Source organism: Ruegeria sp. CDSC021 (genome assembly GCF_059610845.1).
Genome location: NZ_JBXWOK010000014.1, coordinates 1 through 55663, shown reverse-complemented (window position 1 = coordinate 55663; position 55663 = coordinate 1). Strand labels below are relative to the sequence as shown.

The following is a 55663-nucleotide window of genomic DNA, read 5'->3' as shown; positions in this document are numbered from 1 at the left end:
ACGCGTCGGACGCAATCCGGCGTGAACCAACCAACCTGTGGCTATGCTCTGGCAATCTGCTGTCATCAGTCCAATACCAATTTGTTGCTGAGGTATATATAAGTGCTGTAGTCAGGTAATTTCAAATGAATTTCATTCGCAGAGAATAATGTAAACACAACATGATGTAGGCCACTGCTCTTGCAGGACCTTGCATACGGGTGCTAGACGAGACCAAATTAGATGGAAAGACCCCTGGCAGGAGAGGCGCAGAATGGCCCAATTCCCAAGCAGCTTTGACAAGGACGATCTGCTGAAATGCGCCCGCGGCGAACTATTCGGCCCCGGGAACGCACAGTTGCCCGCCCCGCCGATGTTGATGATGGATCGGATCACCGAGATTTCGGCCGATGGTGGCGCCCATGGCAAAGGTCATATTCTCGCTGAATTCGACATTACGCCCGACCTTTGGTTCTTTGATTGCCATTTCCCCGGCAACCCGATCATGCCCGGCTGCTTGGGCCTGGACGGTTTGTGGCAGCTGACCGGATTCAACCTGGGCTGGCGCGGCTGGCAAGGGCGCGGCATGGCCGTTGGAGTGGGCGAGGTCAAGCTGACAGGTATGGTACGCCCGGACCGCAAGATGCTGACCTATAAAATCGACTTCAAGAAAGCAATCCAGACCCGCCGCCTGACTATGGGTGTCGCAGATGGTATCGTCGAAGCCGACGGTGAGATGATTTACGATGTCAAGGACATGAAAGTAGTTCTGTCCGAAGCCTGAGCCTGACCGGCCCCAAATAAGGAGCACGCACATGCGTCGAGTAGTTGTCACCGGCTTGGGAGTTGTCTCTTCCATCGGGAACAATGCCGAAGAGGTTCTGACCTCACTCAAGGCCGGCAAGTCCGGCATCGTGGCCAATGACCAGATGGTCGAACATGGCTTTCGCAGCCAGATCGCCGGGTCGCTCAAAATCGACGTTAGCGAACATGTGGACAAGCGCACCCTGCGCTTTATGGGTCCCGGAGCGGCCTATGCGCATATCGCGATGAGCCAGGCGATTGCCGATTCAGGATTGACCGAAGACCAGGTTGCCAACCCACGTACCGGCCTTGTCGCCGGATCGGGCGGACCGTCGACCAGCGCCATGCTGACTGCGCATCAGACCGTTCTGAAAAACGGCGCGACCAAGCGGATCGGCCCGTTTGCAGTTCCTAAATGCATGTGCTCAACCATTTCGGCCAACCTTGCGACCGCCTTCAAGATCAAGGGCATCAATTACTCGATCACTTCGGCCTGTTCGACCTCGTTGCATTGCATCGGCAATGCCGCAGAGCAGATCATGATGGGCAAACAAGATATAATGTTCGCGGGCGGCGGGGAAGAGCTGGACTGGACCTTGTCCTGTCTGTTCGATGCAATGGGTGCCATGTCGTCGAAATACAACGATACGCCCGAAAAAGCTTCTCGTGCATTCGACCAAGACCGCGACGGGTTCGTAATATCCGGCGGAGGCGGTATTGTCGTGCTGGAAGATCTGGAACACGCATTGGCACGCGGCGCCAAAATCTATGCTGAAGTGACGGGTTTTGCAGCAACCTCCGACGGTCACGACATGGTAGCCCCCTCTGGCGAAGGTGGCGAACGCGCCATGCGTCTGGCGCTGGACACCCTGCCCGAAGGCCGCAAGGTCGACTACATCAATGCCCATGGCACCTCGACCCCGGTCGGAGATGTCGGCGAAGTCGAAGCTGTGCGCCGTATTTTTGGCGAGGGTAGCGTGCCGCCGATTTCCTCGACCAAGTCGATGACAGGCCACGCACAAGGTGCGGCTGGCGCGCTGGAGGCTATTTTCTGCCTTTTGATGCTGGAACATGATTTTATAACGCCGTCGATCAACGTCGACACGCTTGCCGAGGGCATCCAGCCCGGAGAAATTGCAACTCAGCTAGTTGAAAATGCAGGTTTGGACAGCGTCATGACCAACAGCTTCGGCTTTGGTGGGACGAACGGGTCCATGGTTCTTTCAAAGTATAACGGGTGAATGGAATGTCAGATCTAATGAAAGGCAAACGCGGCCTCGTTATGGGCGTGGCGAATGACCGTTCGATCGCATGGGGCATCGCAAAGGCCATGCACGAAGCGGGCGCCGAACTGGCATTCACCTATCAGGGCGAGGCATTCGGAAAGCGGCTGGAACCGCTGGCGCAAAGCCTTGGCAGCGATTTCATGGTCGATGCGGACGTCACTGATGATGAGTCGCTGGATCGTGCCTTTGACGAGTTGGCCCAGCGCTGGCCGACCATTGATTTTGTGGTCCACGCCATCGCCTATTCCGACAAGTCCGAGCTTACAGGCCGGTTCCTGGACACCAGCCGGGCGAATTTCAAGAATTCGATGGATATTTCGGCCTATTCGCTGATCGAAGTGGCCCGCCGCGCCTATCCGATGATGAAAGAAAACGGCGGTACGATCCTGACGCTGACCTATCAGGGGTCTAACCGGGTTGTGCCCAACTACAACGTAATGGGTGTGGCCAAAGCTGCGCTGGAATCAGCGACCCGTTATCTGGCCAACGATCTTGGACCTGACGGAATCCGGGTGAACGCAATCTCTCCGGGTCCGATGAAAACACTGGCCGGGGCGGCCATCGGTGGGGCCCGCAAGACCTTCAAGTTCTGCGACCAGAACGCTCCGATGCGCAGCAATGCCACGCTTGAGGCTGTCGGCGGCACCGCGGTTTATCTGGCTTCGGATGCGGGGGCCTGCACCTCGGGCGAGGTTATTCGTGTTGATGGTGGCTTCCACGTTCTGGGAATGCCTCAACCGGACCATATGTGACCATTTCTTTCCCTGTCAGTGCCAAGATTTGACCATCTTTCGCAGGCAGGGATAGTTGCATGAACAAAGCAGAGCAAATCATCGCCAGCAGCAAGCGGGTTTCCCGCCGAAAACCGGGTTTTCTGGGGTTTAGGGGCCGCGTCGCCTTGATGACCCTAACAATGCTGCTGATGCTGTTTGTATTCTTCACTCAGCCGCATGTACGCGAGATCTTTGCATCATGGACCAGCCTGTTTTCAGGCTGATCCAGATCACGGAACTCAATTCACCGAAACCACTTCGATTTCGAAAATCAGGTCCCTTCCGGCCAGAGGATGGTTCGCGTCCAGCGTGACGGTCACCTCATCAGCCTCGACAACAGTTACCGGCAATGCGTGCCCTTCGGGCGTTTGCATCTGCAACTGGGTGCCGGGTTCAAGCGGGATGTCGTCCGGAATACCTTCGCGTGGTATGCTCTGACGCATTTCGGGATTGATCGGCCCATAAGCATCAACGCAGGCGATCTCGACACGTTTTTTGTCCCCGGCCACCAGACCAGGCATTGCACTGTCCAATCCGGGAATAATCTGCCCGGACCCCACCTCGAATTCCAGTGGATCGCGCCCTTGTGAACTGTCAAAGACATTCCCGTCCTGCAACGTACCGGTATAGTGGATGCGAACTGTGTCGCCCTGTTTTATCGCTGTCATTTTGGCCTCCGGCCGATAAAAAATTGAGCGGTCAAACCTAGGCAATGAAGCAACATTGTAAACCCTTAGCACTTTTGCAAACCTGCACCGAATGAACGGAGGGGAATTGATGCCGATCACAACCTGCATTTTTGATGCATACGGCACGTTGTTCGATGTGGCCGCAGCCGCAAGGCAAGCTGCATCAGAACCCGGCTTTGAGGCGTTACAGCAGAAATGGCCGGATCTGGCCAATCACTGGCGCCTGAAACAGTTGCAATACACCTGGCTGCGTGCGGTGGCCGATGCACATGCAGATTTCTGGGACGTCACCCAAGACGGTCTGGATTGGGCACTAGAGGCAACGGGGCTGGACCAGCACCCGGCCCTACGCCAGCGCCTGCTTGATCTCTACTGGGAATTGCAGGCATATCCCGAGGTTCCCGAAATGCTGGCCACCCTGAAGGCCGGCGGGATGCAGACTGCGATCTTGTCGAACGGATCACCGCCGATGCTGGATGGTGCGGTTCAATCCGCAGGGATAAGCGGCGTTCTCGATGATGTTCTGTCGGTCGAAAGCGTCGGCGTCTTCAAACCGCATGCCAAGGTTTATGATCTGGTCGCGCAGAGCTTCGGCTGCGAGCGCGACGAAGTCTTGTTCGTCAGCTCAAATGGCTGGGACGCGGCGGGGGCCAGTGGCTATGGTTTCGTCACTGCCTGGGTCAACCGTGCGAACGAACCAATGGATCGGTTGCCATGGCAGCCAACGCATGTACTGTCCGACCTGACATCCATTCCGGAACTTGCAGGATTCTGATGCCCTTTTTTTCGACCAACGACGGCAAACACCTCTATTTCGAAGACACCGGCAGCGGCAGGCCGATCCTGTGTTTGGCTGGCCTTACCCGAAACAGCCGGGATTTCTCATTTCTTGCCCCGCACATGACCGATTGGCGGATGATCGCGATGGATTATCGCGGGCGCGGGCAATCCGAGCATGACTCGGATCACGGGAACTATAGCCTGTTACGCGAATCTCAAGACGTGATCGATCTGCTGGATCATCTTGACCTGGATCAGGTGACCGTGATTGGGACCTCACGTGGAGGCCTGATCGCGATGACCTTGGCCACCACCCACCCAAAGCGGCTGGCGGCTGTTGTGCTCAATGATGTTGGTCCGGTCTTTAACCCATCGGGCATCGCCAAAATAATGGAATATGTCGGCAAACAACCGGTCTCGAAAACCTATGACGAGGCCGCGCACGCGCTTCAGCACATGATGGGCCCGCAGTTTCCAGGGATTTCGCTGGAAAGATGGCGGCAGATGGCTGAATTTCAAAATCAGGAAACGACAGAGGGTTTGACCCTGCGCTATGATCCGGCCCTGCGCACAGCGCTGCTGGAACAGGCCGCAGCCGGGGCAATCCCGGATATGTGGATATTCTTCGAGGCCCTGCACGACATCCCAACGGGTGTCATTCGCGGTGAAAATTCCGATCTTCTGAGCGCGCAGACATTGGCCGAGATGCAGAACCGGCATCCGGGGTTGATCTCGGCTACCGTGCCCGATCGCGGACACGTGCCGTTTCTGGACGAACCTCAATCATTGGGCGTTATTCGCGAAGTACTGGACGCGGCATGAGCACACTTGAAATGATCGAAGCCGCAGCCCTGCGTCTGCAAGGGCACGTCAGAGAAACACCAATCCTGACCTCTCCGTTTTTGGATGAAATCGCGGGTCGCCGCGTGTTGGTAAAACCGGAATGCCTGCAGCACACCGGCAGTTTCAAGTTTCGCGGGGCGTGGTCGGCCATTTCGGGCCTCAGTGAAGCAGACCGAAAGAAAGGTGTGATCGCCTATTCCTCGGGCAATCATGCTCAGGGCGTGGCTTATGCCGCCGCACGGCATGGTATTTCGGCTGTTATCATCATGCCCTCGGATGCCCCAAAGCTCAAAATCGACAACACGCGCGCTCTGGGGGCCGAGGTGGTTCTGTACGACCGCTCCAATGAAAGCCGCGAAGAAATCGGGGAGGCCGTGGCGGCCAAGCGTGGCCTGACCCTGATCCGCCCCTATGATGAACCGCTTGTGATAGCCGGGCAAGGCACAACCGGGTTGGAAATCGCGCGCCAGGCGGCTGTGCTGGGCGTCGAACAGGCTGATGTGCTGGTCTGTTGCGGCGGCGGGGGGTTGACCTCGGGTATTGCGCTTGCGCTCGAGGGGCACGCACCCGGTCTGCGCGCCCGCCCCTGCGAGCCCGAAGGGTTTGACGACGTCAAACGCTCGTTGGCACTGGGACGAATAAAGAACAACGCGGCCACATCTGGCAATATCTGCGACGCCATTCTGACCCCGCAACCCGGCGACATCACCTTTCCGATCCTGCAACGGCTGTGCGGTCCCGGCCTGTCTGTGACCGAAGAAGAGTCGATGCGCGCCATGGCTTTGGCCTTTCTGCGCCTGAAGATCGTGCTGGAACCGGGCGGTGCGGTTTCCCTGGCCGCAGCGTTGTTTCGCAGGTCCGAAATTCAAGGAGACGCCGTTATCATTGTCGCATCGGGTGGCAATGCGGACCCGGACGTCTTTGCCAAAGCTATGGAGTTCCTGACCTGACAACCGCCGTCGGTTCCGGCAGCGTGTCAGTTCAGCATGCAAAGACAGAGGATTTTTATGCAGATAGCTGACCTTGGGGATGTACAGCTTCATTACCGGATCGACGGCGACCCACAAGGCGCGCCGATCGTGTTCGCGAACTCGCTGGGCACTGATCTGCGCCTGTGGGACGCGATGCTGCCATACCTGCCTGATGGGCTGCGAGTCATTCGATATGACAAACGCGGGCATGGCCTGTCCTCGGCGCCTCAGGCGCCCTATTCGATGGGGGCGCTGATCCGCGATGCCGAAGGCCTTCTGGATCACCTAAAGGTCCGAGATTGCGTTTTTGTCGGTCTGTCCATCGGCGGGATGATCGCGCAGGGTCTGGCCGTCAAACGCCTGGATTTGATTCGCGGGCTGGTTCTGTCAAATACAGCGGCCAAAATAGCCACCCCGGCGATTTGGGCGGACCGTATAGAAGCCGTCCGGATCGGCGGCATCGAAATGTTAGCCGACTCAACTATGGAGCGCTGGTTCTCGCGGGCTTTCCACGCGTCGCCCCAGCACCTGCTATGGCGCAACATGATGGTGCGGCAACCTGTTGAAGGTTATCTGGGATGTTGCGCCGCCATTTCCGGAACCGATTTTTACACGCCGACAAGTGGCCTGCGTTTGCCGACTTTGGGCATTGCGGGCAGCGAGGATGGCTCTACCCCGCCGGATCTAGTAAAAGAAACCATTGATCTTATTTCCGGTGCCCGTTTCGAATTGATACGCAAAGCGGGCCATCTGCCCTGCGTCGAACAACCCATTGAATACGCGGCGCTACTAAAAGACTTTTTGACTGGCATCGGTCATATCTGAAGGAGCATTGCTTTGGCGGATTTTCTGTTGGTCCATGGCTCATGCCATGGTGCCTGGTGTTGGAGAGATTTGATCCCAGCACTTGAAACACGCGGCCATTCGGTCCGCGCAATTGATATGCCCAGCCACGGATCTGACCCGACGTCGATCGACCAGGTGACCCTGGACAGTTGCCGGAACGCCGTTCTGGCTGCGAGCAGATCGGATACGATCATCGTCGGCCATTCTTGGGGGGGATACCCCATTAGTGCCGCCGCCGAATTGAGACCGGATGCGATGCGCGGACTTGTTTTCCTGTCCGCCTACGTCCCCGAGAACGGATTGTCGATGGTCGAGATGCGCCGGAAATCACCGCGGCAAACAATAGTTGATGCCGTCGAAAAATCGACTGACGGGCTGTCCTATACGGTCAAACCCGATAGCGTGAAGGCCTTGTTTTACCACGACTGCCCGGAAGAGGTCCTGCTTTATGCGCTGGCTCGGCTTTGCCCGCAGGCCATTGCACCTCAGGAGGCACGGCTTACCCTGACAGAACATTTTCAGGATATGCCCAAAGCATATATCCGAACACTCGACGACCATACCATCCCGCCTGAATACCAGCACATCATGAGCCTCAGCATGCCCGAGGGAATGCGCCATTCCATCCAAAGCTCTCATTCGCCATTCTTTTCGCACCCTGAAGAACTGGCTGATCTATTGGACGACATCGCGCAGGGCTTTGATACTCTTGACTGATCTGCGAAATCTTGCGGCTTTCCTCTGAACCTGACCCCCGATAGGGTGCCCGAAACTTTCTTTGTCGGTTCCCATGCGCTTACCTTTCCTGTTTGTTCTTGCCACTGTCATGATTGATGCAATGGGGATTGGCCTTGTGCTGCCCATTATGCCCGAGCTCATTATTGATGTTCAGGGTGGTACACTGGCCAGCGCGGCGATCTGGGGCGGCGTCCTAAGCACCGCTTTTGCAGCGATGCAATTTATCTTTGGACCGATCCTGGGCAACCTGTCTGACGCTTTCGGGCGTAGGGGTGTATTGTTGGTATCGCTGTTTGTCATGTCGCTGGACTATGTGGTCATGGCGCTTGCTGGCAGTATCTGGCTATTACTTGCCGGTCGGATCGTCGGCGGGATCACAGCCGCAACTCATTCCACCGCCGCGGCGTTCATGGCGGATGTGTCGAAACCCCACGAAAAAGCTGCGAATTTCGGCCTGTTAGGGGCGGCATTCGGGGTTGGCTTTGTCCTGGGTCCGGTCATCGGCGGATTGCTGAGCGAATATGGAACCCGTGCGCCCTTCTGGGCTGCCGCAGCGCTTTCGGCCATAACATTCGGCGTCGGTTTGATGGTGATGCCTGAAACGGTGACCGATAAGAACCGGCGCCCGTTCAGCCTGCGCCGCGCTAACCCCGTGAATTCATTGCGTGCCATCGCGGCGCTGCCGGGGATCCGTCCGATGTTGTGGGTCTATTTCCTCTATTCTGTCTCAATCTATGTCTATCCGGCCATTTGGGCCTATTTCACCGCCGAGCGTTTTGGATGGTCACCCCAGATGATTGGTGTGTCGCTGGGTCTTTACGGAATTGGAATGGCCGCGGTTCAGGGCGGATTGATACGCCCCGCCACACGTTATCTCGGCGAACGCGTAACAATCCTTCTCGGGATGGTGTTCGAGATTGTCAGCTTTCTGCTTCTGGCTTTTCTGACTAATGGAATAATCGCGCTGATGCTGATCCCGATCACGGCTATCGGCGCAGTCGCAACCCCGGCAATCCAGGCTCTGGCCTCGCGCGCAACACCAGATTCGCAACAAGGAGAGCTTCAGGGCGTGCTTACTTCACTGCACGCGCTTTCCATGGTGATTTCCCCTCTGGTCATGAGCAGCGTATTTGCCTGGTTCGCAAAGCCCGGCACCGCCATCTATTTTCCCGGCGCGCCGTTTCTTCTGGCCATGTGCCTTATGATTGTCGGCCTTATCCTCTTTTACAGATCTCGCCCCATTTCTGCATAACAACGACATGACGATGACGGTTTCGGCCTTGCAGGACATTCCGAACCGCGCCACCGTGATTCAAACCGAATACGAGGACAACATGCAATCCATCAAGGCGGCCGTATGTCGGGCATTCGACAAACCCCTGGTCATAGAAGACGTGCTGATCGCCCCGCCCGCCGCCGGCGAAGTCGAGGTCACCCTGGATGCAGTTGCGATCTGCCATTCCGACATTTCTTTCGCCAGCGGCGCCTGGAGTGGATTCCTGCCCGCTGTTTATGGCCATGAGGCAGCGGGTGTGATCACCGCAACGGGCGGCATGACCGAAGGGTTCGAGGTTGGCGATTCCGTCGTGGTGACGCTTATCCGTGCATGCGGTTCCTGCCCCTCCTGCGCGGGTGGCAAGCCAACCTTATGTGAAACACCCCACGACACTGTAAAAGGTCCGTTGCGCACCGCTGACGGGGGCCCGCTGGAGCAAGCAATGGCGTGCGGGGCTTTTGCCGAAAAAGTCGTGGTCAGCCACCGGCAGATCGTGAGAATTCCCGAGGCCCTGCCAAAGGATGTGGCCAGTCTGCTGTCTTGCGGGGTAATCACCGGTGTGGGCGCTGCCGTGAATGCCGCCGGTCTGCGCCCGGGTCAGGATGTCGTCGTGATCGGGGCCGGAGGCGTTGGCCTGAACGCCATACAAGGCGCACGGATTGCGGGTGCCCGGCGTATCGTTGCGGTCGACATGACCGAGGACAAACTGGCCATTGCAAAGGAATTTGGTGCAACCCACGGCGTTCTGGCCACTTTGGACGCACCATGGAAGGCAGCTTACCGCGCACTTGGCGGTCGAGGGGCCGATGCCGTGCTGATCACAGTCGGTGCAATCCCGGCCTATGACCAGGCCGTTCGCTATCTTGGCCGAGGCGGTAAGGCCATCATGATCGGGATGCCCCATTCCGGCGACATGGCAAGCTATGAACCTGTTGTCCTGGCCGCACTTGGTCAGGGGCTGATCGGGTCAAAGATGGGGGATGTGGTGATCCAACGTGATATTCCCTGGATGATCGACCTGTATGAACAGGGGCGGCTGAGGCTGGATGAACTGATCTCGGGCCGCTGGTCCTTGTCGCAAATCAACGAGGCGATTGCGGATACCAAAACCGGATCGGCCAAACGAAACGTCATCATGTTTGACAGGGCCTAAGCAGCCCCGGCTGGAGTATATCCTATGAAACTGCAGGATCTCGATATCATTGTCACGGCCCCCCCTGCTCCGGGTTGGGGTGGCCGGTACTGGATACTGGTAAAGGTTACCACCGACACAGGCGTCACCGGTTGGGGCGAATGCTATGCTTCATCCATTGGACCTGAAGCTATGTGTCACGTAATCCGGGATGTCTTTGAACGGCATATGCTCGGCGAGAACCCCGAGAACATCGAGCTTATGTTCCGCCGCGTCTATTCCAGCGGTTTTACCCAGCGCCCCGACCTGACCGTAATGGGTGCGTTTTCAGGGCTAGAAATCGCGTGTTGGGACATTCTGGGTAAAGATCGCGACCGTCCGGTTTATGCGCTTTTGGGTGGGCTGGTTAATCAACGCATCCGGGCCTACACCTACCTTTACCCCCTGCCCCGGCATGACCTGGCCGACTTTTGGACTTCGCCCGACCAGGCCGCGGAATGTGCAGCTGAAATGGTGAGCCGCGGCTTCACGGCAGTAAAATTTGATCCCGCTGGTCCCTACACGATCCGTGGCGGGCATATGCCTGCTATGTCCGACATCTCGATGTCAGTTGCCTTTTGCAAAGCGATCCGTGAAGCGGTCGGCGACAAGGCCGACCTGTTGTTTGGCACCCACGGTCAGTTCAACACCGCAGGCGCAATCCGGCTGGGTCAGGCGCTGGAACCCTATTCACCGCTTTGGTTCGAAGAACCTACCCCACCTGACATGATCGAAGACATGGCCCGCGTCGCTCGCAACGTGCGAATACCCGTGGCAACCGGGGAACGCATGACCACCAAAGCCGAATTCGGTGCAGTTTTGCGCGCAGGTGCAGCAGAAATCCTGCAACCCGCCCTTGGGCGTGCAGGTGGGATATGGGAGATGAAGAAAGTCGCAGCCATGGCCGAGATATTCAACGCCCAAATGGCTCCGCATCTCTATGCTGGTCCAGTTGAATGGGCCGCCAACATCCATCTGGCAGCCTCAATCCCAAATCTGCTGTTGCTGGAAACCATTGATACGCCGTATCACGACGCTTTGATCAAAGGTTCACTGCGCGTTGAAAATGGCTTTGTCGTGGCACCTAATGCGCCAGGGTTGGGGATCGAAGTGGACGAAGATCTGGCCCGCTCACACCCCTATACCGGCGATGGGTTGCACCTTCAGATGCAGGAAGAACCTTGCGACTATGCCAACGGCAACGCCTTTCAGGGCGGTGCCCCTGCTGCAAAGGGGTGACAAGTACTGAAATTCTGAGTCATATTGCGCCAAAGCCAAGTTTGGAACCAATACGCACGTGACAGTTCAAGACCACGAAACACTGAATTCGGACGAAACTCCGCCCGGCATGCAGGAAAGTGCAGCACGTGCCGCCGCGTACCTTAAGACGCTGGCGCATGAAGGCCGCCTGATGATTTTGTGCCATCTGGGTGATGGCGAGAAATCGGTTGGTGAGCTGGAAAAACTGCTGCAAATCCGGCAGGCCGCAGTCAGTCAGATGTTGGCACGCCTACGAGAAGAACAGCTGGTGTCGACACGGCGCGATGGCAAAACCATCTACTATTCCCTGCAGGACGGAAATACAGCGAAAGTCATCCAGCTGCTATACGACCTGTTCTGCAAACCTGAAGCCAACCCCTAGTTCGAAACATAGCCGGCGATCACCTGCATCAGCTTGAAAGCGGTTGCGGCATCGTTTTCGACCACGGCCAGGAATTCTTCCTCACCGATACGCAGACAAGACAGGTCGGTTTCCGCAATCATGCTCAGGGCGCGGGGTTCCTTTCGGATCAACCCCAACTCTCCGACCAATGCGCCGGAGCCAACCGTTGCGATCAGTTGATCGGGACCTTCTGGTTGCGGCAAATACAGGCCTGCCTCCCCTTCCAAAACGACATAGGCCCCATCGGTGGGCTGGTCGTCTTTCAGGAACACCACCTCTCCCGGTTGAGCCTGGAACCAGCGCGCACCAAATGCCAGAAGGCGCAGCTGCCTGCGGTCAAGACCGGAAAACAGCGGCGTCTGTTCCAGCGCACGAAGCTTGCGCGCCAAATCGGCTGATGCTGCGCTATCTTCTTCCACGTCGGCGGGTCCTTCGTCTGAAACCACACGACCTTGCCTTATTTCTATGAACATGTCGAATACGTCAGGGTTTTCGTACTGATCGTTCAGATAAATCACCGTCGCATTTGGCAACAGGGCGCGCAGGTTCTTATAGACCGCAATCTGAGTTTCCATGTCATAGCTTGCCAAAGCATTATCCAGGATCAGAATGTCGGGTTTCTTGATCGTAGCCCGCGTAAAGGCCAAAGGTTCGGCGAAAACCGCAGGCAGGTTCTGCCCGCCCAGCGAGACCGGTACATCGTAAATCAGCTCGACCACCAAAGGTCGGGCTCCGTTTTCAGAAAGGACATCAACGATCAGCTTACGGACCTCATCTGATCGCGCGCCGCCGATCTGGCTGACCTTACCAAACAGAGCGTTCTCCATCACGGTCAGACCGGGGGCAAACTCGGTTTCCTTCAGCGGCACGAAGACATCATTCAGATGTTGCAGCAGCTTTTCGGAGTGGCTTTGCCGCAATTCAAGTATGCGGTTTTTCAATTCATCCGTAAACGCGGGGCCAATCTGTTCTGCCGAGATGACAAACGGAACCGCCAGAAGGTTGGCCAGTTGCCCATCATCCAGACCGCTGACACCTTCGTTTCGGGTGCGCTCTACCAGTTCGACTGCAGCTTCGTAGACTTCGGCCTGCAAGCCAAGCTTGCGGAACAACGGGTGGTCCGTGCCGTCCAACCCAAATATCTGGCGCAACATATCAATGACATCGCGCGTCAGGCTGACCAGGGTTTCGTCCAAGCCCAGCTCGCGCAGCTGCCCCAAAAACACGCCCTGACGGGTCAGTATTTCCTGAGTGACCGGAACGCAGGGTGTCGCGAAAAGCAGGTTTTCCGCGACCGGCAAGGCGGCATTATATGCATTGCGGTCAAAGATCAGAGCCTGCTGTTGCAGCCCAGCCTTGACCACCGCCTCCTGAACTTTGGGCCGTAGTTCAACCAGTTTTCTGACCAACTCGGGGTGCTCGTTGGCTTCGAATGTCTGTTCAGCACCGCGCTGAAACAGGGCAGCGCCCGAACCTAGACCGTCGATCAGTTGTAACCACCAGTCGCGCAGGTCTTCCACGGTGTTCAAACCAGCCAGCGACGGGTCCAGCCAATCAACTCTAAACGGGTCGGTACTGTTGCCCGCTCGTCTTGTTTCAGCAAAGCCGGGGTCGTCTGATTCTGTCGACAGAGGACGAAGACGCATCGGCATCATCACATTGTCGCCCAAAGTTCCCTGAAACATAACCGGTCGCGATGAGGCAAAACCGATCCGCGCAGCAATGACCCCCTGATGCAGCTTTGACAAATCTTCCTGCCCGACCGTTACCCTGCCGGAACTGGGCAGGATCTCTCGGGTCAGCAATTCCGAAACCGCACGCCGGTCTTCTTCGCTGGGCGCAGCGATTCCGATGGTTTTACCGCCTGGGAATGTCAGATCGAGGTCGTCCAGAACCAGATTCCCGTCCATGTCACGAACAGATGTATGTTTCAGAACAATATCCCCGTCCAGCCTGGGATGTTTGTCGGGCTCGCCTTCGAACAGGCTTTCGTCCTGCATTCCAGAGGGCGCAAAGCGTTCGATCACAACATCCCAGCGCAAGGACATATCCTGTGTCTGGTTGTAATATGTGAGCAACTCTTTCCAAGGCGAACTGAGGTCCTTGTAAGCCGCCAAAGCCGCAACCAACGCCCCCAACGAGACCGAGCCCTGCAAGACCAGAATGCCGCCAACCAGATAGAACAGGAATGGGGTAAGCTGCGAAATGAAGTTGTTGATGAACTTCATAAAGAACTTTTTCTGGTAGATATCGAAGCGGATTTCAAACAACCGGCCCAGCTGATCCGAGATCATGGCCCGGCGATACCGCCAGCCGCCATTTGCCCGCAGCGTTGACGCACCTGCTGCGTTTTCACCAATCTGTGCAGCCAGCACGCGCACTTCCTGGATGCGGCTTTTGTTCAACAGATTGATCTGGCGCTGCAGCTTTGGGATCAACCAGGCCTGTAACGGGATCAGGGAAACGGCAGCAAGCCCGAACCAAAAGCTCTGTAGGAACAGGAAGGACAGTATCGTGATCATCTGTCCCGCCTGCAATACCGGCTGGCTGATGGCATCGCCCATCAGCCCACCCATCGGCTCGCTTTCAGCGGTGATCATCGACACCATTTCGCCTTGGCTGACCCGTTCGAAATAGGGTTGCGGAAATCTCAAGGCGCGGCTGATCATCTGATACCGGAATCGGCGCAGCATCCGTTCGCTCAGGACGCCTTTCATGGTGTTGATGCGCATTTTCATCAAACCATGCGCCAGAACGGCGAGCAGAAACCCAATGCATAATATGATCAGAAAATTCGTTTGCGACAGGCTGTAGCCCAGCACATCAACAACAGGGGTCGCAGCCCCGATCGCGTCATTGATGATGCGCTTGGGCAGTTCCAGCGTCAGGTATAGCAGCGGAAACAAAGACGTGGTTACGGCCAGCAAAATCAGCTGGTCGCGCTTTGAATATTTCCAGATAAAACGGAAAATCGTGCGTTCTATGGAACCTGCCCCTGCTGCGGATCACTGACCCGGTCTTTACGAAATTCTCGTAAATTCAACAGTCTGAATTTACCGCAATCAAGCCTGCAGACGCAAATAGTTTCCGAATTGAACAGATATTTGCCGAATGTGAACAAGTTCATTTGCGCAACCTCACATTAGCCCCTACTGTTTGCTTCAGGACGATATCGGGAGGATTCATTTGCCTGCCACTCTAGGCACTGTGTTATTGATGCTCTGCTTATTGCAGATCAAACATATGTTTGCAGATTTTTACCTCCAGACGCCTAAGATGCTGTCCGGCCGAGGCGAATATTTTCACTGGGGACGCGCCCAACATGCCGCTGTACATGTTATTGGGTCGGTGTTGGTTTTCTTGGTATTCGGCACCCCGCTGCCGTTTATCGTAATCATTGCCGGGCTAGAGTGGATCGTTCATTTCAACATCGACTTTGCCAAAGCCAGCTATTCCGACAAAAAACAGCTTATGCCAACCCAGGCAGCCTTTTGGCGGGCAGCCGGGCTGGATCAGTGCATGCATAATCTGACCTATGTGGCAATGGTCTGGGCCTGGGCGACATTCGCGGCCTGAACCAGAATTACCACAGCAATTCAGAGCTGAGTGGCCGATGGATAGAGCGATAGCCACCTCTGGTCTATGGCATCGATCTTCTGCGGGTCGAACTCGGTCTCAACTTCCCAGTACCGGCCAGACTCCACGAAATATCCAAGATCCGACTCCGACCGTATGATCTCAGCCATCCCCGATGTAGAAGGCATCTCGACCGAAGACAAATCTTCGCTGTCGACCGAGGGGTAAACCAGTCGGCTTGGCCCTTCGAACAATCGCACTGTGCGACAGCCCTGCGCCGCAGCAAACAATCCTAGTCGCGCCGACTTCGCCTCAAGCAGTCGCAAGGTCACATCGGATCGCAACGGATCTGCGGCTCCGTTGCCGTAGAAATGCGTCCGACCCTGTCCGGAATAGATCATATCGCAACCGCAATAAGCCAGAACCGAGGGCTGTAATGCAGACAAAGCCCAGTATCCGGCGGTAAAGGCCATCGTTCCCCCGGCATAGACAAACCCACCGAAACCATTCTGTATCGGAACGTATTCATTTGCAGTGACTATACGCTGGATGTCACTGACAGATGTGGGCATGTTCTTGGTCGGGAAATCCTCGGGGTGGATCAGAAAATCCCAGTCTGCGCGGACCCGCCAGGCATTGTTGATAGCGACGATATGCGTGAACGGCGTACGCGCCCAGTCCCGCGCACGCAGCGCGGTGGGGGCGCTGCCGAGGATCAGAACCTTGTTCTTCGATTTGGTCATTATGCGTCCGGGCTCAACTCGATCCCGTGAATGCTAGTGCATCAGGACGCGTCGGCTAGCCCAAAACGGAAAAACTGCTTTCTTTGTTGATCGGGCGCTTGCGGGAATAGAAACCGACATCGATTGTGCGTCCAATATAGGGCAGTTCAAATTGTAGCGGCGCACTGTCATGATCCGCGCCGTCTTCGCAATACCCGATCAGCGCCGTCATCATCTTGCCTGCAATCGGCGCGTTCTTGTACTGATTTCCACTGGATCCGCAGGCCATATAAAAACCGGGAAGGCTGGATTTGTCATAGATCGGAATCCAATCCGTAGACGCATCATACAGGTCCACCACACCGCGGGTCTTGGAAGGAATGCCAAGACTGGGCACTCTCTGGGCATAGCGCATCGCTTGCGTCGTCCACTGGTCGGTAAAGTCACGATAATAGGTTACGTCATCTTCGCACCATTGATGTGGGTCGCATTCGGGGTCTTCCGAGCCCACCAGGATGTGGTTGCCATGCTCTGGCCGGCAATAGCAGGCGATATCGCTGTCCGACACGATTGTCCCGTCATTTTCAAAGTCAAACCCCTCGGGCGCAGGGACGTGAACGACCTCTTGGCGCAAGGGGCGGGTCTGAATGGTCATGTCATCCAGAACATCTGCCATCCCGTTGATGATGGCCGAACCCGGCCCGGCTACGTTAACCACAACTTTCGCATGAATGTCTTCTCCCGATGCCAACCTGACACCAGAAACTCGCCCGTCATCAGTCAAAATCTCGACCACTTCGGCCCCGGTCCGCACTTCGGCCCCGTGCTGTTTGGCGGCATCCATCAGGTTCTGTGCGGATAGGGCCGGATCGGTGACATACCCGGCTTGAGGCCAGTAAACGCCGCCTTGCATCTTGCGTCCGTTGGGCTGCCCAAACTCGGGGTCATCCATGCGACGAGCGGGGGCAAAACTGTCCTGCGAATAGACCGGCAGCCGGTCGGTGACCTGTTCGGGGGACCATTCCTCGAACGGGCAATTCAGCGCGGAGCTGTTCTTCATGTGTTTTTCCAGCAGCCCGTTCGCCTCGGTCTTCATGACCAGACAGCCGGTTTCGCGGAATTGGGCCAGATCGGCGCCTTGCGGCAGGCCAAGATACTCGGCCCAGTCGCGCCAATAATGATAGCCTTCCCAGGCGAATGCCGTGCCGTCAAAGGTGGAATAATGCATCCGAATGATCGCGCAGGATCCGGCGGTTGAGCCATGGCCAACCTGAGCGTTTCGGTCCAGAGATACGGTTTTCCACCCGGCCTTGGCCATTTCAAATGCGATGGCCGCCCCGATCACACCGGTTCCGATGATGATTGCATCTGGTTGACTCATGATGGCTCTCCTTTCCAGTGATGGCGCGAATAGGCGCTGAATTCTTCTACTTCCTCTGGCCTCGGCTCGACCCCGGTGAAGACATATAGATAATGCGGCACCATTGATATCCGCGTGGACATCGGTTCATTCAGCTGCGCCAGATCGTATCCTATCTGCATGTAATACAGCACGCGCGCACGGGTTTCCGCCTCGACCTCGGAATAGCCAAAGCGGGCAAACATGGCGTGCAGCGCTAGCAACCGTCGGGCGTCAGACTGGTCCAGCGCGCGCCGCACCTTGCCCGATTTGCGCGCCCAGTCGCGCACCGCGAAATCCAGCGCGGTGTCAAACAGGTCGGTATTGACGACACAGCGATGCACATTGCACACCGCACCGGTTATCGTCTTTGCCGGAGCTTCGGCCTGCGCGACCAATGCCGCGGTATTGGTGGCCTGCCACCGTGCCAGAAGAGCATCCAGCAGTTCCTGGCGCGATTTGAAGTACCAATAGAAGGACGACCGAGACACGGCCATCCGTTCCGCCAGATTCATCACCTTGATCTGATCGACCCCGTCCGAGATTAGCACATCCAACGCCACGTTCAGCCAGTCGTCGCGCGTGACCTTGACATTTCCGATCAGCGGTTCAGCTTCCGGGTCGTCCCGGTGCAGGATGGGTTTCGTATTCATTTAACTCTCCGGCGGCGCGCCGCCCTCTTCGGTACGTTTGGCAATAAAGTCCTTCAGCGCGCCAATCTGGTCGCTGTTTTGCTCAGGTGGCTGAAAATTGGCCAAAATCTCCTTCCACACACCGGTCGCACGACTGTTTGCGTCCAACGATCCACGCTCGGCCCAGGTGCCGAAATTGGCATAATCATGGACATGCGGCTCATAGAATTCGGTATTATAGCGGTCCATCGTCTGGCTGGATGCAAAGAAATGTCCGCTGGGCTCGACCTCGCTTAGCGCGGTGTCGAACCCAATTTCAGCCTCGCCAGCCTGCGCCCCGGTGCACAGCTCGGCCACCATGTTCAGCACTTCGGCGTCGCAGACCAGTTTTTCAAAGGACACGGTCAATCCGCCCTCTAGCCATCCCGCCGAGTGAATGATCACCGTCGCCCCGGCCATCAGGCACCCCCACAGGCCAAACTGGTTTTCATTTGCCGCCTGCACATCATTGATGTTTGAAGCCGACCCCGCAGCCGAGCGCCACGGCAGGCCCAGATGCCGCGCCAACTGCCCGGCCGCCAGTGAGGCCTGAAAATGCGAGGGCGTTCCAAAGGCCGGAGCACCGGATTTCATATCCACATTGCTGGTGAAAGTGCCATAGCACACAGGCGCACCGGGACGTGCCAATTGCGTCAGGGTCAGTGCGGCCAACGCCTCGGCATGGGACAGGGTGATGGCCCCCGCCACCGTGATCGGTGCCATCGCCCCCATCAGCGTAAAGGGCGTGATGATTGACATCTGCCCGTGCCGAGCAAAGTCGATTAGCCCCTGCGCCATCGGTATGTCCAGCGTACGCGGGCTGTTGGTGTTGATGATTGTATAGCTGTGCGGAGAGGCCTGAAACTCGTCATCCGACAGGCCGCGCGCGGTCGACAGCATCTCAAAGCAATCCATCACCTGCGGTGTCCCGCGCGAGAAGAAGAATGGGAACTTGTCTGTCAGCTCCATCTGCGCCTGCGTGGTGAAATAGTGCCGCAGAGGGGTCGGCACATCCTGCGGTTCAACCTGAGGCGAGATCATCTGGAACACGTCGAAATGATGGGTGAGCTTCAGAAATTCCAGATAGTCCTGCCCGGTCGCCGGGCGACGTCCGCGTTCCAGATCAGTGGCATTCGGCGCCCCTGCCCCCGGTTGAAACACAAGGCTACCCAGTTCCAGCGTGAAATCCCGGTGCGACGCACCGGCCCGGCAGGCAATGGATTTCGGCGCCGAGGCCACCGCAGCCTCGACCATGTCGCGACCAATAAAAACCATTTCGCTATCGACATCAACGCGCGCGCCAGCTTTGGCAAAAATGCTCCGCGCCTCAGGCAGCAGCACCTTGATGCCCAACTCTTGCAACAAACGCAGCGCGGTTTCGTGCATGTCAGCGATCTGATCCGCCGGAAACACCTCCATCACCGGGAATGGATTCCTCAGCTGGCGGTAGTCGACCTTGCGGTTGGTCGCAGGCGCGGCATCAGCGCCACGCCCTCGCCTTCGCCGTCCACGTTCGGGGTTGGTCATTGTCAGCCCCGCATCGCTTTGCCCTGTGGATCATAGGGCGACGGCGCGATGACCCGCGCAGGTCGTTCGACCCCAACCACATGGACAGACAGTTCAGTGCCTGGTGCGGCCTTGTCACGATTGACCAGCGCCATCGCCAGGGACTTGCCGGTGTAGTGGCCATAGCCGCCCGAGGTGACAAAACCCACGTGCTCTGCCCCTGACCAGACAGGTTCGTATCCGCTGGCATCTGCGTCCAAAGCATCAACCTCAAGCGTCACCTGAACCTGCGCAGGACCATTGCCATCGCGTTCGGCCAAGGCGGCCTCTTTACCGACGAAATCCTTGTCCCAATCGATCCAGCGATCCATACCTGTCATGCCCGGCGTGTACGCTTGCGTGAATTCCGCCGACCAGATGCCAAAGCTCTTCTCAAGCCGCGTGGACAGCATCGCGTTGAAACCGCACTCGCGGATGCCCGCGTCGGCCCCGGCCTCAAGCAACATCCGGCGCAGCTTGATGTGATCGCCATAGCGGCAGTTGATCTCATAGCCTTTTTCACCTGTGACTGACATGCGCGCAACGCGAGCCCTGACAAGACCGATATCAAAATCACCACAGCCCATGAATTTCAGGCCCGAGACGTCCTGCTCGGCCAGTTTTTCGATTACCTCCTGCGATTTCGGCCCGACCAGACCGAACCCGCAATACTCCTCGCCCAGATCGCGAACCTCGACTCCGTCGATCATATGATCGTCGAACCAGCGCATATGCCAGGCGCGCAGGTAATAGCTGCCCATGATCCACCAGGTGCCATCGCCCCAATTCAGAACGGTCAGATCCCCTTTTAGCCGCCCATTCTCACCCAGCATTGGTGCCAACTTGGCCCGTCCCGGCGCGGGCAGTTTCGAAGCCATCACGCGATCCAGCCACAGCTCGGCATTTGGCCCGGTGACCTCGAACCGGGAAAAGCCAGAGATGTCCATCAGGCCGACGCCCTCGCGGATCACCTTGCATTCCTTGGCCACGATATCATGCGCGTTGGATCGCTTGAGGGTCGGCGTTTCCTCGAACCCTTTCGGCGCGAAGTACAGCGGCACCTCAAGGTCCCAGCTGACACCCCATTTGCATCCCGCTTCAGTCATCGCGTCATGAGCTGGCGCCATCTTCAGCGGACGACCGGCAGGCAGCTGTTCGTTCGGATATGTCATCACGAAACGGCGGGAATAGAATTGCCCGGTGGTTTCACGAATATAGCGTTTGTTCTGGGCAAAATCGCCATAGCGGGCAATGTCCATCGGCCATGCATCGGCCTCGGGCTCGCCATGGATCATCCACTCAGCCAGTGTTTTGCCAACGCCGCCGCCCTGCAGGAACCCGGCCATGACAGCGCAGGCGGTCCAATACCCGCGCTTGCCTGGAACCGGCCCGACCAGCGGGTTACCATCAGGCGAGAATGTAAACGCCCCGTTGACCCAGGTTTTGATGCCGACATTCTGGATCGACGGATAGCGTTCAAAGCCCAGCGTCAGTTCATTCTCGATCCGGTCAAGCTGCTCCTGAAACAGTTCCTCGCCATAATTCCACGGCGCGCCGTCCATGGCCCAATGTTCATGGTCGACCTCATAGATACCGACCAGAACGCCCTTTTGGTCTTGCCGCATATAGGTGAACCCCTCGAGGTCCACGGTCATTGGCATCTCAAAATCCGCCGCCGCCACTTCGGGCACTGTATCCGTGATCAGATAGTGATGTTTCAGCGGCGACACTGGCAGCTCAACCCCCGCCATGCGCCCGACCTGCTTGGCCCAAAGCCCCGCGGCATTGACCACGTGCTCGCAAGTTATAGTGCCCCTGTCCGTCACGACCTGCCAGCCATCATCGGTCTGGATCAATTCCTCGACCTTGGTCTCCTCGTAATACTCGGCACCGCGTTTCTTGGCAGCAGTTGCATAGGCCTGAACCGTACCGGTCGTGTCGATATAGCCTTCTCGATCGGCCCACATCGCGCCCAGAACGCCGTCAGTCGACATGATGGGGCAGCGCTTTTGCGCCTCTTGTGGAGTCAGCAATTCGCAGTCTTCGATACCGATAGACTGGAAGATACGATAGTTGGCCTGCAGCCACTCCCACCGCTCGGGCGTTCCAGCCAAAGTCAGACCACCGGTCATGTGCAGGCCGATATTCTGCCCGGATTCCTTTTCGATCTCGCTGAGAAGGTCGATTGTATAGGCCTGCAGCGATGCCATGTTCGGATCCGCGTTCAGCGCGTGAATACCGCCCGCCGCGTGCCAGGACGATCCCGACGCCAACCGCCGCCGTTCCAGCATGACCACATCTGACCAGCCGAATTTGGCCAAGTGATACAGAACCGAGGCGCCCACAACGCCGCCACCGATGACCACAACGCGATACTGAGATTTCATTATGCTCTCCCCTGCATGACTCGAGGGAGACGCTAGTGATACTGTTCACACCTGTCTAGACATTTCTGTACAGTCTAGGTGTGCAAGTTCAGTCAGCTCAATTTCAACGCATTAAAGCTGTGCGCTTGGACGCGAAGCAATCTTGTCGAACCAAGACAGCGTCGCGGTATTTTCCTGTGGAATCCGCATCTTGATCACGCGGGCAAAGTCAACAAACACAAAGGTCGAGATATCGGCCAGCGTGAACTCAGCCCCCGCAACAAACGCACTATCCTTCAGCCGCGTTTCAAGCAAATCGAAAAACCGGCCAACCCGGTCCATGCCACGCTGTGCCAGCTCGGGTATCTGCGCATAGTTCGCCGGGCCCGGAATCGCCCGATCCTTGAACGCGGGATGGGTGTTGCGCAGAGCCTCGGCAATAGGCACTCCACCCTGCTGCTCGACAATGCTGTTCCACATCAGGACCAGCCCCTTTTCATCTGGCGTACGTCCCATCAAAGGTGGTTCGGGAAAGCGCGCCTCAAGATAGGCGGCAATGCCCAGGTTTTCGGTCAGCGTTGCACCCTCATCCGTCACCAGAACAGGGATCGTCGCATTGGGGTTTACCGTAAGGAAAGCGCCATCCAACTGTTCCGCCTTTGCTATCGAGATATTGCGCGTTTCAATCTCCAGCCCTTTTTCCGCGATGTACATGCGCGCGCGGCGCGGGTTTGGAGCGGTCGTGCAATCATAGAAAAGCATTTGGTATCCTTCTCGCGCTTAGCGGCGGTAGATAAAGCAACGTCCGTCCACCGCATGTTCAGGCAGCGGGATTTCGGTCAGGTTTTCGAAATACATCCGGTCGCTGGACACCATCAGCCCACCTTCTGCCAACAACGGTTCTATCAGGGGGGAAACCAACCGCGCGAAAGCATCGTTCTTGTCCCTGTTATGGCCGCCAAGATCCGCATGGATCAAACTGGCCGTCGCCCCAAACCGTTCAAGTGCCGCAGGCAGAGTCTCACGCACATCCCCCAGAATCACCAGATCCTCGGGCGGGGTAGAGTCCGGATGAGAGGCCACGGCGCGTTCGAACACATAGACCGGACGGTTTTGAATGTACTGAACCATGTGATGATAAGTACGACCATTCCCTAATCCCAACTCGAACACCGGACCGGACATAGTACTTGTCTGTGCAATGGCATGGTCCAGGCAGGCACGCTGCGACACCATACGGTCGATGAACAGGTCAAGACGGCTTTGGGGATCGGGCACTGGGAAATCTCTCCTTGATATTTGACGACACATAACCTGTGACCGACATCGCATGTGATGACAAATCCTCAAGGCATTGTGTAGGCAAATCGGCCTCAGTTTCACGTTTTCGCGACATTTCACCCCAAGAACGGGTTTGACTATACAGGCACAACCGCGCGAAACTGAGACAAAAAACACAGGGAGTTGATCAAGCCTATGCCGAGCTACGGCCTAACGGGTGGAATACCCGCATGACTGCGTTGTTGTCTGTCCGGGACCTCAGCATCGGATTTGGTGCCGGAGAGTCTGTGGTTCAAGGCGTCAACTTCGACGTCGAAGCGGGACAGACACTTGCGCTTGTGGGTGAATCAGGGTCGGGGAAAACGATCTCATGTCGGGCTGCTTTACGCATTCTTCCCCGAGCAGCCCAAATTCGAAGCGGTACGATTACTCTGAATGATTCTAAAGGCATGGAGGAACTGACCCAGATCAGCGAACGTCAGATGCGCGGCATTCGTGGCAATCGGATCTCGATGATCTTTCAAGAGCCGATGCGCTCGCTCTCTCCCCTGCACAAAATTGGCAATCAGGTCAGCGAAGTTCTTTGGCTGCATCGCAATGCCTCCGAGGCACAGGCCCGCAAAACGGTTCTGGAACAGTTCGAACGCGTGGGTTTTCCAGACCCTCAGCGCGCCTATGATTCTTACCCGTTCGAGCTGTCCGGCGGGATGCGCCAACGCGCCATGATCGCTATGGCCATGGTTTCCAAACCGGAATTACTGATCGCGGACGAGCCGACGACAGCATTGGACGTTACGACACAGGCCCAGGTGCTGGGGCTGATCAAAGAGCTTCAGCGTGAAACGGGAATGGCGCTGATCCTTGTGACCCATGATTTGGGGGTCGTCGCCAATATGGCCGAACAGGTCGTGGTCATGCACAAAGGCCGCGTGATGGAGGCTGGAGCTGCGGCACCGATCCTGACCAGCCCTGCTCACCCCTATACCCAACAGTTGTTCAACGCCGCGCCCGAGATTCCGGATCAGGACGCGGTTGGCATCCCGATGCCCGACGAAGATCTGATCCTTCAGATGAAGGCCGTGTCGAAAACCTATACGATGCGATCCAGCAAGGGCTGGCAGGGCGAACGCCTGATCCATGCCTGCCGCGGAGTCGATCTGAACCTCGCGCGGGGCAAGACGCTGGCGATCGTCGGCGAAAGCGGCTCGGGCAAAACTACGGCCGCCCGCATCGCACTAGGGGCTGAGCCGCCTGATCCGGGCGGAGAGGTTCTGTTTCGAACCTCCCCCGATGAAGAAGCGATCACCGTTCACAAGATGACCCGGACCCAGCGCACCGCGTTTCAGCGCAAGGCGCAGATGGTGTTTCAGGACCCCTACAGCTCTCTCAGCCCTCGCATGCGCATTCAGGATGCGATGACCGAACCGTTGGAGATTCACCGTATCGGATCGACCGCCGAGCAGCGCGAAAAAGCGGCCGAGATGCTGACACGTGTTGGCCTGAACGCCGATATGCTGAAACGCTATCCCCATGCTTTTTCCGGCGGCCAAAGACAGCGCCTGTCGATTGCCCGCGCAATGATGCTCGACCCTCAGCTTATTGTCTGTGACGAACCCACTTCGGCTCTGGACGTATCGGTTCAGGAACAAATCCTGACGTTGCTGGAACATTTGCAGGACAGCCTGAATTTGTCGTATTTCTTCATCTCGCACGACCTTGCGGTCGTTGCACGCATTGCCGACGAAGTTGCTGTGATGCGTCGTGGGCTTGTCGTGGAACAGGCCCCGCCTGAGACACTGTTTTACAACCCTCGTCACCCTTACACCAAGGCACTGATTGCTGCGCAGCCAGAGCCCGACATCAACCGCCCCATCGACCTGAATTTGGTTGCTTTGGGTGCTGGTTCACCTGACAGTTGGGATGACGCCTTCCGATTTACCGACTCCGTGGTACCTTCATTGGTAGAGATGGAGCCCGGCCATAAGGTACGATGCCATGTTTAAGACCACTCGCCCGCTGTTACTGGCCGTTGCGCTGGCCGCAACATGGGCCCTGCCCGCCACGGCAGACATGCCCGAGTTGCAAGAAAGTACTTTCTGGGAAACCGAAGTGAATGCGGGGAACCTTCCCCCCATACAGGACCGAATTCCCGCCGAACCCCTGATTGTGGATCTTGCTGCAAAAGGCAGGGAATTCGGCAAACAGGGCGGCACTTTGCGCACAATGATTACTCGGTCCAAAGACATCCGGCAGATGGTCGTTTACGGATACGCCCGCCTTGTTGGGTTCGACCAGACCTATCAGGTCGTTCCAGACCTGCTTGAATCCTTCCAGAACGACGACAACCGCAAATACACCCTCAACCTGCGTGAAGGTCACAAATGGTCGAATGGCTCTCCGTTCACTTCCGAGGACTTCCGATACTGGTGGGAGGATGTGGCAAATAATGAACTGCTCAGCCCGTCGGGACCACCGGATTTTCTGATCGTCGAAGGCAAGACTCCGACCGTGACCTTCCCCGATGAAACGACCGTTGTGTTTGAATGGGAAGATCCCAACCCCGGCTTCCTGCAGGCTCTGGCACAAGCGCGCCCGCCTTTCATCTACCGCCCTTCCGAGTTCCTGAAACAGTACCACGAGAAATACGCTGACGCAGAAAAGCTTGCCTTTCAGGTTGAAGATGCCCGCGTCAAAAGCTGGGCAGCTTTACACAACAAACTCGACAACCTTTACAAGTTTGACAACCACGAGTTGCCAACCTTGCAGCCCTGGTTGAATGCAAGTTCGGGCAAAAAGATCCGTCACAACTTTGTTCGCAATCCCTATTTTCATCGCATCGATAGCCATGGGGTGCAGCTTCCCTATATCGACGTGGTCGAGATGGAGATCGTGGCCGGGGGTCTGGTTGCTGCAAAAACCAATGCTGGCGAATCCGATCTACAGGGGCGCGGACTGGCGTTCCGCGACGCTTCGATCTTGAAAAAAGGCGAGGCCGGTGGAGACTACAAAACCTTGCTGTGGAAAACCGGGGTTGCCTCACAGATCGCGATTTACCCCAATCTGAACTACGAAGACGAAGCATGGCGTGCCGTTTTGCGTGACGCGCGTGTTCGCCGCGCGCTGTCTCTGGCAATCGACCGCAAAACGATAAATCAGGCGCTGTATTTCAAACTGGCCCATCCCGCCGCGATGTCGGTCTTGCCTGCTTCGCCCTTCTTCAACGAAGAAAACGCAAAGGCATGGGCACAGTACGACATCGAATTGGCGAATGCGCTGCTGGACGAGGCCGGCCTGACCGAACGTGACAAGAACGGCACGCGGCTGTTGCCGGATGGCCGCCCGATGGAACTGGTCATCGAAACTGCAGGTGAGCGGCAAGAGGTCGAAAACGCCTTGCAAATCGTCACAGACACATGGCGCGACATTGGCGTCGATCTTATTATGCGCCCATTGGACAGGGACATTCTGCGCAACCGGGTGTTTGCCGGCAGCACAATGGCGTCCGTCTGGTACGGCTGGGATGACGGCATCCCGCAACACCACACCTCACCAGCTTATCTTGCCCCTACCGATCAGGTGTTTTTGGCCTGGCCAAAATGGGGGCAGTACTATCAGACCGGAGGCGATGTTGGTGAGAAACCCGATATGCCCGAGGCCGAGCGCCTGATGGAACTGGCCCATAACTGGGAGGTCGCCTCGACTGATGAGGAACGCAAGGCCGCATGGGATGAGATGCTGAAAATCCACGCTGACCAACTTTATGCCATTGGCATTCTGAACGGTGCGCCTCAGCCTATCGTCGTATCGAACCGCCTGCGCAACGTCCCCGAGCAGGCCATGTGGGCCTGGGAACCCGGCGCACATTTCGGCATTCACCGGCCGGACGAATTCTTTTTCGCCGACTGATCAGGAGCAGCCACATGGTCATGCTGCGCTATGCAGTCTATCGCTTTTTCACGATGCTGCTGACCCTTCTGGTGGTGTCGGTTCTGGTATTCGTGATTATCAACCTGCCCCCGGGCGACTATCTCAGCAATCAGATCGCTGAACTGCAGGCGTCCGGACAATCGGCGGGTGTGGCCAAGGCAGAATTCCTGCGCGCGGAATATGCTCTGGATCGCCCCATGTGGGAGCAATATCTGATCTGGATCGGTTTCTGGCCTGGCCCGCATGGGTTCGATGGGCTGGTGCAAGGCAACTACGGCTGGTCCTTTGAATTTGACCGCCCTGTCGCAGAAATCGTGGGCGACACGCTGTGGCTGACCGTCGTGGTCAATCTGGCCGCCATCCTGTTCGTATATGCGGTGGCCTTGCCACTGGGTGTCCTTGCAGCCGCGAAGTCGCGGACCTGGATCGACTATACCTCGGCCTTTGTAGGCTATTTGGGTCTGGCAACGCCGAACTTTCTACTGGCACTAATCCTGTTTTACTATGGGCACCGCTATTTCAACCTACCAATCGGAGGCCTGATGGACCCGTCCTTTGAAGGGCTGCCGATGAGTTGGGAAAAGCTGAAATCCATCCTCGTCCATTTGATCGTACCGACCTTTGTGATCGGCACATCTGGCGCTTCGGCGATGATGCAGCGATTACGGGCGAATATGCTGGATGAGCTGGGCAAACCCTATGTGGAAACCGCCATTGCCAAAGGCATGGCCCCGTCGCGGATGCTGACCAAATATCCGCTGCGTGTGGCCTTCAACCCCTTTGTCGCGGATATCGGAAACCTGCTGCCTTCGATGGTCTCCGGCTCTGTTCTGGTATCGGTTGTTCTGGGCCTTCAGACAATCGGCCCGACATTGCTGACCGCGCTGAAAACCCAGGACCAGTTCCTGTCCGCCTTCATCCTAATGTTTGTGGCTTTGCTGACACTGATCGGTACGATGATCTCTGACATTCTGCTGGTCATGCTGGACCCGCGCATCCGATATGAGGGGCGTGAAGCATGACCCAACATCCTGATGATCGCTATGTCGACGACGCCCCATTCGATCCCGATGCCGCCCTGCAACAGCTTGAGCGCGCCGATTTGGATGCTCCGAACTGGATTCTGGTCTGGCGCAAATTCCGAACCCACAAGCTGGGCCTGATTTCCGGCGTCTTCCTGTTGCTGTGCTATCTCATGCTGCCCTTTGCGGGTTTCATCGCGCCTTATGGCCCGAATGAACGTAATGACGAGCACCTCTATGCCCCGCCGCAAAGCATCAACTGGTTCCATGAGGGCAAATTCATCGGGCCTTATGTCTATTCGATGGTGGCCGAGGCGGATCTGGAGACCTTCCAGTGGAAGTTCGTTGCCGACACCGACACACCGCGGCCAATCAAGTTTTTCTGCGAAGGGGCCGAGTACAAGCTGGCGGGTCTGATCAAGTCGGACACGCATCTGTTCTGCGCGCCTGAAGACGCGACTTTGTTCCTTTGGGGGTCGGATCGTCTAGGCCGTGATGTATTCAGCCGTATCCTCTTTGGCGCCCAGCTGTCATTGACGGTGGGTCTGATCGGGATTTCAGTGTCCTTCTTTCTTGGTATCCTGTTCGGCTCGATTGCGGGATATTTTGGCGGCAGAATCGACTGGGTGATTAACCGTATAATCGAAATTCTGCGCTCACTACCTGAATTGCCCCTTTGGCTCGCGCTATCAGCGGCGGTCCCCTCGAATTGGAGCCCGGTCGCGGTATTCTTCATCATCTCGATTATCCTGGGGATTCTCGACTGGCCTGGCCTTGCGCGATCTGTTCGTGCCAAATTCCTATCGTTGCGAGAAGAAGAATACGTACGTGCAGCCGAAATGATGGGAGCAAGCTCGGGCCGGGTGATCCGCAAGCACCTGCTACCCAACTTCATGTCGCACCTGATCGCATCGGCAACCCTGTCGATCCCGGCAATGATCCTGGGCGAAACGGCGCTCAGCTTCCTTGGGCTTGGGCTGCGCGCCCCGGCCGTCAGCTGGGGTGTGATGCTGAATGATGCGCAGAACCTTGCGTCGATCGAGATCTACCCCTGGACGGCCATCCCGATGCTGCCGATCATTGTCATCGTGCTGGCATTCAACTTTCTGGGTGACGGGCTTCGTGACAGCCTGGATCCATATCAGCAATGACGCTGTTATCCGTACTGCCATCACCCGAAGGGTATCGGACAACCGGCACCGGAGCCCGACCCAGCGTGTATGCAGTCTCCGAACTGGCGACCGCCAGCTTTGCGGCTGTTGGTCAGGAACTGGCACGCCTGATGGGCGCGCTGAACCTGACCCAATGCCCGCCCGAGATTTTGGTCGATCACCGGTTGGCGTCTCTCTGGTACGGATATTCTTTCAAACCCGATGGCTGGGAAATGCCCAACCTCTGGGACAGTATCGCCGGTGATTACCTTGCCAATGACGGTTGGATCAGATTGCACACGAACCTGCCTCAGCACCGTGCGGCCGCCCTGAAAGTCCTGAAGGTCAAAGGAGATCGGGACGCGGTTACAAAGGCTGTTGCAACTATGTCGGCAGCCAGTCTTGAAAACGCTGTCGTGGCTGAGGGCGGTGTCGCAGCCGCCATGCGCAGCCGCGGGGAATGGCAGGATCATCCACAGGGGCGCGCGGTTTCACGGGACCCGCTGATCGGATGGCACAAACCCCGACAGATTAAGCTTCGCGACCGGCCAGAGGCAACGGCCAAGCGCCCGCTGGCAGGTCTGCGCGTGCTTGATCTGACCCGCGTTCTGGCCGGTCCGGTTTCAACTAGAACTCTGGCGGGGTTCGGGGCAGAGGTTCTGCGCATTGATCCTCCGGACTGGGACGAGCCGGGTGTGATCCCGGATATTTCTCTGGGTAAGCGCTGTGCCTATCTGGACCTGAAATCCCCCGCAGGGATCGAGTTGCTACACGGCTTGCTGACCCAGGCGGATGTCTTCATTCACGGCTATCGCCCTGGCGCATTGGACGCGCTGGGCCTCACCCAAGCCAAACGGGACGAGCTTGCCCCGAACAGAGTAGAAGTCACACTGAATGCCTATGGCTGGCAAGGCCCTTGGTCTTCGCGGCGCGGATTTGACAGCCTCGTACAGATGAGCAGCGGGATTGCCGATGCAGGTCGGGTATGGGCCGGTGCAGACAAGCCGACACCCCTGCCGGTGCAGGCGCTGGACCACGCGACTGGATATCTGATGGCTGCCGCCGTCCTGTCAGCATTGTCCGAAGCCGCGAAGGGTGCGCCGATCATGCAGGCCCGATTGTCGCTGGCACGCTCGGCTGACCTGCTGACCATTCTAGGCAAGTTCGACACCAAGACAGAAATTGGCGCTTCGGTTCCTGCTGATTTCACGACCAAGACCGAAACCTCTGGATGGGGACCGGGCCACAGGTTGAAGCCCGCGCTCTCGGTTGGTCCGGCCCAGATGTCGTGGGACCTGTCCGCAAGCAAGCTGGGCACGTCGAGCGCCACCTGGTCATAGCCCTACGCCTACACCCTCGCCGGCAGCCGCGCGGTCCGGCCCAACGCTTTGGAAGGGGTCTCGTCAAAGACGCAGCCCAAAGAGGCGGGTGCGGTCCCTAGCGATCGTCGCCTCCAGGACCGATATCGTCCAGATAATCCTCGTCGATGGCCGCATGCACTGCACCGGTCACCGCTTCGCGTTCCTGCGGTGTCAGGTTTTCGGCCTCTTTTCCGTCAGCAAGCCTGACGGTCACCTCACGATGAGCAAACTTGATCCCTTCGCGAGCAAACAATTCGCGGATATCCTGATAGACCTTCTTACGCACCAGCCACTGATCGCCCGGCTTGGTCATGAACTTGACCCGAATAATCATCGCCGAATCCTGCATTTCGATCACGCCCTGCGATTTCAACGGCTGGATAAAGTTATCCCCAATCACCGGATCGCTCAAAAGCTCTTGGCCCAAATTCTTGATGAGTTTCCGTACTTTTTCGACATCGGTGTCATAGGTCACCCGCAGGGGCAGCTTCATGATCACCCAATCACGCGAATAGTTGGTAAGAACCTTGATCTCGCCAAAGGGGATCGTATTCAGTGCGCCCAGATGGTGCCGCAACTGGAACGACCGGACCGAGATTTTCTCGACCGTCCCCTTCACATCGCCAATGTCGATATATTCGCCTTTGCGGAAGGCATCATCCATCAGGAAGAACGCGCCCGAGAATATATCCCGGACAAGCGTTTGCGACCCGAACCCAACGGCCAGACCCACGACACCGGCACCGGCGAACAGCGGGCTGACATTGATACCCAATTCCATCAGGACAATCAGAACGATGGTCACAACAACAACCGCCAGAATTGCGCCACGGAACAACGGCAGCAGTGTCGCAAGACGGCTTTGCCCGCCTTCCCCGCCCTCGTCGCCCAGTTCAACCTCTCCACCGGCTACGTCTTCTTCCTCAGCAATCTTGGTATCAATCCAGACACGGAAGAAATGGAACAAGATGTAGCCCATGAACAGGATAACCATCACGTCCAGAGCCCGTTCAATAGGTAGGTCTTCGCTCCAGCTTGCGTCAGGATTCCAGATCACAACCAGAGCATATAACCCGACGACAAATGCCAGGATACCGGCCACACGTCGCGCCAGATCCTCATAGGTGACGATCGAGTGCTTTCTCTTTTCCGCTTGCGGGGTTTGAGGAACCTCATCCTCTTCAACACCGACACCAGTCTCTGCGTTCAGCTCTTCAATCTGGCGATTGCGGACGAAGTAGCGTTCAAGCAGATAGTTCATCGCGCCATAGGCAATGACCACAGACATGAAGATGGCATAGCTGCTGGCAACAATCGGAATGGAATTCTCGTTCTCAAGCACCAGATCAACAGCCAGTTTGAACCAGCTGAACACGATATAAACTGCCAGAACCGGCGCCCAGGCAATCGATATCAGGCGCAAAATCCAGGATACCTGTTCCTTTGACCGCCCGCCTCGGATCGCGTTCGAGATGGCGCGCGCGTTGAACAGAATCATCAGAACATTGCCCAAGGCGCCAAACATGGTCAGGCCGCCATAGACCATCGCATAGACATTGTAGTTCAAACCAAAATCCGCAACCCAGGTAGAAAACAATACCACCGAGATATCATATGTCGCGATTGCCGAGGCCCAGACGTAAAGGCGTTTTGCCTCCCGGTCGGAAAAGGGCGGCAGCCGGTACTGACTGAGGTAAGGAGACAACACCATACGCCAAAGATCGGAAACTGTGCGTGCAAGAAAGAATGCCGTAAATATGGCGGTGGTCGTGAACTGAATCGAAAGATCTTCAGCCTCGCCAAAGATCAGATAGCCCACGATCAGGGCCATCAGCATCGCGAAGATCGTGGCCCCAACACCCATGAAAAAGCGAAAGACCAGAAAGGGCATTTTTTCGCGATAGCCCTGCGGATCTTCTTTTGACCGCGCCACCACCAGCCTTTTTGCAAGACGCTTGCCGTAGATTTCTATCGACAGCCAGCGCCCCAGAAGAAGGAAGAGTATATTCCAGCCCAACACTTCGACATAGGTCTGTATTCGGCCGTCCGGACTGGTCTCTCGCAAAACATATTGCACTTCGAAGATCGAATACGGCAAAGCCTGCAGGCGCGACTCCATCGACTCGCGGAACTTCGAGAACCGCTCTTGCGCCTTCATCAACTGTGACCCTTCGGACATCGGGTCATGGGCGATATCGTCGTGCGTCGAGGCGGCATTGCCACCAGATGAGACAAGCTGACCGGCGCTGTCGATGACGATGACGCTTGCACCCGCTTCGGTGGCTGATCGGATCGCGTCAGCCAGTTCGCTTTCCTTATCTGCTTCAGATGTTGTGCCAGACCCCGAACCATACCCGGGTATAAGCGAAGTCTGCGCCGTCGCTTCCGACCCCAGAGATAGCATAGCCACCCAGACGAACAGGGCCATTGCAGCCAATAGGTTAAATCTCATGAATTCTCGCTTCCGGGTCGCATGTTGTCGCAGGTTACAGAAGCTTTCCGAACACTTCAATTTGTGCGCCGCTGCGGTCCCGATAAAGTGCACAGGCGTGTTCCGGGTGCAATGAGTTGGAATCGGATGTTTTCATCCGCTTCAAAACTGAATATGACGGGCTGGGCATACACTTTCGGGCAAGCAGCTAAGGTCTTTGCGCAAAAACGAAAAGGCACCTTGCGGCTTACCAGAGGAATGGCTGACGTTTTACGCAGTCCCTTCCAGTCGGCGGGTCACAAGGCCCTTTGGCAAGACGGGTGAAAGACGATAAGCTAACAGGTGCCGATGCGCGGACCGACACCAAGACACTTAAGACAGGCGAAGGCATGAGCCTAGGAAGACAAAACGATACTACTGGCCGCGCGCCACGGATCCTGTTCTACAGCCATGACACGTTCGGGCTGGGCCATCTGCGCAGGTCTCGTGCACTGGCCGCCGCAATTACGCAGGCGGATCCAACGGCATCATCCCTGATCTTGACCGGATCGCCTGTCGCTGGCCGGTTCACATTTCCGCGCAGGGTCGACCACGTGCGTCTGCCTGGCGTGACCAAACGGGCGGACGGGTCATACGCGTCTCAGACAATAGGGATGGGGATCGACGAGGTGACCGAGTTGCGATCGGGGTTGATTCAGACCGCCGTTCAGCAGTTTGACCCGGACATTCTGATCGTAGACAAAGAACCCACCGGGTTCCGCGGCGAGCTATTGCCAACACTCGAAAACCTTTTGCTCTCGCAGCGCACGAAACTGGTGCTGGGTTTGCGTGATGTTCTGGATGAACCCGAAGTTCTGGCCGCAGAGTGGGAACGGAAAGAGGCAACTGGAGCGACCGAAAGATTCTATCATGAAATCTGGGTTTACGGGCTGCGTTCGATCTATGATCCGACCAAGGGGCTGCCTCTGAATCACGCGGCCCAGTCGCGCATTCACTGGACTGGCTATTTGCGTCGTGATCTGGGGCCAATCGGTACCCCACCGGAGCAGCCCTATATCCTGATTACCCCAGGTGGTGGTGGGGACGGCAAGGCGATGGTGAACCTGGTTCTTTCGGCTTACGAAAAGGACCCCGACCTGTCACCACGCGCGGTATTGGTCTATGGCCCGTTCCTGTCTGGTGATCTGCGGGACGAATTCGAAACACGTGTGGCTGCCTTGAACGGGCGTGTGACCGCCGTCGGCTTTGAATCCCAGATCGAAACGCTGTTCCACGGCGCGGCTGGCGTCGTCTGTATGGGTGGGTATAATACGTTCTGCGAGGTCCTGTCCTTTGACAAACGCGCCGTCATTGTTCCACGGACCAGTCCGCGTATGGAACAGTGGATCCGTGCCTCACGCGCCGAGGATCTGGGACTGATCCGGATGTTGGACGAGTTCCGTGACGGGCTAACAACCGATTCCATGGTCCGTGCCATTCGCGACCTACCACATCAGCCATTGCCGTCTCAGGCCATTGAACAGGGCCTGCTGGACGGGTTGGACTATGTCACCGGTCGTATTGAGGTATTGCTGAATCAGGAACAGGAACGAGCAACCGGATGACCGCAGGCGCGCCCAATCTGGCGGTGTTGGTCAAAGGGTGGCCGCGCCTGTCCGAAACGTTCATCGCGCAGGAACTTGTTGCTCTACAAGAGGCCGGCCATCAGTTCGACATCTGGTCCCTGCGTCATCCAACCGATGTGAAACGGCATCCGCTGCACGACAGGTTTCGTGGCCAGGTTCGGTACCTGCCGGAATATCTGTATCAAGAACCTCAGCGCATATGGGCTGCCCGCGAACAAGCGCAGCGTCTGCCGGGATACGGCGCGGCCTATAAGGTCTGGCGCGCTGATTTGCGCCGCGATCCCACGCATAACCGCATCCGTCGGTTCGGTCAGGCCTGCGTTCTGGCTGCGGAATTGCCCGCCAGCACACAGGTTCTCTATGCGCATTTCATGCATACGCCCTCGTCGGTCGCGCGCTATGCCGCGATCATGCGCGGCCTTCCGTGGAGCTTTTCAGCCCATGCAAAAGATATCTGGACGTCACCGGACTGGGAAAAATCGGAAAAGTTGCACTCCGACACTTACGGAGCAGCTTTTGGTGCAACCTGCACCGCGATCGGCGCCCAGCATCTGCGCAGCCTCGCCGACGATCCGGCACGGGTTGAACTGATCTATCACGGGCTGGACCTGGGCCGCTTTCCCGCCCCGCCGGAACGCGGCTTACGCAGAGCTGACTGCCCTTTTCATATGCTGTCCGTTGGGCGGTTGGTCGAAAAGAAAGGCTTCGATCGCCTGATTGATGCATTCGCCATGCTGCCGGACGATCTTGACTGGCACTGGACGCATATCGGCGGAGGAAGCCTGAGTGATACTTTGCAGAACCGGGCCGCATCGGCCGGGTTGTCCGGGCGCATCACCTGGAAAGGGGCCTGTGACCAACCTGAGGTCATCGCCGCGATGCGCACAGCAGACCTGTTTGTTCTGCCCAGCCGGATTGCCACAGATGGGGACCGGGATGGCTTGCCCAATGTGTTGATGGAAGCCGCCTCGCAGTATCTGCCGATCCTGTCGACCCCCGTTTCTGCGATTCCTGAGTTTATCGAGACAGGCACGCATGGCGTCCTGACGGATGACGATCCGGACGCGCTGGCAAATGCGATTGCACAGCTGGCGGCCAACCCCGCGCAGGCTGCAGCAATGGCGGGTGCTGCCTATGATCGTCTGATCGCCGACTTCCGCATGGACCCGGGCATAGCGCTTTTGTCTGCCAGGTTAAGCGCGCTGGGCGCGCATAAGAGCTGATGCCGCGCATCGCCTTCTACGCCCCGATGAAATCCCCCAACAGCCCGGTGCCGTCGGGGGACCGGGAAATGGCCCGAAATCTTCTTCTGGCAATCCAAGCCCGAGGGGATGCGGTGGATCTGGCCTCGGACCTGCGCGTATTCGACAAGCACGGCGACAAAGAGGTCCAGGCCAAACTGCGCCATGAGGCTGATGCCGAGGTGCTGCGCCTGACCTGCGACCTGCCTGCTGACACTGCACTATGGGTGACCTATCACAATTATTACAAGGCCCCTGATCTGATTGGACCCCGTGTAAGTACGGCGCGAAACATACCCTATGTTCAGCTTGAAAGCACCCGTGCCTACAGCCGCCTTCAGGGGCCATGGTCAGGGTTTGCCCAAGCGGCCCATCAGGCCTGCGACGCGGCCCGGGTGATCTTTTATCACACCGCCAATGACCTCATCACGCTGGAACGCGAGCAGTTCGGAAATCAGGCGCTTGTCGAGCTTCCGCCGTTTCTTCCCGCCTCCTCGCTGCCGCAGGCCTCTAGCTGCGATGGCCCGATGCTGGCCGTGGGCATGATGCGACACGGCGACAAGCAGGCCTCTTACCGGGTGCTGGAACAGGCACTGCGCCACCTGCAGGGCGATTGGTCCCTGTCTATTGCTGGCGATGGTCCCGCCCGCGCCGAAATCGAAGCGCTGATGGCAAAGTTTGGCACGAAAGTCCGGTTTCTGGGGCAGCTTGATCGCGACGCGCTGCGCAAGGCTTATGCTACCGCATCCCTGATGGTCTGGCCCGGCGTGAATGAGGCTTATGGCATGATCTATCTAGAGGCTCAGGCCCATGGCATCCCCGTTGTTGCACAGGACAGGCCGGGCGTTCGGGATGTGCTGATGCCGTCCGACTATCCTTCGGTTGCTGAAGGGGCCAAGGGGCTGGCCGCAAGGCTGCGCACTCTTCTGGACAATCCGGCACTGCGGTCTTCTCAAGGCAGCCAATCGGCCGCATATATAGCCGCGCGCCACCTGATGCCCGATGCAACTGATCGGTTCTGGACGGCTGTTGATCCTTTGCTGGAGGCATCCACATGAGCAAGCTCGCCCTATTGCGCCACGGGCATACGGCGTGGAACCGCGCCGGGCGCATTCAGGGGCGCAGCGATATTCCATTGGATGAACAGGCTCGGACAGAACTGGCATGCTATTCCCTGCCCTCCCCTTGGGATCAGGCTATGGTCTGGTCCAGTCCCTTGGCGCGTGCGGCCCAGACGGCACAACTGGTTTCAGGGCGCGAACCGTTGAAGTCCGAGGCCCTCATGGAAATGAACTGGGGCGCTTGGGAGGGGCAGCACGGCACCGATCTCATTGCCGATCCCGCAAGCGGTTATCGCCATATCGAGGATTGGGGTTGGGATTTCCTACCCCCCGGAGGCGAAAGCCCCGCCGAAATCTGGCAGCGGCTGGAACCTTGGCTTGCCAGTCTTGGCGAAAATACCGTAGCCGTTTGCCATATTGGTATCATGCGGGTCATTCTGGCCCGCGCCTGGGGATGGGATTTTGACGGCCCCGCCCCCTTTAAGATCAAGCGCAACCGCCTCTATATCGTGGACATGGAGTCCATGCGCCCCGAAACTGACCCTATCCGTTTGATCCGGCAGGAGACCCGCATATGAGGGTGATGATCGTTGTGACCCATCTGCTGGGCACCGGACATCTCAGCCGCGCGCTTACATTGGGCCGGGCCTTTGCCGCTGAGGGTCACAAGGTATTGCTCGTCTCAGGCGGAATGCCCGCGCCGCAGCTGGACCATACCGGGATCGACTTGCTAGGGCTGCCGCCATTGCGCTCGGACGGCACCAATTTCACGCGATTGCTGACGCAAACGGATGAGGCCGCGCATCCTGCCTATTTCGACGCTCGCAAGGTTGCCCTGACAGAGGCGCTGCGGAGCTTTGCCCCGGATGCGCTGATCACCGAGCTGTACCCCTTTGGCCGCAGATCTCTGGCGGATGAGTTCGACGCCCTGTTGGAGGCGGCCCACACACAGGGTCCCCGTCCGGTTATTTTGGGATCAGTCAGGGATATACTGGCGCCCCCGTCCAAACCTGCCAAAGCCCAGCGCACCGAGGAAATCATTCTTGACCTCTTTGACGGTGTCCTTGTCCATTCAGACCCAAGCATGATCCCGCTGAGTGTAAGCTGGCCGGTCTCGGAACCTCTGGCGCAGCGTCTGTTCTATACAGGGTTCGTGGCGCCCGCTGCGCCGATCCCGCATCCGGACGGGGTTGGTGAGGGCGAGATTCTGGTAAGCGCTGGCGGTGGGTCGGTGGGCGAGCCTATCTTTCAGGCGGCCATCGAGGCCGCACCAAAGATGCCCAACAGGCGCTGGCGCCTGTTGGTAGGCGGGCTGGACTCCGCAGCACGCATAGAACGCCTGACAGCAGGTGTTGGCGACGCCCCGGTCACGCTGGAACCGGTGCGCCCGGACTTTCGACAAATGCTGCCCTTGGCCGCCGCATCGGTCAGCATGTGCGGCTACAACACGGCGTTGGACATTCTGCAGTCTGGCGTACCCTCGGTTTTCATCCCCTTCGACGACGGAAGCGAAGTCGAACAGACCTTGCGCGGCCAAAGCCTGTCGAAGCTGAGCGCAATAGACGTATTGCCAAGCGACAGGTTGACCGGAGATACCCTGGCGCAGGCTGTCGAGGCCGTTCTGGCCGCCCCCGCGCGGCCAAGTGCCGGTCAGGGTTTTGACGGGGCTGCAAAATCTGTCGAGATTGTACAATCACTTTTGGATCACGCCAATGACCGGTGATTGGCACCCCCTGATGACCGAGCTTGATCTGTGGCGGCGCGACGGGCTGTCTCTGCCGCTGTGGTGGAGGGATGATGACGCGGTCTGTGTCACGCCACAGTTGGAACGTTTGGAGGCGCTGTCCGCATCACTGGAACTGCCGGTTCATCTGGCGATTATTCCGCGTGACGCAGATGAAGATCTGGTTACCCATGTCGAAGGCTCGTCCGCATTGATACCGGTTGTCCATGGCTGGGCCCATCAAAACCACGCTCCGACAAACGAGAAGAAATCGGAGTTTCGACTGCATCGCCCCTTCCAGGACATACGCAACGATGCACGGGCCGGGCTGACCCGGCTACAGACCCTGTTCCCCGACAAGCTGTGCCCCATGTTCGTGCCGCCGTGGAACCGTATCGCCTCAAAAATGGTGCAGGAACTGCCGGGCCTGGGATATCAAATCCTGTCCACTGCGACGCCCCGAAAGGCAAAGATAGCGGCACCTGGCCTTATGCAGGTCAACACGCATCTGGACCCGATCGACTGGCGCGGGTCACGGGGGTTGGCCCCTCGGGACAAGCTGGTAGCTCAGGCCACAGATCTGCTGCGGGACAGGCGCGAAGGGCCTGCGGACAATACCGAGCCGTTTGGGATCCTGACGCATCACCTGGTGCATGACGAGGAAATCTGGTCCTTTACGCAGGACCTTCTGACGCGGTTTCTGGATGGTCCGGCGACCGTCTGGACCGCCCCAAAAAACGATAAATCACGGAGACCCGAATGAGCCGATTGGATTCAATGCTGCGCCGCCTGACGGCCCAACGCGACGGGCTGAACTGGGCGGTCGATCAGATTACAGATACGAGCGGCGATATACTGGACATGGGTTTGGGGAATGGCCGCACCTACGATCACCTACGTGAAATTCTACCAGACCGGCGCATCTGGGTCATGGACAGGGTTTTACAGTGCCACCCGTCCAGCACCCCTCCGGCAGAGGATTTTCTGCAGGGCGAAGCGGGTCCTATGTTAAAGAAATTAGCAGCCGGTGGCCCAAAAATAGCATTGGCACATTACGATTTCGGGCGCGGTATCAAGCAGGATGATGTGGCTGAGGCGGCGATGCTCAGCCCGTTGATCTCTCAGGTCATGCTGCCCGGTGGGCTGCTGATATCCGGCCAACCACTGGTTGGGTTTGAACAGATCACCGGACCGGAGACCATCGCACCCGACCGATACCTTTTCTACAGGGCCTGATCAGGCCACACGTCGCCCTCGCGACCACACTCCGTTCAGGGCAGGCGCCCCTTCACGCATCCGGAACCGAATGACGTCGGCGCGCGCGCCTGCGCGCAGCTCGCCACGGTCTTCCAGCCCGACCACCTGCGCCGGGGACATCGTAACGGTCCGCAGTCCACGGGCCATGTTGTCCCACATCTCGCCCAGCCGTGCCGCCGACAGCAACAACGCGGCCGGCACATAGTCCGAAGACAGAATATCCAGATGTCCCAGATCGGCCAGTTCTTTGGCGGCCACATTCCCCGAATGTGACCCGCCCCGGATTACATTTGGCGCCCCCATCATCACCTTGATCCCGTGATCATGGCAAGCCCGCGCCGCTTCGACGGTAGTGGGGAATTCGGCCAGCCGGATACCGTGGCCCGCTGATACATGTACCTGTTCCCGGGTGGTGTCGTCATGGCTGGCCAGCATGGCCCCAAAACGTTTGGCCGCCTTTACGGCTTCCACCTCGTGCTTTTCGCCGTTCCTGTCCCGCATCGCCTTGAGGTCCGCGACATGCTGCTGGAATTCCTTGCCCTCCAACCCCAGCTTTCCTTTCAGATAACTTTCGAGCTTTGAGATATCACGGAATTGACGCTGACCGGGCGTGTGGTCCATCAGTGACACCAGCCCGACACGGTCCTCGAGGCCGAATTCATCCAGTTCTTCGACCAGCGTTTCTGAACACAACTCGGCCCGCAAATGCAAGAAATGGCTGATTTTTAAGGCGTCTTGCTCTCGTAACTGCCACAGCTCGCGGGACAGGCCACGTGCGTATTTGTTGTAGCGCGGACCAGTCGGGATCGACCCGACGCGCATCGCATCGAACACGGTTGTGATGCCCGTGCTGGCCAGTTCGGCGTCATGGGCAAGAATTGCCGCCGCATGGGGCCAGTCGACCTTGGGGCGGGGCTGGATATGACGTTCCAGATTGTCTGTGTGCAGCTCGACCAGACCGGGGCTGACATAGTCACCCTCACAATCGATTGCACCGCTTGGAACCGCCGCGCCTGTATCGATCTCGGTGATGCTGTCGCCCTGAACCCGGACGCTGCCGTTAATGGTTTCGTCGGGCAGGATCAGCGTGGCATTGGCAAGGATCAATTCTTCTGTCATCTGAACTTCACACAGTTTGAGGTATTGGAAGGCCACGCAATAGGAGGCCAATGTGACATTCACGCGATACGCGATCTATTTTGCGCCACCCGCCACGGCGGAGTGGACGCAATTCGCAACCCGTTGGCTGGGCTGGGACATGGAGGCTGGCACCGAGGTCGCCCATCCTGGGCTGGATGGTGTGGATGTTGCAGCGGTTACGGAGGTACCGCGAAAATACGGGCTGCACGCGACCATGAAACCCCCGTTCCGCCTGCGCGAGGGGCAATCCGTCACAGCGTTGCAAGAGGCCTGCGCCACCCTTGCTGCCAGCCAATGCGCAATCATGATGGAAGGTCTTGAGATTGCCCGCCTTGGCCGGTTTCTGGCCCTGCGACCACTTGGCGACACAGCCGCGCTGAACGCGTTGGCCGCCGCCTGTGTTCAAGAGCTTGATATGTTCCGGTCCCCACCGTCGGCGGCTGAACTTGACCGTCGCCGCGCCTCCAGACTGACACCGGATCAGGACGCCAACCTGGTCAAATGGGGATACCCTTATGTGCTGAACGCGTTTCGGTTTCACATCACCCTGAGCGGCAGGTTGGACAAGCCCGTGCTTGCTTCGGTCCAGCGCACCCTGGAAAACCATCTGGGGCCGCTTTTGCCAAAACCCTTTCGAATTGCGGATCTGGCCCTGATGGGCGAGGCCGAGGATGGACGGTTTCACCTGATCCATCGCTATGCGCTTTCCAACTGAAGGCGGGACAAAATTTTGGCCACCGTATCCTGCAGAGCACCAGAATTGTCGACCTCGATCACCCGGACCAGCCCCTTAGGCAAAGGGGTCTTGGCCTGGCCCAACCGACGCGCCTGTTCGCTGTCACTTTCGCGCCCGCGCAATGACAAGCGTTGCTCTAGAACGCTCGCGTCTGCCGTCAACGAGACAACAATCAGATCGCCAAAGATCTCTTGCGCCTGCAACAACACAGCGCGCGACAGGTTGACCAGAACTGCCTCCGCCACCTGACGTTGCTGCGCGATCTCTTTCGGCACACCATAGAGCAACCCATGTGCATGCCAGCTGAGCGCGAATGCGCCTTCATCTTCCATCTGTCGAAACGCGTCATCGGTGACCCGTTTGAAATCTTCCCCCGCTTCGCCTTCGGGGCGGGTGACGACACGGCGCAGCCGCTGGATACCTTTTGCGCGGGCTTCTAACGCCTCAATCACACTGTCTTTGCCGACACCTGACGGACCGACAACCGCTATGACCGGGGCAAGCGTCATGCCGCAATTCCCGGCGTGAATTGCGAAACGTTGATCTCGCGATCGCAAACCTGCTTCCGCGCGTCAACATCATGGAAGATACCGATAATCGCCGCTCCGCGCTCTTTCGCCTCAAGGATCAGGGACAGGACGGTTTCACGATTCTGCGCATCCAGACTGGCTGTGGGTTCATCCAGCAGCATGGCCGGGTATTCATGGGCAAAGCCGCGCGCGATGTTCACGCGCTGCTGTTCGCCGCCCGAAAAGGTCGTCGGACTAAGGGGCCAGAGCCGTTCAGGAATATTCAGACGCTCGAGCAAACCCGCGGCCTTGTCCAGTGCCTTCTGTTTATCGCAACCAACGGCAAGAAGCGGCTCGGCCACGACCTCAAGCGTCGGCACTCTGGGCACAACACGCAGGAACTGGCTGACATAGCCCAGCGTTTCGCGCCGCAGGGTCAAGATCTCGCGCGGTTCAGCCTTGGCGACGTCTAAACCACCGACCAGAACCTGACCCGAGGCAGCCAGATAGTTGCCATAGATCACCCGCATCAAGGTGGATTTACCTGCCCCCGACGCGCCGGTCAGCGCCACACACTCACCCGGTTCAACCCTGAGCGTAGCGCCCTGCATGACCGGGATCACCGCGCTCCCCTGATTGTGCAGGGTAAAGCTTTTGCTGACATTGTTCAGTTCAATCATTGTCCCGGCCCTCATACCTGCAACACGCTGGACACCAGCAGTTGCGTATAGGCATGCTGCGGATCGTCCAGAACCTGATCAGTCAATCCGGCCTCGACCACATGACCGGCTTTCATCACCATCAGCCGATCCGCCAGCAGACGGACAACGGCAAGATCATGGGTGACAATGATGGCGCTCAGCCCCATTTCCCGAACCAACCCGCGCAACAGGTCCAACAGGCGAGCCTGTACCGAGACGTCCAGACCACCAGTCGGTTCATCCATGAAGACCAGCCTGGGGCCGGTCACAAGATTCCGCGCGATCTGCAGGCGCTGCTGCATGCCACCGGAAAACGCGGACGGACGATCATCAACCCGCTCCGCTTCGATCTCAACCCGACCCAGCCAGTCGATCGCCTTGTCGCGGATATCGCCATAGTGGCGGTCACCTACGGCCATCAGTCGTTCGCCGATATTTCCGCCCGCACTGACAGACATACGCAAGCCATCGCGCGCATGTTGGTGCACGAATGCCCAATCGGTGCGGCTCAGCATCCGGCGTTCAGGTTCCGACATGGTCACGGTATCCACCGGACCGTCTGCACGAGTGTCAAAGATCACCTGCCCCGCATCCGGCACCAGATGACCCGCCAGACAGTTCAGCAGGGTTGACTTGCCCGAACCACTCTCACCCACGATCCCCATCACCTCGCCGGGATAGAGATCAAAACTCACATCGGTACAGCCGATACGGGCCCCGTAGGATTTTCTGATATCCTGTACACTCAGCAGCGGTGTCATTTCATTCACCTTGGGTCATATGAAAACTCGATCCGATTGCCGCCCGGCTCTCGGATCATGAAATGGAGTTTCGGACCTGAACCCGAGGGTTCAGGTGCAAACTCGACAACGACGGCAGGCCAGTCTTTGACCGCATCGAAAACCGCAGTCAGCGCTTCTTCATCGGGAACTTTCAAGGCAACATGATGCAACCCGACGTTCTTGTGCCGGTCAAACCCCTGTAGCCCCTTGCCTTTTTGCTGCCAAAGCGTCAGCTTCGCCGCGCCATTGGTCACATAAACCGCCGGATAATCCGGATTGCTGCCGAAGACCTCCCAACCCAGCGCATCGACAAAGAACGTCCGCGTGGCGTCGAGGTCCAAAACCGTAAGGCCAAGGTGGTCAATTCCAAGCACATCTTCTCGTTTCATGCGGCATCCTCTCTGGCCAAACGGCCCACATGGCCCGCCTCGCGGCGCGACCGGCAATAATCAGTGTCCGAGCAAACAAACATGCGGGTGCCTGCATCATCCATGATGACTTCATCCAGATAGCTGTCCTCGGCCCCGCACAGATCACAGGGATGGTCGGCCTTGGTGGCCTCGAACGGGTAGTCCTGGAAATCGAGGCTGACGACCTTGGTATGCGGTGGCACCGCGTAGATACGTTGCTCGCGGCCCGCGCCAAACAGCTGGATCGCGTCCATCTCAAGCTTTGGGTTGTCGAATTTCGGGATGGGGGACGGGTCCATCACATAACGGTCCGAGACCATCACAGGATAAGCATAAGCGGTTGAGATCGCACCATGCTGGCTGATGTCTTCGTACAGTTTCACGTGCATCAACCCGTATTCTTCGAGGCTGTGCATCTTGCGTGTCTCGGTCTCGCGCGGTTCCAGAAACCGCAGCGGTTCCGGGATCGGCACTTGATAGACAAGAATCTGATCCGCGCGCAGCTTCGCCTCGGGGATGCGGTGGCGGGTCTGGATGACCGTCGCCTTCTCGGTTTCCTCGGTGGTGGCGACGCCCGCCGTATTCTCGAAAAACTTACGGATAGACACGGCATTGGTCGTATCATCCGCGCCCTGATCAATCACCTTGAACGTATCGTCCGGGGTCAAAGTTGCGGCAGATACCTGCACGCCTCCGGTACCCCAGCCATAAGGCATCGGCATCTCTCGGCTGGCAAATGGCACCTGATATCCGGGAATAGCCAACCCCTTGAGGATCGCCCGACGGATCATCCGCTTGGTTTGTTCGTCCAGATATGCGAAGTTATATTCAGTCATTTGATGTAACTATTTTGTTTCTGGTGTTTTTATGAACGTATTTGGTATTTGTTCGCTCTTTTTGGCGATTATGCTCTATTTTATCTGGCGCAATTTTCGCGCAAAGTGGCGCCTCGGGGCTATGGCCCGCGACCTTTCGTGCGAATGGGAATCGCTTGAAATCGTGAATTCGCGCGAAGCATTCGGCAGGAAATCGCCCAATCAGGGCAACGACTGGTTTTTGAACCGTAGGACGAGCCTGTAGGGCAAAGCGTACAGAGCTCATTCCGCAGCCTCCCTCGATGCAGTCCGTTCCTCGGCCTCGCGGCGCAGCTTGCGCACCAGTTCCAGTTCGGATTGAAAATCCACGTAATGCGGCAGCTTGATATGTTCGAGGAAACCCGTTGCCTGAATATTGTCTGAGTGGCTCAGGACAAATTCCTCGTCCTGTGCAGGTGCGCCCAGATTGTCCTCGCCCAGCTCCTCCCACCGCAGCGCCCGGTCGACCAGAGCCATGGCGATGGATTTGCGTTCAGACTGGCCAAAGACGAGCCCATAGCCGCGTGTAAACTGTGGCGGCTCAGTCTTTGAGCCTTGGAACTGGTTCACCGTCTCACATTCGGTCAACTCGACTTCGCCGATCTCGATGGCAAAGCCCAGTTCGGGAATGTCCATTTCGACCGCGACCTTGCCGATCCGCAGCTCGCCAACAAAGGCGTGGTTGCGGGCATAGCCGCGCTGAGTCGAATAGGCCATGCCCAACACAAACCCTTCATCCCCGCGCGCCAGCGATTGCAACCGCAGCGGACGGCCCGCCGGAAACTCCAGCGGCTCGCGGGTCAAGTCGCCGGGCGTAGCATCACTGACCGGCTCGTCCTGAATGATATCCTCACTCTTGAGGAATTTGGTGATATGCGGGGTCGGCTCGTGTCGCGCCGTACCTTCGGGCGCGGGTAGAGTTTCGCCATCCGCAGCCAGTTTGAAATCCAGCAGGCGGTGGGTGTAGTCGAATGTCGGGCCCAGCACCTGCCCGCCCGGCGCATCCTTGAACGTCGCCGATATCCGACGGTCACAGGCCATATTGCCCGTTTCAACCGGTTCGGAATAACCAAAACGCGGCAATGTCGTGCGATAGGCGCGGATCAGAAAGATCGCTTCGATCAGATCGCCACGCGCCTGTTTGATCGCCAGTGCGGCAAGGTCCGGATCATACAGCGATCCTTCTGCCATCACCCGGTTCACCGCCAGGCTCAGCTGCTCCCGGATCTGGACCAGGCTAAGCTCGGCCACATCCGGGGCGCCTCGGCGCTCTTCGGCCAACCAGGCATGGGCATTCTCAATCGCCTTTTCGCCTCCTTTGACGGCAACATACATCGCTTAACCCTCCGCGCTGATCTGGGTACTGCGCGGCAGGGCCGCGACCTTGTCACCGCAGGTAAAGAAGAAGTCACATCCCAAAGGGAAAAGAGCCGCATTACGTTGCAACGCAGGGATATCGGGTAGGTTCAAGCCTGCGCTCTGCTTGATACCGGGACCGTGCAAAATGGCACCGGACTGATCCAGGCTGTCACGCTCAACAATCAGAGTGGTTGACCGATCCGGATACTCGGCAGTTCCGATACGATAGCGATCCAGCCCACCAATTTCGCCCCAAGTGCCGACGGCGAAATCTGCCTCGGCAGCAGGAACCAGCGGCGCGCCGGTGTGGAAGGTCAGCCATTCGCGCAGAGCATCGGTGTCGAGCTCACCCGCCAGATGTACCTTGGTTTCCGGGTCGCATAAAGTCAGCAACAAGGTGCCCGCTGCTACCGACAAAGGCGCTGGGGGCACGGCCCCTGACAGGCTGCGGATTTCGCCTGGGCGTGCCATCACCGTCATCGCCGCGCGAAAAACATGTGCGGAATCAACCGGTATGTTCTGGAACCCGCCCGAGAATTGAGTTTGCGCAGTCATCAATCTTCTCCCCGAACCAGCGTGAAGAATTCTACTTTGGTTGCCGCCGCCTTTGCCGCCCGCGCGATTTTGACCGCCTGCATTTTCTGTTCCAGCGGACCGAGCAGGTTTTCCTGCACATGGTCTGCTGCCGCAGTCTGCATCATCGCATCAATCACAGCTGCAGCTTCGGCCTTGGGCTTTGACCGGCCCTGAACATAGCCATGTCCAACCGTGCCATCCTGCAAGACCACCGAGCAGCGCGTGACCGTCATTTCACCCAGGTTGAACGGCGCCCCGGTGGCGCCGGTACGTCCGCGCACCATCACGCCGCCCACTTCGGGGCTGCGCAGCCATTCAAAGCCGGGACGGTCCGTGAGACCCTCCCACAGCGCCAACGTGGCTTCATCTGGCGCGCGGGCCAGCAGGCCCATCCAGGTCTTACGCGCCTCGGTCGCGGAATCTGTCTGTTGTGTCATCAAAGCCTCTTGGCTGGGTTGTCTACTTATCCTATACAACTATACAAATCATAGACCGCCGCCCGGCGACTCGCAATCGCAACTGTGTGAATTTTTGGTGACATGAACAAAACGCCGATCTGGAAAAGCATCGCCCTAAGCCTGACGTCGGACATTGCCGAAGGGCGATATCAAACCGGTGACCGGTTGCCGACCGAAGCGCAACTGGCCGCAACGCATGGCGTTAACCGCCACACGGTTCGCCGGGCGCTGTCTGACATGGCCGACCAGGGGCTGGTCCATTCTAGGCGCGGGGCCGGTGTATTCGTCGCCACCCGACCAACCGAGTATCCGATTGGTAAGCGGGTGCGATACCACAAGAGCATCTCGGCCAGCGGCAAGATGCCCGGCAAGAAGATCCTCGCCCTGACCACACGGGCCGCGGATGAAGCCGAGGCCGATGCATTGGGGCTTGAAACCGGCGACACGGTGCATGTCTATGACGGTCTGTCTCTGGCCGACGGGCAACCCATCGGCCTGTTTCAAAGCGTTTTTCCGGCCAAGCGATTTCCTGACATTCTGCAGATTCTAACCGAAACCCAATCCGTCACCAAAGCCCTGCAAAGATGCGATGTGCCAGATTACACGCGCATCTCAACCCGCCTGACCGCGCGCGCGGCCACGGCAACTCAAGCTCTGCACTTGCACCTGCCCGAGGGCGCACCAGTCTTGTTTTCGATCGGCATCAATGCAGACCCCGATGGCAATCCTGTCGAGTATGGAAGAACAACCTTTGCCGGAGAGCGAGTCACGCTGACCCTGAACGAGGATTGATCCCGTAGGTCTCCCGCCCGTCTTCAACCTCCTATCGGAGGTCTCATCCCGTTGGGCGTAGCGCCGCGCAAAGCGCGGCGCCCGGCCCAAGGCCGCAAAGGGGGATCGGCGAAACCGATGCTTCTGCGAGCGCGGAGCACCTGGGGTCACAGGGCCAGCTATTCGTATTTCTCCAAAAACGCCTCAGCCTCTAGTTTGCGAAAATCCGGCAATGCGTCACGCAAGCGGCTGTTGTCCCAGTCCCACCAGGCCAACTGCTCCATCCGATCCGCAACCGCTTGTGGGAACCTGGGGTGGAGTGGTTGGGCCGCCACCCCAGCAACGATCATGTAGGGCGGCACGTCTTTGGTCACCAGCGCCCCGGATGCGATGACCGCACCATTACCGATTGTCACCTCGGGCTTGATGATCGCCCCGTGACCGATCCATGTGTCATGCCCGATAAATGCGATCCGGCTTGCGCGATGGACAAACCACTCCGCATCATCCTCGGCATCGTCCCAATAGTCAGCCGACCGATAGCTAAAATGATGCAGCGAGGCCTTTTGCAACGGGTGATCCGTAGCGCCGATCCGGGTAAAGCTGGCAATGTTCGAAAACTTACCGATCCTTGCATTAGCGATGTCGCAGGTCCGGTCGCAATAGGAATAGTCGCCCCAGACCGCGTTGGCGATCCGGCTGCCGGTGCCAATCTCGACAAATGCACCAAAGCTGCTGTTGGTAATCTGGCAATCGGGATGGATGAACGGTTCATCCGCGCGCAATCGTGCCATAGTCCTGACCTTTCAAGCTGCGCTCACGGCAGAATAAAATCTTTGGTTTTCGCGTTGCTCGGCTTGCTCTTCTTGCCGCTGTCGCCCTGGATCAAACGACGCCGTAACCAGCCCGAGAACCAATCCATCAACATCACCATGAGAATGATCAGAACGATGTAATAGGCGACCTCTTCCCAATCTTTCTGAGTGATGATCGCCTGCGTCAGCAACAGACCAATGCCGCCGCCAGTAATCGCGCCAATTATGGTCGCGCTGCGGGTGTTGGATTCGAGAAAGTACAAAAGCTGGCTCAACAGCACGGGAGTGATCTGTGGGATCACGCCAAAGCGATAGCGCTGCGGCGCATTCGCACCGGTCGACTGCACGCCCTCGATCTGCTTCTCATCCACATTCTCTAGCGCTTCTGAGAATATCTTGCCGAATGTCCCGGTATCGGTCACCAGAATTGCCAGCGCTCCGGTCAACGGCCCTGGGCCGAAGGCCCGTGCCAGAACAACGGTCCAGATCAAGGCGTCCACACCGCGTACAAAGTCGAACACCCGCCGTGTGGCAAAGCGCACCGACCGCAAGGGGTTAAAGTTCCGCGTCGCCAGGAACGCCAGTGGCAAGGCGATAATCCCTGCCCCCATGGTGCCCAGAAACGCCATCAGGATCGTCTCAAAGATGGCCCAGGCCACATCCTGATGCCGCCAGATCTTGTTGGTCCAGAAATCGTTGAAAATAGCACCGGCCTCACCGGCGGTGGCGCGGCTGACCAACTCGGGGAAAGATTTGCCATAATACGGGCTGTCGAGGGTGAACCAAAACAGCTCCCACCCTGGGAAATAGCGAAACACTTCGGACCGGTTGCGGGTCACGGTCAGACGCCCGGCATCGGTGGTGATCGCCAGCCGATTTTTCGAGACATTGATCCAGTCTGGAACATCGCCCGCCGGTAACTCTGCTTGCACCCCAGAGGCCCGGCTGGGCGTAGCGCGCACGACGCCATAGCCAGGGATATCGTATTCGATTGTCTCGGGGCCGAATCGCACCAAGTGACCATCCTCCAGGTCAATGATCGTGGTTTCGCCCAACGCCACCCAGTCGGGTGCTGTCCCGTCAGGATAGGTGCCTTTGCGGTCCCCTTCGACCGCAACGGACACATCACCATTGCGGTTATCCCGCGTGACATGGGTTTTGTAGCTGTAACTGTCGGCAACAAGCGTCTTGCCGTTTTCCCAATTTGCACGCCCGGCAATACCAGGCACGTCAAAGGCAAAGAACACGTAAATCAGGTAAAAAGCGACAAGGCCGGGCAACCCGAAATTCACGATCCGTTTGCGGTTGAACAGACGACCGGCCTCGGCCTTGAGGTCATCTGTCGACAGATCAGTGGCAAAGGTCGTCATGCCGAAGCTCCTTTTTCAGACCCGTGGGTCAGGCGATCCCGCAGATAGCCGGACAGCTGATCCACGACCATGATTGTGACAAAAAGCAGAAGGAAGATGGCCGCGGCCTCGTCGTAGCGCCCCTGCCCCCATGACATCGCGTTGCGCAGCTCATAGCCCAGACCGCCAGCACCGACGAAACCGAGGATGGCCGAGGCACGGATGTTGATCTCGAACCGCAGCAAGGCATAGCTGACATAGTTCGGTCCGACCTGTGGGATCACGCCCAAATACATCCGTTGCGACCAGTTCGCGCCCACCGAATGCAGCCCCTCAACCGGCTTCAGCGAAGCGTTCTCGTTCACTTCCGAGAACAGCTTGCCCAACGCGCCGGCGGTATGGATGGCAATCGCAATCATGGCCGGAACCGGACCGCCGCCGAGAATAAAGATCAAAACCAGCGCGATAACGATTTCAGGGATGGCCCTGCAGATATCGGAAATCCGCCGAAACAAAGGGATCAGAGATGGCCTTTGCGCCATGCCCCGTGTCGACATCAGGGCTAGAAATGTGCCCGCAATCGCACCGATCAGGGTTGATGCTGCCGCGATATTGATCGTCTCAATCAGGGCCGGAAAGAACCGGATCAGATTCTCCGGCATCGCGCCGATCTTTTCCCACGCTTCCGAGAGAACCTCGGCCGGATAGTCGAAAACCCTGCGCCAACCGTCAACGAAACTGCCTGCGTTTCGATCATCCGCAGTTCGGAACCCTGCGGCCATCAAAGCCACAAACAGGATCAGGAGAATGCCACCATAGGCCCGTTTTCGCCGGGTCATTTCTGAGTATTCGTCGCGGATCTGATCGACACTGTGGGACCCTGCGGTCAGGTCTGTCATAGAATGCTCCTGAGAAAACGGGGTCCGGTATAACACCGGACCCCGATCATGTGAGTTGCAGGCTTAGTTGGATTTCAGCTTGCGGGCTTCAATGATGACCTCGTAGGCCTCATGCGTGATGGGATCAAAGCTCTTGGCTTCGCCTGCTGCCACGCCGTAGAAACACTCGCGGTCTTTTTCATCCAGCGTGTTCCACAGTTCAGTGACCTGAACTTTGACATCTTCGGGCAAGGCCTTGCGCAGAACGACCGGGCCTTCCGGGATCGGCGCCGATTTCCAGATCTCGACCAGATCGTTCATGTCGACCAGACCGGCATCAACAGCGCGGCGCAGCGCGCCCGACTGATAGCCATCTTCCCAATCACCCAGGCCGTCGGCCCAGGTCACGCCGCCGTCAACGTCACCGTTGTTTACCGCAACGATAGTCTGTTCGTGACCGCCGGTGAACTTGACCTCACCGAAGTAATCGCCCGAGTCCATGGTGGCGCCGGTGGCCTGTGGAATCTCGATCGAAGGGATCAGGTATCCTGAGGTCGAGTTCGGATCACCAAAACCAAAGGCCTTACCCTTCATGTCTTCCAGCGAGGCGATGCCGCTATCTTTGCGCGCAAAGCCTACCGAGTAGTAGCCATAGCCGCCATCACTGTTGACCTTGACCAGAACCGGCTCAACCGCTTCGGGATCGCTCAGATAGGTTTTGGCGTAACCCGACGCACCCAACCAAGCGACGTCAATCGTGCCACCCAGCAGGCCCTGAATCACACCGTTATAATCGGCAGGGGCGAACAGCTTGGTCGGAACGCCCAACAGCTCTTCGGTGTATTCGCGCAGGCATTCGTTTTTGCTCATCCGGTCCTGAGCGTTTTCGCCGCCCAGAATACCAATTCGGAATTCGCTGATTTCCTGCGCCATAGCGGGCGCGGCCATGGCAGTGGTCGCAACAAGGGCAGCAATTAGGTTTTTCATCTGTCTCTCTCCAGGTTGATGTCCCCGACCTCTCATCGGGTCGGGCGATGAAAGGTGGTTGGGGTGGCTCAGATGGTGGCTTCGGCTTCCATCAGGGCCTTCTGGGTGGCGTCGAGCGTTTCGATCTCGGTCGAGGTCGCCTCTTCCGAGAAACTCGCATCGGCCCCATAGATCTCGCGGGCGACGCCGGTGGTCAGTTGTTCGGGCAACCCGTCAAAGACGATGCGGCCGTCGCGCATGCCGACAACGCGGTCGCAATAGCGGCGCGCGGTATCCAGCGTGTGCAAGTTGGCGATGACCGTGCGGCCATCCTCTTCGTGGATGCGGCGCAGGGCCTGCATCACCACCTGGGCATTCATCGGGTCCAGCGATGCGATCGGCTCATCCGCTAGAATGATTTTGGGGTCCTGCATCAAAGCCCGCGCGATGGCGACACGCTGCTGCTGTCCACCCGACAGCGCCTCGGCCCGTTTCGGCGCATGTTCGGCGATGCCCAGACGATCCAGAATGTCGATGGCGCGGTGGATGTCCTCCATCGGGAACAGGTTGAACATGGTGGCCAGTGTCGATTGGCGGTTCAGTGTGCCATGCAGCACGTTCGACACCACATCCATGCGCGGCACCAGATTGAACTGCTGAAAGATCATGGCGCATTCGGCCTGCCACGCCCGCTTCTCTCGCCCCTTCAACTGGGTGACATCGCGGCCTTCGAACAGGATCTTGCCTTCGCTGGAATCGGTCAGGCGATTGACCATCCGCAAAAGGGTGGATTTCCCGGCGCCGGATCGCCCGATGATGCCGATCATGCACGGCTTGTCTACATCCAAAGTCGCCGCATCCACGGCTATGTTTTCGCCGAAGCGTTTGGTCAGTTTGTCGATACGCAGCACAGGCCACCCCCAATTCGTCTTGGCGGTGAGCTACAGGCACTGTTCAACGGCTGTGTGTCAGTAAGGTGAAAGTTTTGTTACGGCGCGATTGTCGCGGGGGCTATCCATCAACTGACCTCAACGCTATACGCATCCTCAACTGTTCAGATGACACGAGGCAACCATGAGCTTTGACCGCAGCATCAAGATCGCCCCGTCGATCCTGTCCGCCGATTTTGCCAATTTCGGCGCCGAGATTCAGGCCATTGAGGCTCAGGGCGCCGACTGGGTGCATATTGACGTGATGGATGGCCATTTTGTCCCCAACCTGACCTTTGGTCCACCCGCCGTCAAAGCCTTTCGTCCGCATGTCAAAACGGTGATGGACGTGCATCTGATGATCACCCCAGTCGATCCCTACATTCAGGCCTATGCGGATGCTGGGGCCGATGTCCTGACCGCCCATATCGAGGCAGGGCCGCATTCGCACCGCACCTTGCAGGCCATCCGCGCTGCAGGAATGAAGGCCGGTATCGCGCTGAACCCGGGCACTCCGGCCAAAGCGGTGGAGCACCTGTTGGATCTGACCGATCTCATCTGCGTTATGACCGTAAACCCCGGCTTTGGCGGCCAGAAGTTCATCGACATGACCAGCAAAATCCGCCGCCTGCGCCAGATGATTGGCGACCGTCCCGTCCATATTGAGATTGATGGCGGCGTTGATCCAAACACCGCCCCGCTGGTCGCGGCCGCAGGCGCCGACGTTCTGGTTGCCGGCTCAGCTGTGTTCAAAGGTGGATCGGTAGATCAGCCCGGGGTCTATGGCGACAACATCCGCGCCGTGCGGGCCGCTGCGAATTCCGCGCTGTAACTCATTATTCCTGGCGCATGCCCGAAATCACCCTGTGCATGAGGTCCAGAAACTGACGTTGTTCCTCGGCGCTCAGCCCCGCAAGCGCCTGCGCGTTTACGGTCTGGGCGGCCTCATATGCCTCCGCGCGTATCCCTGACGCCTTTTCGGTCAACCAGATCAGCTGAGCTCTGGCATCGGTTGGGTTTTTGGTTCTCTTGACCAAACTGTCCCGCTCCATCCGGTTGAGCGTGTTGGCCAACGTCGCCTGCTCGACGTCGATTTTGCCAAGCAGCTCTTTTTGCGACACGCCGTCCTTTTGCCAAAGCTCCAGCAAAATGGGGAATTGCCCAACGACGATCCCCAAAGGAGAGATACGCTGCTGCAGGTCCCGGGCAAACAAGCGCGCCATGTGATTGACCAGATATCCGGCAGAGTCTTCTTTCGTGAAATCCATGTCGGATAAATACACTTGCATAGCATGCTATGCAATATTATATAGCTTGCTATGTTATTTTCTGAAAGAGGATCAAAGAATGGCACGCATCGTAGAACTGGACGAAATCGCAACCCTGGCTGACCAGATGGAAACCGAGGAAGGCCCCGTCGTTCTGATCAACCTGTTCACGGTTGACGCCAAGGACGAAGACGCCCTGCTGACCGCCTGGTCCCACGACGCGGATTTCATGAAATCGCAACCGGGATACATCTCGACGCAACTGCACAAAGGCATCGCCAACAGCGCGACCTTCGTGAACTATGCTGTCTGGCAAGATGTGAAGAGTTTCCGTCAGGCCTTTACCAATCCTGAATTCCAAAGCCGTATCGCCGACTACCCGGACAGCGCAGTGACGCGACCACATCTTCTGCGCAAGCTGACGGTCGACAACCACTGTGTTGCCTAAGGCAAAAAGTGGAGGCGACCCATGATCAGAACAATCCACCCCATCGCTGGAGTTATCGGATTTCTAACAATCCTGACATTCTGGACATCTACTTTGTACAGCGAGATCTTCGCTTCCCACGCGACCGTGGCATCAGTAAAAACCATGATCGTCTATGGCCTGTTCTTGCTGGTCCCGGCCATGGTAATTGTCGGCGCCACAGGAATGTCGATGGGAAGCCGGCGCAAAGATGCTTCGGCATTGGCCAAAAAGAAAAGAATGCCGATCATCGCAGCCAACGGCCTGCTTATTCTGGTACCCGCAGCACTCTACCTGAAAGCAAAGGCCGGAGCCGGGGCCTTCGACACCAGCTTCTACCTTGTTCAGGTCATCGAATTGGTCGCTGGTGCCACCAATCTGACATTGATGGGTATGAGTATCCGTGACGGCCGGGCAATGACCGCGCGCAGGCGCAGTCAGTCCCAGAAATAAAGATGCATTCCAAACAGAAAAAGCCCGCCCCCGTTTGGGGCGGGCTTTTTTGTTTCGACGGTTAG

Annotated in this window: 57 protein-coding genes (1 of these 57 cut by a window edge); 31 read left to right on the top strand and 26 right to left on the bottom strand. The window is 57.8% G+C overall.

Going from position 1 to position 55663, the window contains the following annotated elements; all coding sequences use genetic code 11:
• Window positions 1-66, bottom strand: the start of a protein-coding gene (irrA, locus tag AC2FGB_RS17755) for an iron response transcriptional regulator IrrA (protein WP_142639421.1). 351 nt of this gene lie to the left of the window's left edge; 66 of the gene's 417 nt are visible here — the first part of the coding sequence; it begins with the start codon at window positions 64-66; its stop codon lies beyond the left edge, outside the window.
• A gap of 187 nt (window positions 67-253) precedes the next feature.
• Between irrA and fabA the strand changes: the two genes are divergently transcribed.
• The 4 genes from fabA to AC2FGB_RS17735 are packed head-to-tail and all read left to right on the top strand — an operon-like array spanning window position 254 to window position 3066.
• On the top strand, window positions 254-763 hold the full coding sequence (fabA, locus tag AC2FGB_RS17750) for a bifunctional 3-hydroxydecanoyl-ACP dehydratase/trans-2-decenoyl-ACP isomerase (protein WP_142639419.1): 510 nt from the start codon (window positions 254-256) through the stop codon (window positions 761-763).
• Window positions 764-794: 31 nt separating this feature from the next.
• Window positions 795-2024, top strand: coding sequence for a beta-ketoacyl-ACP synthase I (gene fabB / locus AC2FGB_RS17745; RefSeq protein ID WP_281973459.1), 1230 nt, complete (start codon window positions 795-797; stop codon window positions 2022-2024).
• Between the two features lie 5 nt (window positions 2025-2029).
• Window positions 2030-2821 (top strand): enoyl-ACP reductase FabI, encoded by a 792-nt coding sequence (locus AC2FGB_RS17740; protein WP_271951566.1) that lies wholly within the window; start codon window positions 2030-2032, stop codon window positions 2819-2821.
• Between the two features lie 59 nt (window positions 2822-2880).
• Window positions 2881-3066 (top strand): hypothetical protein, encoded by a 186-nt coding sequence (locus AC2FGB_RS17735; RefSeq protein ID WP_142639413.1) that lies wholly within the window; start codon window positions 2881-2883, stop codon window positions 3064-3066.
• Between the two features lie 15 nt (window positions 3067-3081).
• Here the strand turns inward: AC2FGB_RS17735 and AC2FGB_RS17730 are convergent, their stop codons facing one another.
• Window positions 3082-3510: an FKBP-type peptidyl-prolyl cis-trans isomerase gene (locus AC2FGB_RS17730; protein WP_142639411.1), complete on the bottom strand. Its 429-nt coding sequence runs from the start codon at window positions 3508-3510 to the stop codon at window positions 3082-3084.
• Window positions 3511-3619: 109 nt separating this feature from the next.
• On the opposite strand from AC2FGB_RS17730, the gene AC2FGB_RS17725 reads away from it, so the two are divergent.
• The 9 genes from AC2FGB_RS17725 to AC2FGB_RS17685 all read left to right on the top strand — a co-directional run bounded on the left by AC2FGB_RS17725 (window position 3620) and on the right by AC2FGB_RS17685 (window position 11798).
• On the top strand, window positions 3620-4306 hold the full coding sequence (locus AC2FGB_RS17725) for a haloacid dehalogenase type II (protein ID WP_496694534.1): 687 nt from the start codon (window positions 3620-3622) through the stop codon (window positions 4304-4306).
• On the top strand, window positions 4306-5133 hold the full coding sequence (locus AC2FGB_RS17720; RefSeq protein ID WP_496694535.1) for an alpha/beta fold hydrolase: 828 nt from the start codon (window positions 4306-4308) through the stop codon (window positions 5131-5133). Before AC2FGB_RS17725 ends, AC2FGB_RS17720 begins: the two co-directional genes overlap by 1 nt.
• Window positions 5130-6104, top strand: coding sequence for a threonine ammonia-lyase (locus tag AC2FGB_RS17715; RefSeq protein WP_281995901.1), 975 nt, complete (start codon window positions 5130-5132; stop codon window positions 6102-6104). Before AC2FGB_RS17720 ends, AC2FGB_RS17715 begins: the two co-directional genes overlap by 4 nt.
• Window positions 6105-6161: 57 nt before the next feature.
• Window positions 6162-6950: a 3-oxoadipate enol-lactonase gene (gene pcaD / locus AC2FGB_RS17710; protein WP_496694536.1), complete on the top strand. Its 789-nt coding sequence runs from the start codon at window positions 6162-6164 to the stop codon at window positions 6948-6950.
• A gap of 12 nt (window positions 6951-6962) precedes the next feature.
• Complete coding sequence (locus tag AC2FGB_RS17705) at window positions 6963-7688, top strand: alpha/beta fold hydrolase (RefSeq protein WP_496694537.1); 726 nt, start codon at window positions 6963-6965, stop codon at window positions 7686-7688.
• Window positions 7689-7761: 73 nt separating this feature from the next.
• Window positions 7762-8961 carry a TCR/Tet family MFS transporter gene (locus tag AC2FGB_RS17700; protein WP_496690370.1) on the top strand — a complete coding sequence of 400 codons (1200 nt, stop codon included), beginning with the start codon at window positions 7762-7764 and terminating at the stop codon, window positions 8959-8961.
• Between the two features lie 82 nt (window positions 8962-9043).
• On the top strand, window positions 9044-10138 hold the full coding sequence (locus AC2FGB_RS17695) for a zinc-binding dehydrogenase (RefSeq protein ID WP_496690393.1): 1095 nt from the start codon (window positions 9044-9046) through the stop codon (window positions 10136-10138).
• A 24-nt stretch (window positions 10139-10162) separates the two neighbouring features.
• Window positions 10163-11395, top strand: coding sequence for a mandelate racemase/muconate lactonizing enzyme family protein (locus tag AC2FGB_RS17690; protein ID WP_142639397.1), 1233 nt, complete (start codon window positions 10163-10165; stop codon window positions 11393-11395).
• 109 nt (window positions 11396-11504) lie between these two features.
• Window positions 11505-11798: an ArsR/SmtB family transcription factor gene (locus AC2FGB_RS17685; RefSeq protein WP_142639497.1), complete on the top strand. Its 294-nt coding sequence runs from the start codon at window positions 11505-11507 to the stop codon at window positions 11796-11798.
• Here the strand turns inward: AC2FGB_RS17685 and AC2FGB_RS17680 are convergent.
• Window positions 11795-14791: an ABC transporter transmembrane domain-containing protein gene (locus AC2FGB_RS17680; RefSeq protein WP_496694552.1), complete on the bottom strand. Its 2997-nt coding sequence runs from the start codon at window positions 14789-14791 to the stop codon at window positions 11795-11797. The two genes, AC2FGB_RS17685 and AC2FGB_RS17680, sit on opposite strands and share 4 nt — an antisense overlap.
• A gap of 214 nt (window positions 14792-15005) precedes the next feature.
• On the opposite strand from AC2FGB_RS17680, the gene AC2FGB_RS17675 reads away from it, so the two are divergent.
• Window positions 15006-15395 carry a DUF3307 domain-containing protein gene (locus AC2FGB_RS17675; protein ID WP_416383939.1) on the top strand — a complete coding sequence of 130 codons (390 nt, stop codon included), beginning with the start codon at window positions 15006-15008 and terminating at the stop codon, window positions 15393-15395.
• 20 nt (window positions 15396-15415) lie between these two features.
• Here AC2FGB_RS17675 and AC2FGB_RS17670 read toward each other — a convergent pair whose 3' ends face one another.
• From AC2FGB_RS17670 to AC2FGB_RS17640, 7 genes are all read right to left on the bottom strand, one after another.
• A complete protein-coding gene (locus AC2FGB_RS17670; protein WP_142639393.1) occupies window positions 15416-16138 on the bottom strand; it encodes a hypothetical protein in 723 nt (240 codons plus the stop codon).
• Window positions 16139-16193: 55 nt separating this feature from the next.
• Window positions 16194-17498, bottom strand: a complete 1305-nt coding sequence (locus tag AC2FGB_RS17665) for an NAD(P)/FAD-dependent oxidoreductase (RefSeq protein ID WP_496694538.1) — start codon at window positions 17496-17498, stop codon at window positions 16194-16196.
• Window positions 17495-18169: a TetR/AcrR family transcriptional regulator gene (locus tag AC2FGB_RS17660; protein ID WP_282022267.1), complete on the bottom strand. Its 675-nt coding sequence runs from the start codon at window positions 18167-18169 to the stop codon at window positions 17495-17497. The genes AC2FGB_RS17665 and AC2FGB_RS17660 overlap by 4 nt, the downstream gene beginning before the upstream one ends.
• Entirely contained in the window at window positions 18170-19714 is a 1545-nt protein-coding gene (locus tag AC2FGB_RS17655) for a trimethylamine methyltransferase family protein (protein WP_496694539.1), read from the bottom strand.
• A gap of 2 nt (window positions 19715-19716) precedes the next feature.
• Entirely contained in the window at window positions 19717-22119 is a 2403-nt protein-coding gene (locus AC2FGB_RS17650; RefSeq protein WP_496694540.1) for a GcvT family protein, read from the bottom strand.
• A gap of 111 nt (window positions 22120-22230) precedes the next feature.
• Entirely contained in the window at window positions 22231-22860 is a 630-nt protein-coding gene (locus tag AC2FGB_RS17645; RefSeq protein ID WP_496694541.1) for a glutathione S-transferase, read from the bottom strand.
• Between the two features lie 18 nt (window positions 22861-22878).
• Window positions 22879-23409 (bottom strand): class I SAM-dependent methyltransferase, encoded by a 531-nt coding sequence (locus AC2FGB_RS17640; protein WP_142639381.1) that lies wholly within the window; start codon window positions 23407-23409, stop codon window positions 22879-22881.
• Window positions 23410-23609: 200 nt separating this feature from the next.
• Between AC2FGB_RS17640 and AC2FGB_RS17635 the strand changes: the two genes are divergently transcribed.
• Genes AC2FGB_RS17635 through AC2FGB_RS17615 form a run of 5 tightly spaced genes read left to right on the top strand, consistent with a single transcriptional unit; the run spans window position 23610 to window position 30819 of the window.
• A complete protein-coding gene (locus tag AC2FGB_RS17635; RefSeq protein WP_496690375.1) occupies window positions 23610-25382 on the top strand; it encodes an ABC transporter ATP-binding protein in 1773 nt (590 codons plus the stop codon).
• Window positions 25375-27285, top strand: a complete 1911-nt coding sequence (locus AC2FGB_RS17630; protein WP_496678916.1) for an ABC transporter substrate-binding protein — start codon at window positions 25375-25377, stop codon at window positions 27283-27285. Before AC2FGB_RS17635 ends, AC2FGB_RS17630 begins: the two co-directional genes overlap by 8 nt.
• A gap of 14 nt (window positions 27286-27299) precedes the next feature.
• Complete coding sequence (locus AC2FGB_RS17625) at window positions 27300-28328, top strand: ABC transporter permease (protein ID WP_271951540.1); 1029 nt, start codon at window positions 27300-27302, stop codon at window positions 28326-28328.
• Window positions 28325-29479 carry an ABC transporter permease gene (locus AC2FGB_RS17620; protein WP_496694542.1) on the top strand — a complete coding sequence of 385 codons (1155 nt, stop codon included), beginning with the start codon at window positions 28325-28327 and terminating at the stop codon, window positions 29477-29479. The genes AC2FGB_RS17625 and AC2FGB_RS17620 overlap by 4 nt, the downstream gene beginning before the upstream one ends.
• Entirely contained in the window at window positions 29476-30819 is a 1344-nt protein-coding gene (locus tag AC2FGB_RS17615; protein ID WP_496694543.1) for a CoA transferase, read from the top strand. Before AC2FGB_RS17620 ends, AC2FGB_RS17615 begins: the two co-directional genes overlap by 4 nt.
• A 97-nt stretch (window positions 30820-30916) precedes the next feature.
• On the opposite strand, the gene AC2FGB_RS17610 is transcribed toward AC2FGB_RS17615, so the two are convergent.
• Window positions 30917-33292 carry a mechanosensitive ion channel domain-containing protein gene (locus tag AC2FGB_RS17610; protein WP_496690378.1) on the bottom strand — a complete coding sequence of 792 codons (2376 nt, stop codon included), beginning with the start codon at window positions 33290-33292 and terminating at the stop codon, window positions 30917-30919.
• Window positions 33293-33660: 368 nt separating this feature from the next.
• Between AC2FGB_RS17610 and AC2FGB_RS17605 the strand changes: the two genes are divergently transcribed.
• From AC2FGB_RS17605 to AC2FGB_RS17575, 7 genes are read left to right on the top strand one after another with little or no spacing between them, the layout of a single operon-like run.
• Window positions 33661-34875, top strand: coding sequence for a glycosyltransferase family protein (locus AC2FGB_RS17605; RefSeq protein WP_496694544.1), 1215 nt, complete (start codon window positions 33661-33663; stop codon window positions 34873-34875).
• Window positions 34872-36119 carry a glycosyltransferase gene (locus tag AC2FGB_RS17600; protein ID WP_496694545.1) on the top strand — a complete coding sequence of 416 codons (1248 nt, stop codon included), beginning with the start codon at window positions 34872-34874 and terminating at the stop codon, window positions 36117-36119. Before AC2FGB_RS17605 ends, AC2FGB_RS17600 begins: the two co-directional genes overlap by 4 nt.
• The gene (locus AC2FGB_RS17595; protein ID WP_282027598.1) at window positions 36119-37195 is read left to right on the top strand and encodes a glycosyltransferase family 4 protein; all 1077 of its coding nucleotides are present in this window, start codon (window positions 36119-36121) and stop codon (window positions 37193-37195) included. The genes AC2FGB_RS17600 and AC2FGB_RS17595 overlap by 1 nt, the downstream gene beginning before the upstream one ends.
• Window positions 37192-37776 carry a histidine phosphatase family protein gene (locus tag AC2FGB_RS17590; protein ID WP_282027597.1) on the top strand — a complete coding sequence of 195 codons (585 nt, stop codon included), beginning with the start codon at window positions 37192-37194 and terminating at the stop codon, window positions 37774-37776. The genes AC2FGB_RS17595 and AC2FGB_RS17590 overlap by 4 nt, the downstream gene beginning before the upstream one ends.
• A complete protein-coding gene (locus AC2FGB_RS17585) occupies window positions 37773-38921 on the top strand; it encodes a glycosyltransferase family protein (protein ID WP_496710147.1) in 1149 nt (382 codons plus the stop codon). The genes AC2FGB_RS17590 and AC2FGB_RS17585 overlap by 4 nt, the downstream gene beginning before the upstream one ends.
• Entirely contained in the window at window positions 38911-39684 is a 774-nt protein-coding gene (locus tag AC2FGB_RS17580) for a polysaccharide deacetylase family protein (protein ID WP_496694547.1), read from the top strand. Before AC2FGB_RS17585 ends, AC2FGB_RS17580 begins: the two co-directional genes overlap by 11 nt.
• Window positions 39681-40157 carry a class I SAM-dependent methyltransferase gene (locus tag AC2FGB_RS17575; protein ID WP_281973439.1) on the top strand — a complete coding sequence of 159 codons (477 nt, stop codon included), beginning with the start codon at window positions 39681-39683 and terminating at the stop codon, window positions 40155-40157. The genes AC2FGB_RS17580 and AC2FGB_RS17575 overlap by 4 nt, the downstream gene beginning before the upstream one ends.
• Here the strand turns inward: AC2FGB_RS17575 and AC2FGB_RS17570 are convergent, their stop codons facing one another.
• Window positions 40158-41297, bottom strand: coding sequence for an alpha-D-ribose 1-methylphosphonate 5-triphosphate diphosphatase (locus tag AC2FGB_RS17570; RefSeq protein ID WP_496690381.1), 1140 nt, complete (start codon window positions 41295-41297; stop codon window positions 40158-40160).
• Between the two features lie 52 nt (window positions 41298-41349).
• Here AC2FGB_RS17570 and AC2FGB_RS17565 point away from each other — a divergent pair, with 52 nt between their 5' ends.
• Window positions 41350-42033: a DUF1045 domain-containing protein gene (locus AC2FGB_RS17565; RefSeq protein WP_496694548.1), complete on the top strand. Its 684-nt coding sequence runs from the start codon at window positions 41350-41352 to the stop codon at window positions 42031-42033.
• Here the strand turns inward: AC2FGB_RS17565 and phnN are convergent.
• The 8 genes from phnN to phnG form a co-directional block, all read right to left on the bottom strand.
• A complete protein-coding gene (gene phnN, locus AC2FGB_RS17560) occupies window positions 42015-42563 on the bottom strand; it encodes a phosphonate metabolism protein/1,5-bisphosphokinase (PRPP-forming) PhnN (protein ID WP_496690383.1) in 549 nt (182 codons plus the stop codon). The two genes, AC2FGB_RS17565 and phnN, sit on opposite strands and share 19 nt — an antisense overlap.
• The gene (gene phnL, locus AC2FGB_RS17555) at window positions 42560-43243 is read right to left on the bottom strand and encodes a phosphonate C-P lyase system protein PhnL (protein WP_496690384.1); all 684 of its coding nucleotides are present in this window, start codon (window positions 43241-43243) and stop codon (window positions 42560-42562) included. The genes phnN and phnL overlap by 4 nt, the downstream gene beginning before the upstream one ends.
• An 11-nt stretch (window positions 43244-43254) precedes the next feature.
• Window positions 43255-44025, bottom strand: a complete 771-nt coding sequence (phnK, locus tag AC2FGB_RS17550) for a phosphonate C-P lyase system protein PhnK (RefSeq protein WP_271951522.1) — start codon at window positions 44023-44025, stop codon at window positions 43255-43257.
• A gap of 5 nt (window positions 44026-44030) precedes the next feature.
• Window positions 44031-44435, bottom strand: a complete 405-nt coding sequence (locus tag AC2FGB_RS17545) for a VOC family protein (RefSeq protein ID WP_496694549.1) — start codon at window positions 44433-44435, stop codon at window positions 44031-44033.
• On the bottom strand, window positions 44432-45292 hold the full coding sequence (locus tag AC2FGB_RS17540) for an alpha-D-ribose 1-methylphosphonate 5-phosphate C-P-lyase PhnJ (RefSeq protein ID WP_142639343.1): 861 nt from the start codon (window positions 45290-45292) through the stop codon (window positions 44432-44434). The genes AC2FGB_RS17545 and AC2FGB_RS17540 overlap by 4 nt, the downstream gene beginning before the upstream one ends.
• A gap of 261 nt (window positions 45293-45553) precedes the next feature.
• Window positions 45554-46645 (bottom strand): carbon-phosphorus lyase complex subunit, encoded by a 1092-nt coding sequence (locus AC2FGB_RS17535; RefSeq protein WP_281995916.1) that lies wholly within the window; start codon window positions 46643-46645, stop codon window positions 45554-45556.
• Between the two features lie 3 nt (window positions 46646-46648).
• Complete coding sequence (gene phnH / locus AC2FGB_RS17530; protein ID WP_281995917.1) at window positions 46649-47224, bottom strand: phosphonate C-P lyase system protein PhnH; 576 nt, start codon at window positions 47222-47224, stop codon at window positions 46649-46651.
• Entirely contained in the window at window positions 47224-47682 is a 459-nt protein-coding gene (phnG, locus tag AC2FGB_RS17525) for a phosphonate C-P lyase system protein PhnG (protein ID WP_281973433.1), read from the bottom strand. Before phnG ends, phnH begins: the two co-directional genes overlap by 1 nt.
• A 102-nt stretch (window positions 47683-47784) precedes the next feature.
• Between phnG and phnF the strand changes: the two genes are divergently transcribed.
• On the top strand, window positions 47785-48495 hold the full coding sequence (phnF, locus tag AC2FGB_RS17520) for a phosphonate metabolism transcriptional regulator PhnF (RefSeq protein WP_281973432.1): 711 nt from the start codon (window positions 47785-47787) through the stop codon (window positions 48493-48495).
• A gap of 158 nt (window positions 48496-48653) precedes the next feature.
• On the opposite strand, the gene AC2FGB_RS17515 is transcribed toward phnF, so the two are convergent.
• From AC2FGB_RS17515 to phnC, 5 genes are all read right to left on the bottom strand, one after another.
• Complete coding sequence (locus AC2FGB_RS17515; protein WP_496694550.1) at window positions 48654-49268, bottom strand: LbetaH domain-containing protein; 615 nt, start codon at window positions 49266-49268, stop codon at window positions 48654-48656.
• Between the two features lie 23 nt (window positions 49269-49291).
• Window positions 49292-50659, bottom strand: a complete 1368-nt coding sequence (gene phnE, locus AC2FGB_RS17510; protein ID WP_496690387.1) for a phosphonate ABC transporter, permease protein PhnE — start codon at window positions 50657-50659, stop codon at window positions 49292-49294.
• Window positions 50656-51537 carry a phosphonate ABC transporter, permease protein PhnE gene (phnE, locus tag AC2FGB_RS17505; RefSeq protein ID WP_496694551.1) on the bottom strand — a complete coding sequence of 294 codons (882 nt, stop codon included), beginning with the start codon at window positions 51535-51537 and terminating at the stop codon, window positions 50656-50658. The genes phnE (AC2FGB_RS17510) and phnE (AC2FGB_RS17505) overlap by 4 nt, the downstream gene beginning before the upstream one ends.
• 63 nt (window positions 51538-51600) lie before the next feature.
• Entirely contained in the window at window positions 51601-52503 is a 903-nt protein-coding gene (phnD, locus tag AC2FGB_RS17500) for a phosphonate ABC transporter substrate-binding protein (protein ID WP_496690389.1), read from the bottom strand.
• A gap of 68 nt (window positions 52504-52571) precedes the next feature.
• On the bottom strand, window positions 52572-53393 hold the full coding sequence (gene phnC / locus AC2FGB_RS17495) for a phosphonate ABC transporter ATP-binding protein (RefSeq protein ID WP_142639325.1): 822 nt from the start codon (window positions 53391-53393) through the stop codon (window positions 52572-52574).
• Window positions 53394-53556: 163 nt separating this feature from the next.
• Here phnC and rpe point away from each other — a divergent pair, with 163 nt between their 5' ends.
• Window positions 53557-54243 carry a ribulose-phosphate 3-epimerase gene (gene rpe / locus AC2FGB_RS17490; RefSeq protein ID WP_496690390.1) on the top strand — a complete coding sequence of 229 codons (687 nt, stop codon included), beginning with the start codon at window positions 53557-53559 and terminating at the stop codon, window positions 54241-54243.
• A gap of 4 nt (window positions 54244-54247) precedes the next feature.
• On the opposite strand, the gene AC2FGB_RS17485 is transcribed toward rpe, so the two are convergent.
• Window positions 54248-54679 (bottom strand): MarR family winged helix-turn-helix transcriptional regulator, encoded by a 432-nt coding sequence (locus AC2FGB_RS17485; protein WP_142639321.1) that lies wholly within the window; start codon window positions 54677-54679, stop codon window positions 54248-54250.
• A 79-nt stretch (window positions 54680-54758) separates the two neighbouring features.
• On the opposite strand from AC2FGB_RS17485, the gene AC2FGB_RS17480 reads away from it, so the two are divergent.
• Both AC2FGB_RS17480 and AC2FGB_RS17475 read left to right on the top strand, forming a co-directional pair.
• On the top strand, window positions 54759-55127 hold the full coding sequence (locus tag AC2FGB_RS17480; RefSeq protein WP_142639319.1) for an antibiotic biosynthesis monooxygenase family protein: 369 nt from the start codon (window positions 54759-54761) through the stop codon (window positions 55125-55127).
• A 21-nt stretch (window positions 55128-55148) separates the two neighbouring features.
• Window positions 55149-55598, top strand: a complete 450-nt coding sequence (locus tag AC2FGB_RS17475) for a hypothetical protein (RefSeq protein WP_142639317.1) — start codon at window positions 55149-55151, stop codon at window positions 55596-55598.
• Window positions 55599-55663: the final 65 nt, after the last annotated feature.

Excerpts from the sequence above, each read along its gene's own strand:
- AC2FGB_RS17480 (WP_142639319.1), top strand. The coding sequence starts at position 54,759 with ATGGCACGCATCGTAGAACTGGACGAAATCGCAACCCTGGCTGACCAG.
- AC2FGB_RS17535 (WP_281995916.1), bottom strand. The coding sequence starts at position 46,645 with ATGTATGTTGCCGTCAAAGGAGGCGAAAAGGCGATTGAGAATGCCCAT.
- AC2FGB_RS17590 (WP_282027597.1), top strand. The coding sequence starts at position 37,192 with ATGAGCAAGCTCGCCCTATTGCGCCACGGGCATACGGCGTGGAACCGC.
- AC2FGB_RS17670 (WP_142639393.1), bottom strand. The coding sequence starts at position 16,138 with ATGACCAAATCGAAGAACAAGGTTCTGATCCTCGGCAGCGCCCCCACC.
- AC2FGB_RS17685 (WP_142639497.1), top strand. The coding sequence starts at position 11,505 with ATGCAGGAAAGTGCAGCACGTGCCGCCGCGTACCTTAAGACGCTGGCG.
- phnH (WP_281995917.1), bottom strand. The coding sequence starts at position 47,224 with ATGACTGCGCAAACTCAATTCTCGGGCGGGTTCCAGAACATACCGGTT.
- AC2FGB_RS17655 (WP_496694539.1), bottom strand. The coding sequence starts at position 19,714 with ATGACCAACCCCGAACGTGGACGGCGAAGGCGAGGGCGTGGCGCTGAT.
- phnL (WP_496690384.1), bottom strand. The coding sequence starts at position 43,243 with ATGATTGAACTGAACAATGTCAGCAAAAGCTTTACCCTGCACAATCAG.
- AC2FGB_RS17620 (WP_496694542.1), top strand. The coding sequence starts at position 28,325 with ATGACCCAACATCCTGATGATCGCTATGTCGACGACGCCCCATTCGAT.
- AC2FGB_RS17715 (WP_281995901.1), top strand. The coding sequence starts at position 5,130 with ATGAGCACACTTGAAATGATCGAAGCCGCAGCCCTGCGTCTGCAAGGG.
- AC2FGB_RS17575 (WP_281973439.1), top strand. The coding sequence starts at position 39,681 with ATGAGCCGATTGGATTCAATGCTGCGCCGCCTGACGGCCCAACGCGAC.
- AC2FGB_RS17635 (WP_496690375.1), top strand. The coding sequence starts at position 23,610 with ATGACTGCGTTGTTGTCTGTCCGGGACCTCAGCATCGGATTTGGTGCC.
- AC2FGB_RS17640 (WP_142639381.1), bottom strand. The coding sequence starts at position 23,409 with ATGTGTCGTCAAATATCAAGGAGAGATTTCCCAGTGCCCGATCCCCAA.
- AC2FGB_RS17730 (WP_142639411.1), bottom strand. The coding sequence starts at position 3,510 with ATGACAGCGATAAAACAGGGCGACACAGTTCGCATCCACTATACCGGT.
- AC2FGB_RS17515 (WP_496694550.1), bottom strand. The coding sequence starts at position 49,268 with ATGGCACGATTGCGCGCGGATGAACCGTTCATCCATCCCGATTGCCAG.
- phnN (WP_496690383.1), bottom strand. The coding sequence starts at position 42,563 with ATGACGCTTGCCCCGGTCATAGCGGTTGTCGGTCCGTCAGGTGTCGGC.
- pcaD (WP_496694536.1), top strand. The coding sequence starts at position 6,162 with ATGCAGATAGCTGACCTTGGGGATGTACAGCTTCATTACCGGATCGAC.
- AC2FGB_RS17735 (WP_142639413.1), top strand. The coding sequence starts at position 2,881 with ATGAACAAAGCAGAGCAAATCATCGCCAGCAGCAAGCGGGTTTCCCGC.
- AC2FGB_RS17660 (WP_282022267.1), bottom strand. The coding sequence starts at position 18,169 with ATGAATACGAAACCCATCCTGCACCGGGACGACCCGGAAGCTGAACCG.
- AC2FGB_RS17605 (WP_496694544.1), top strand. The coding sequence starts at position 33,661 with ATGAGCCTAGGAAGACAAAACGATACTACTGGCCGCGCGCCACGGATC.
- AC2FGB_RS17580 (WP_496694547.1), top strand. The coding sequence starts at position 38,911 with ATGACCGGTGATTGGCACCCCCTGATGACCGAGCTTGATCTGTGGCGG.
- AC2FGB_RS17545 (WP_496694549.1), bottom strand. The coding sequence starts at position 44,435 with ATGAAACGAGAAGATGTGCTTGGAATTGACCACCTTGGCCTTACGGTT.
- AC2FGB_RS17625 (WP_271951540.1), top strand. The coding sequence starts at position 27,300 with ATGGTCATGCTGCGCTATGCAGTCTATCGCTTTTTCACGATGCTGCTG.
- AC2FGB_RS17740 (WP_271951566.1), top strand. The coding sequence starts at position 2,030 with ATGTCAGATCTAATGAAAGGCAAACGCGGCCTCGTTATGGGCGTGGCG.
- AC2FGB_RS17690 (WP_142639397.1), top strand. The coding sequence starts at position 10,163 with ATGAAACTGCAGGATCTCGATATCATTGTCACGGCCCCCCCTGCTCCG.
- AC2FGB_RS17695 (WP_496690393.1), top strand. The coding sequence starts at position 9,044 with ATGCAATCCATCAAGGCGGCCGTATGTCGGGCATTCGACAAACCCCTG.
- AC2FGB_RS17700 (WP_496690370.1), top strand. The coding sequence starts at position 7,762 with ATGCGCTTACCTTTCCTGTTTGTTCTTGCCACTGTCATGATTGATGCA.
- phnK (WP_271951522.1), bottom strand. The coding sequence starts at position 44,025 with ATGACACCGCTGCTGAGTGTACAGGATATCAGAAAATCCTACGGGGCC.
- AC2FGB_RS17570 (WP_496690381.1), bottom strand. The coding sequence starts at position 41,297 with ATGACAGAAGAATTGATCCTTGCCAATGCCACGCTGATCCTGCCCGAC.
- AC2FGB_RS17645 (WP_496694541.1), bottom strand. The coding sequence starts at position 22,860 with ATGCTTTTCTATGATTGCACGACCGCTCCAAACCCGCGCCGCGCGCGC.
- AC2FGB_RS17630 (WP_496678916.1), top strand. The coding sequence starts at position 25,375 with ATGTTTAAGACCACTCGCCCGCTGTTACTGGCCGTTGCGCTGGCCGCA.
- phnF (WP_281973432.1), top strand. The coding sequence starts at position 47,785 with ATGAACAAAACGCCGATCTGGAAAAGCATCGCCCTAAGCCTGACGTCG.
- AC2FGB_RS17585 (WP_496710147.1), top strand. The coding sequence starts at position 37,773 with ATGAGGGTGATGATCGTTGTGACCCATCTGCTGGGCACCGGACATCTC.
- AC2FGB_RS17650 (WP_496694540.1), bottom strand. The coding sequence starts at position 22,119 with ATGAAATCTCAGTATCGCGTTGTGGTCATCGGTGGCGGCGTTGTGGGC.
- AC2FGB_RS17540 (WP_142639343.1), bottom strand. The coding sequence starts at position 45,292 with ATGACTGAATATAACTTCGCATATCTGGACGAACAAACCAAGCGGATG.
- AC2FGB_RS17615 (WP_496694543.1), top strand. The coding sequence starts at position 29,476 with ATGACGCTGTTATCCGTACTGCCATCACCCGAAGGGTATCGGACAACC.
- AC2FGB_RS17595 (WP_282027598.1), top strand. The coding sequence starts at position 36,119 with ATGCCGCGCATCGCCTTCTACGCCCCGATGAAATCCCCCAACAGCCCG.
- fabB (WP_281973459.1), top strand. The coding sequence starts at position 795 with ATGCGTCGAGTAGTTGTCACCGGCTTGGGAGTTGTCTCTTCCATCGGG.
- AC2FGB_RS17725 (WP_496694534.1), top strand. The coding sequence starts at position 3,620 with ATGCCGATCACAACCTGCATTTTTGATGCATACGGCACGTTGTTCGAT.
- AC2FGB_RS17610 (WP_496690378.1), bottom strand. The coding sequence starts at position 33,292 with ATGAGATTTAACCTATTGGCTGCAATGGCCCTGTTCGTCTGGGTGGCT.
- phnG (WP_281973433.1), bottom strand. The coding sequence starts at position 47,682 with ATGACACAACAGACAGATTCCGCGACCGAGGCGCGTAAGACCTGGATG.
- AC2FGB_RS17475 (WP_142639317.1), top strand. The coding sequence starts at position 55,149 with ATGATCAGAACAATCCACCCCATCGCTGGAGTTATCGGATTTCTAACA.
- AC2FGB_RS17600 (WP_496694545.1), top strand. The coding sequence starts at position 34,872 with ATGACCGCAGGCGCGCCCAATCTGGCGGTGTTGGTCAAAGGGTGGCCG.
- rpe (WP_496690390.1), top strand. The coding sequence starts at position 53,557 with ATGAGCTTTGACCGCAGCATCAAGATCGCCCCGTCGATCCTGTCCGCC.
- fabA (WP_142639419.1), top strand. The coding sequence starts at position 254 with ATGGCCCAATTCCCAAGCAGCTTTGACAAGGACGATCTGCTGAAATGC.
- AC2FGB_RS17720 (WP_496694535.1), top strand. The coding sequence starts at position 4,306 with ATGCCCTTTTTTTCGACCAACGACGGCAAACACCTCTATTTCGAAGAC.
- phnD (WP_496690389.1), bottom strand. The coding sequence starts at position 52,503 with ATGAAAAACCTAATTGCTGCCCTTGTTGCGACCACTGCCATGGCCGCG.
- AC2FGB_RS17665 (WP_496694538.1), bottom strand. The coding sequence starts at position 17,498 with ATGAGTCAACCAGATGCAATCATCATCGGAACCGGTGTGATCGGGGCG.
- phnE (WP_496690387.1), bottom strand. The coding sequence starts at position 50,659 with ATGACGACCTTTGCCACTGATCTGTCGACAGATGACCTCAAGGCCGAG.
- AC2FGB_RS17485 (WP_142639321.1), bottom strand. The coding sequence starts at position 54,679 with ATGGATTTCACGAAAGAAGACTCTGCCGGATATCTGGTCAATCACATG.
- phnE (WP_496694551.1), bottom strand. The coding sequence starts at position 51,537 with ATGACAGACCTGACCGCAGGGTCCCACAGTGTCGATCAGATCCGCGAC.